The organism is Peijinzhouia sedimentorum (assembly GCF_049340005.1).
In the GTDB taxonomy this organism is placed as follows: domain Bacteria; phylum Bacteroidota; class Bacteroidia; order Cytophagales; family Cyclobacteriaceae; genus CAXBDP01.
The window spans coordinates 41920-99590 of record NZ_JBMPIY010000007.1 but is presented as its reverse complement, the minus strand read 5'-3'; the positions used below and the strand labels follow the sequence as shown (position 1 = coordinate 99590).

Below are 57671 nucleotides of genomic sequence, written 5' to 3'. Positions count from 1 at the left end.
ACTCTGATTGTAATATTTTACTTTTAAATAGTCAAATAAAAAATACAAATCATTGAAAAAATTCTTAACAACTTTATTAATTTTTGTGTCTACTTTCTGTTTTGCCCAGGAAAAAGATAGCCCAAACATTTATGATGCACTTGAAAAATATGATTTTATCCAAGAGCAAATAATAAACGACAAGGATACAATAACTTATTTTTTAAAAAATCCCCAAAAAAAACCAAGCAACTTGGTTGTCTTTATTCAAGGTACAGATGCTAACCCCATTTTTTCGTATAAAAAAGACGGGGATAAAACTACTTATTTTCGTTGGTTTGGAGATGATTATAAAAAATTAGATTCGACCTATACTTATGCTATTATCCCCAAACCAGGAATGGAAGGAGTTTTTGAAGATGGTAATATCGTAGTTCCAAAAGACTATTACGAGAAAAACTATCTTGATTATAGAGTTAGACAAATAAACTTATCAATTAACCATATTATTGAGAATCATCTTACCAACACTAAAAAAATCATTGTCTATGGTCATTCAGAAGGGGCTGTAATTGGTGCAGCTTTAGCCACTATAAACAAAAAAATAACACATTTGGGGTTTTGGTCAGGGAATGTTCTAAATAATTTTTATGAATTTTCACTCTTTAATAGGATTGAGGCTTTGAAAGGAGACATCTCTGACGAGGAAGCTCATCAGAACATAATGGGTATTCTAGAATGGTATAATTCAGTAGTTCAAAATCCTAACTCAACCGATATTGACCATTTTGGATTCACCAATAAACGTTGGTCCACCTATGAAAAAGCACCTATTAGTTATTTAACCGAACTGACTATTCCGATTTATGCCCTTTTTGGAACTAAAGATGAAAGTACACCTATTGAAACTGCGTATTTACTTCCTGTTAAATTTATTGAAAACAGGAAGGAGAATTTGACTTTTGAAGTATGTATTGGTTGTGATCACGCTTATATAGAAAAAACTCAAAATGGAGAAAAATCACATTGGAGTGAGCAATTTTTGAAATTCATTGAATGGACAAATAAATAACGAACCGCCAATTGAGTAGACGAAGTGAGCCATAAGCCCGTACGTACGAGAGCTACGCTCGGTATTTCACATATTTTTCATTATCATATACGACGGTTCGTAAAGCCAAAGGCTGCCGCTCTTTACACCTACAACCTCTCTTCCGCTACTACTTCTAAGATAAGGCTAAAAAAGGCTCCTTATCGAACCTGCCTGACGGCAGGCAGGTTTACAATTCACAATACGTTCAGCCCTTTACTACTTTGTAAGACTTCCCTTTTTTTCGAAGGGCTTGTTTCCTGTAGCTATTATGATCTCTGCTGACTTCTCAATTTCCATCTCATGGAGTCTGAGATTTTCATACTGGCGCACACGTTTCGCGTTTGACTCCTGTATATAAATGTCTGAATATAAATTATCTAATAAAAATAATAAATAACAATTTGTATTAAAAAAGAATTGTAATGCGTATTACCAGAGTTTATAGCTAAACTGTTAATTATGTTTTTTCCTCTGCCCAAGTATTTAACCCTCCTGCTCTCCACCCATTAAATAGCCCTTGATAAAATTCAAACTTCAGCGCCTGATGGATTTTAGATGATGCAAAGATGTTTGAATACAGTAGATTTCATATTGCCATTTACAATACCTTCAAAGCAAAAAAGCACTCCATAATTCCCGCATCACCCCCAAAGCCCTTTTTTCCACAACCCACCCTTCCTTTAAGAAATTTTCATACTTTTTCGATTTCACAAACATTGCATATTCAAACTTTATACATTATGTTTATAATCAAACGTTGAAAATTAATAAAATACTCTATCTGACAATAGAGAATAAACGTAACTGTAGCATTATTGAAGATGTTACCACAATCTTAAAGTGACACGATGAAAGAATATAAAGGAATAGGATTTACTATCCCAAGTGCAAATGACAACTTTGTCCGTTTGGACAGTTTCACTTCCTTAGCAGATTCAGATATAGCTATATTCTGTCCAGACCTTTCAACAACAAGTTATTCTACATATGACAGCAGTAATTATCATAGTAGTGGAGAATACGAAGGAAAAAAACTTTATAATAAAGAGTCGTCTGCATCAATAAAGGAACATTTAAAACATTGGAAAAAGGAGCTTTTACATTTTGTTGAAACAGGAAGAACACTTTTTGTTGTTCTTCCTCAAAAGTCTGATTTCTTTGTTTACACAGGAACAAAAGACTTAAGCGGAACAGGAAGAAATCAAAAAACTACTTATCACGTTTCTCCATTTTCAAACTATTCATTTATCCCATTTAGCTTTTTAGAGTTTCATACTGCATCAGGCAAAAATGTTTTCCCTAAATCAGACTTAGCAAAAGAATTTTTCAATCAATTCAAAGACCTGATTACTTATGAAGTTTATTTAACATCGCAAAAGGAATTACAAGGATTATTTACAACAAAAAATGGTGATAGGATATTAGGAACAATAGTTAAAATTAAAGATGGTTATGTAGTCTTTTTGCCAAATTTAAATTTCAATGACCAGGTCTTTTCATTTTATAACAAGGAAAAAGATGAAGAGTATTGGACTGAAGAAGCTATAAAGCGAGGCAAAATATTGATTAACTCATTGGTCTCAATTGATAAATCTTTACGAAGTGAAAAAGTAAAAACTCCAAAACCAGCTTGGCTTGAAAAAGATGAATTCTCCATTGAGAATGCAATTGAAACGAAAAGAATAATTAAAAAAATTAAAAACGAAATTGAAAAAAAGACAAAGGAACTCAAGGAGCTAAACTCAATTCTTGAAGAACAAGAAAATTTAAAAGATTTACTTTTTGAAACAGGCAAACCTCTTGAGTTAGCAGTTATAAAAGCCTTGAGGATTTTAGGGTATAAAGCCGAAAATTATGATGATGGAGAACTAGAATTAGACCAAATTATTTTGTCACCTGAAGGTTTCAGATTTATAGGTGAATGTGAAGGGAAAGACAATAAGGATATTGACGTTTCTAAATTTAGACAATTGTTAGATGGACTAAATGCAGACTTTGAAAAGGAATCAGTAATTGAAAAAGCATTCGGTTTGTTATTTGGTAACCCTCAAAGATTTGTTTCACCAAATGAACGAACTTTAAACTTTACTTTAAAATGTAAATCAGGAGCAAAGAGAGAAAAGATTGGTCTAATAAAAACAAGTGACTTGTTTATAGTTTGCAAGATTGTTTTAGAAAAAGGCGATGATGAATTTGCGAAAAAGTGTAGGGATGCAATCATTAATCAAATGGGTGGTATTATAATATTCCCAGACCATGAATAAAATAGAGGACGCCGACATACTTTTGGTTCTATGGCTGGTTACCTGGTTAATTCAACATTCTACCTCGCATCAACTTTTGTGGAGTATTGACAGTTTTGTGCTCCTAAATCCGCTTCTTTGCCAAGCGCCAAAACTTTACTGGCAACCATAGTAAAACACCCATTAGAAAACTATCAAAAAGTATGGCAATAAGAATTTGGATTAGCAGCATAACTTTTAGTGATGAAACTACCCTTCAATTTGACAAAGATGATATCGTTGTTTTTGTTGGTCCTAACAATGCTGGAAAAAGTGCTTCACTAAAAGAAGCGTCAAGCCTATTGCGGTCTAAAAAGAATAAGGTAAAAGTATTAAGAGATATAACTATTGAAAAGGAAGGGGATGAAAGTGGCTTGTTTAGTTTACTTGAAATCTCTGCAACAAAAAATTATGACAGTAGTCCAAGTCAAATCCTTTATCAAGGATTTGGATTTAATATTTGGGAATCTTCAGTAAAAAATATTTTTTCAAAATATGATAATGGAATTGGTGAACTTTCATCTTTGTTTGTTAACATTTTAACAACAGAACAAAGATTGTCAGCAGCGAATCCTCCACAAAATATTAAGCTAACAACGGAAGCAATTCAACATCCTATTCATTTTTTGCAAAAAGATGATTCGTTGGAACAAAGGTTCAGTGACTATTTTAGACAGGCATTTGGAACTGACTTAATTGTTCATAGAAATGCAGGAAGTGAAGTGCCACTATATGTTGGAGAAAAACCAATGCCAATGGTTGGTGAAGACAGAGTTTCCTCATCATACTTAAAAGAATTGGAGAAATTGGACTTGCTTCACGAACAAGGTGATGGAATGCGAGGTTTTGTTGGTGTTCTTTTAAATGCATTTATATCAACTCATTCCATATTATTTATTGATGAACCTGAAGCATTTTTACACCCACCCCAAGCAAGACTTTTGGGCAAAATGCTTGCAAAAGACTTACCATCTGAAAGGCAATTATTTTTGGCAACACACAGTGAAGATTTTCTTAAAGGTCTGTTAGATGCTAATGTCAACAAGCTTAAAATTGTTCGTATTCAAAGAGAGGGTTCAATTAATAAAGTTAGTACATTGACAAGCACAGATATTGATAATATTTGGAATGATTCGCTTTTGAGACATTCAAATGTATTAAATGGCTTATTTCACTCAAAAGTGGTTATCTGCGAAAGTGACTCAGATTGCAGATTCTTTTCAGCTGTATTGTCTGCTCAATTTGACCACACAATTTCAATTGCACCAGACATATTATTTATTCATTGTGGTGGGAAACACAGGATACCAACCGCGATAAAGGCTCTAAAAAAGCTTAATGTTCCAATCAAAGTAGTTTCTGACTTTGATGTTTTAAATGATATTAATCCTATCAAAGAAATTTTTGAGGATTTAGGTGGGGCATGGTCTGACATTGAAAAGGATTGGAACATTGTAAAAAAAGAGATTGAAAAAAAGCGACCTGAATTTTTAACAGTGGATATAAAGAGAGAAATCGAAGCCACATTTAATAGTACAACAGAAAGAATATTCCCTAAAGAAAAAATAAATGAAATTCAGAGAGCATTAAAAAAAGCCTCTGCTTGGTCTGAAGCTAAAGAGGTTGGAAAATCTTATATTCCTAGCGGAGGTGCAACACAAGCGTTTGAGCGATTACAGTTAAAATTAAAAGAAAAAGGGTTTTTAATTCTAGAAGTAGGAGAGTTAGAAAGTTTTGCGAAAAGTGTAGGAAATCATGGTCCGAAATGGGTAAGTGAAGTATTGACTAAAGACCTTAATGCTGACATAGAACTTGAACAAGCAAGGCAATTTGTAAAACACTTTCTATAAAAAATATGCAAAAGCAAGGAAGGGCAGCCAATAACAGCGTGTATTTAGCTAAAGCAGGTGAAGTGGTGAATCAAAGGTCTATGCTTCTTAGAAACTTTGTGCTAAATGGAAAGAAAAGGCCTTCTAGTCCGCTACTTCGGGTACCCGAAAAATATTATGATTAATCTTTTCTAATATCTAATCCTCCTGTTCTCCACCCATTAAATAAGCTTTGATATAATCATCTAAATCCCCATCGAGGACATTTTGTACATCTGTGCGTTCCACACCTGTACGAGCATCTTTGATCAACTTGTATGGGTGTAGCACGTAGTTTCTGATTTGCGAACCGAAATCCACTCGCATTTTACCGCTTTCGACTTTATCGCGTTCGGCATTTCGTTTTTCCACTTCGAGTTGGTAAAGCCTTGATTTTAGCATTTGCATGGCTAATTCGCGGTTGGCAAGCTGGCTTCGCTCCACTTGGCACACTACTACAATACCTGTAGGTTTGTGAGTAAGCTGTACTTTCGTTTCTACTTTGTTTACATTTTGACCACCCGCTCCACCAGAACGTGAGGTATGCAATTCTACATCAGCTGGATTGATTTCAATATCTATATCATTATCTACTTTTGGATAGACAAAGATAGATGCAAATGAAGTGTGTCTTCTACCACCACTATCGAAAGGAGAAATTCTTACCAAACGGTGTACGCCAATTTCTGCTTTCAAATATCCATAGGCAAATGGACCTTCAAATTCCAGTGTAGCTGACTTGAGACCAGCTGTTTCACCAGGTTGATAATCTATTTGCTTTACTTTAAAGCCCTTTTTCTCGCCCCACATGATGTACATACGCATCAAGATTTCAGCCCAATCTTGGCTTTCCGTTCCTCCCGCGCCAGGGTTGATATCTAGCATGGCGCTTAGTTGATCTTCCTCAGCGCTTAGCATTTTCTTGAATTCTAGATCTTCAAGAATCTTAACGGCTTTTTGGTATTCAGCATCAACTTCTGCTTCGCTACCTTCACCCATAGACAAAAACTCAAATAAGGTTTCGATGTCTTCGATAAGCTGTTCCAGCTCTTCGTAAGCATCTGTCCACATTTTGAGGGCGTTGGTTTCTTTCAGTACTTTTTCAGCAGCTTTGGAGTCGTTCCAGAAATCCGGATCGGCTGCTTTTTCTGTAAGAATGGTGATTTGATCTATTTTCGAATCGTAGTCAAAGATACCTCCTCAAGGCCGAGATACGAGCCTTCAACGTCTTCAGTTGATCTTGGTTCATAATAAAAATGTCAAATTGGGATGCAAAAATGAGACATTAAAACCGCTTATTCAAGGTTTAATTTCAGTCTTTGCGAATTTGGTTTGGGTAAACCGTTGAAACGGTTCGGTCACAATTATTTTTCTAATCCCATGGTTGAAACCATGGGCTATGGTGTAATGCATTTTTAAACCGTTAAAACGGTTTGTTCATGATTGTATTTATAATACCTATGATTTAAGATGATTTTTCAAACCGTAAAAATGGTTTGTTTCTGATTATTTTCATGATCCCAAGGTTGAAACCATTGGCTATGGTTTAATACATTTTTAAACCGTTAAAACGGTTCGTTTATAATCATTTTCATGATCCCATTGTTGAAACCTTGGGCTATGAATTAAGACAATTTTCAAACTGTTGAAGCAGTTGTTTCTTAAATATTTCCATAGCCCACGGTTTCAACCGTGGGTATAGTACAGTTTCATTTTTAATGGATTTATCCATTTGATTTTTTATCCCATTGAATCGGATTGTCCCTGAATATTTTTATGGCCACATGATTGAAACCATTGGCTATGCACTTTTAATCATTATTGGGTATTACTTATCATCAAGTCCATACAATTTTAAAAATTCATTATACTCTTCTTGAAAAGACTTTTTTTTGTGATGTTGCTTTTGGTTTTTGATGTAACGAAATAACCTCTCAACTACGGACTCGGAAACAGAATACGCAGCATACCCGGTTTGCCAATAAAATTTGTCTTCAATTAGATTATTTTGATTGATAAAATGTGAGCTACTTCCTTTGATTTGTTTGATAATCTCTGCAATGGATTTTTGAGGATTCAATAAAAACAAACAATGGATATGATCTGGCATTCCGTTGATAATTCTCACGGGACAACCCTGCTCACGTAATTGTGAAGAAATATATTCATGCACCTTTTTCTCTGCCTGAGTAGAAATTAGAGGCAATCGATCTCTTGTTGCCCATATTGCGTGTATCCATAATTTATTGAATGAATTTGGCATAATGGTAGGTTTTTTAAACCGTTAAAACGGTTCGTTCATGGTTATTTTTCTGATCCCATGGTTTAAACCATGGGCTATGGTTTAGTACATTTTTAAACAGTTAAAACGGTTCGTTTATAATCATTTGATGGTTTCATGGATGAACCCATGGGTAATGGTTTAAGGCGATTTTTCAAACTGTCGAAACGGTTCGTCTTAAAATTTCACTCTATTTGGTTCCAAGATTAAGACCATTGCCTTAATTTAACATTATTTTTAAACCGTTGAAACGGTTCTTTCACAATTATTTTTCTAATCCCATTGTTGAAACCATGGGCTATGGTTTAATGCATTTTTAAACCGTTAAAACGGTTTGTTCATGATTGTATTTATAATACCATGGTTGAAACCTATGGTTTAATGCATTTTTAAACCGTAAAAATGGTTTGTTTCTGATTATTTTCATGATCCCTAGGTTGAAACCATTGGCTATGGTTTAATACATTTTTAAACCGTTAAAACGGTTCGTTTATAATCATTTTCATGGTTCCATGGTTGAATACATTTTTTCAATCTTTGAAACGGCTCCTTCTTATTTATTTCTAATTTTCAAGGGTGAAACCATTGGCTTTGATTTAAGATGATTTGCTAACTATTGAAACAGATGATTCTGATTATAAATCACGTACATAGCCCACGGTTTCAACCGTGGGTTTTGTAGTACAATTATATTTTTAATGGATTTATCCATTTCCCTATTTCTTTAATTGAAGACCAGCATCAAATCACCCCTCTTTTCCCAAGCTCCACCACTTCCATTTTGGTGATTTTTCCTGCTAATATTTCCATGCGGATAATCGTGCGCATTTTGTGGAATCCGTGAATACCCGCTGCACCTGGATTGATATACAATAAATTTTCAAAGACTGGATCTTTCTGCACCTTGAGAATGTGGCTGTGGCCGCAAACGAGTAGTTGAGGTTTTTCGCTTTTAAGTAGCGCGCGCAATTTTGGATTGTATTTACCTATTGAACCTGCAATATGGATCATCATCACCTTCATTCCTCCCGCTTCAAAAGTGAGTACTTCTGGAAAGTAGCGTAATTTTCCGCCATCGATATTGCCATATACAGCTTTTACAGGCGCTACTTTTTCCAAGGCATCTATTACTTCTTGATTTCCGATATCTCCTGCATGCCATATTTCATCCACCTCTTGCAGATATCCCAAAGTTTTTTCATCTATATAGGAATGTGTATCAGATATTAGCCCTATTCTCATTTTAATTTTTAAAATTGACCTGCCAATTTGGTGTATTTAAGTTTTAATCCCAACTTTAAGATTTACCAATCGACAAAATGAATATAGAAAGCTATTTATCGAAAGTTGAGCAGTTGTTTGTAGATTTTGGAAATGCTGCTTGGGGCACACCACTTTTGGTATTGCTCATGGGCGGCGGACTTTTCTTTTTAGTCTATTCTCGATTCTTACCATTCCGCTATTTTCACCAAGCCATTCGGATACTTACCCGCAAGAAGAAAGAAACCGATGCGCCGGGAGATTTAAGTCCATTCCAAGCCTTATCTACAGCTGTAGCATCTACAGTAGGTATGGGCAACATTTCCGGTGTAGCCGTCGCCATAACTATGGGCGGTCCGGGAGCTATATTTTGGATGTGGATGAGTGCATTTGTAGGGATGGCAACCAACTTTTTTACCTGTGCTGCTGCAGTAATGTTTCGTGGCAAAGATACCGATGGTAAATTGCAAGGTGGGCCAATGTATGTTATTGTAGAAGGCTTAGGCAAAAAATGGAAGCCTTTAGCCACTTTTTTCTGTATTGCAGGCCTTTTCGGGACATTACCTGTATTTCAAGCCAATCAGTTTACACAGCTTATTCGCGATGCGTATGTAGTGCCTGAGCTAGGTTTTGAAAATAATTTCAACACCAATCTAGGAATAGGCTTAGCACTTACGGTGGTCGTGTCTTTAGTGATTTTTGGTGGCGTAAAGCGCATCGGAGCCGTAGCAGCGAAATTGGTGCCTTTGATGGTAGTAATCTATTTTGTGTCAGTAATGTGGATAATTCTGACCAATTATACCCAAGTGCCGGATGCACTTTGGATGATTATAGAAGATGCGTTCACAGGTGAAGCGGTACTTGGCGGAAGCGTCGGTGCCATTATATTAGCAGGAGCACGCAGGGCTTCTTTTAGTAATGAAGCCGGCATTGGTACTTCGCCAATGGCAATGGGCGCAGTGAAATCTACCGAACCGATTGAAGATGGTCTAATTGCCATGCTCAGCCCAGCAATTGATACCTTGATTGTTTGTACTCTTACAGCATTGGCAATCCTAATGGCGGGTAATTGGCAGGGTTCCGAATTGGATGGAGTTACCCTTACCATGTCGGCATTCGATCAGGCAATTCCTGTTTATGGTAAATATATTTTGTTGCTTTCGGCAACTACTTTTTCGCTTACCACCATGTTTACCTATTCATACTATGGCACCAAGTGCACATCCTTTATGTTTGGTGCTAAAAATGGCCATTTGTACAATTATGTATATGTTGGCACGATCGTTTTAGGTGCAGTGGCTTCCTTGTCGTCCATGGTAGGTTTGATCGATGGTAGTTTCGCTATGATGGCTATTCCTACGATGGTTTCGGGCATTTTGCTAGCTCCACGAATTTGGAAAGCCAGTAAGGAATATTTCAAAAGAGTGGATGAGCATACCGCTTAATTCGTAAAGAGTGGATGAGCATACCGCTTAATTCGTTTAATATTATAAAAATCTAAAAATATGGATGCTATACACGCTTCGGAGTTTCAAGAAATATACGAAAAGGAAAAGGGCAAATTGAACCTAATTGATGTCCGTACGCCTCAAGAATTTGCTTCAGGGCATATTCCAAATGCTGTAAATATTGATATTATGGATCAGGCATTTGCAGAGGAAATTGCAAAACTGCCAAGAGAAAAGACCTATCATGTAGTATGTCGCAGTGGCAATAGAAGTGGCTCAGCTTGTGGTTATATGGAAAGCATAGGTTTCAAAGACGTGATCAATATTGCGGGAGGAATGCTTGACTGGGAAGGCGAAACTGAATAAATACCCTTGCAGATTTTAAAAGATATATGGCTCGCTGTAAATGCTTACTGGCGAGCTATTTCTTTTTTTCAGAAGGAAAGAAAATGGCATTGGCTGTTTTTGCCGGTTTTAGCCAATTTGATACTGTTCATATTTGTGGCAATTGCAGCATGGCAGTTTGCCGGCGAATTAGTGGACTATTTTATGTCATTTTTCCCTGCCTATGAAGCGGGAGGATGGGGTACATTTCTTCAATTTACGCTTAGCTTTGTAATTAGATTACTGGTTTTAGGGCTGTATCTAAAATTCTACAGATACATCATCCTTATTCTTTTTGCACCAATTTTAGCCTTTCTTTCTGATAAGATACTCAAGCAAGTTTTGGGCGTTCCATCCAAAGGCGGAAGCATCATAAAGCAAGTCATTAGAGGTGGGTGGATTGCTCTTAGAAACCTCTTTTTGGAGTTGTTAGCAACTGGAATTGTTTTGCTGCTTGCTTTGCTTTTTCCTCCTATTTTGCCTTTAGTGCCTATTTTCCTTATGCTATTGGCGTCCTTCTTTTTTGGCTATTCTATGGTAGATTATCGATTAGAATACCTAGGATTTACAGTGGCCGATAGTAACAGCATGCTGCTTAAGCGCTCTGGTTTTTTAATGGCCAATGGCTTTGTATTTCAGCTAGTGATTTTAATTCCCTTTGTAGGGGTTTTGTTTGGCCCAATTTGGTCTTTGGTTGCCGCTTGTTTGGTGCCAGTAGAGTCTAAGCCAATTACTGCCGAGTCATCCGAAATTTAATGACCATTGCCGAAGTGATCGTGAGCATTGCGACCAAAATTATAGCTGTGCTTAAGCCCAACCAATCAGCGACTATTCCTGTGAGAATTGCACCAATAGCATAACCTAAATCCCGCCAAAGTCTAAAAATACCCACACTCTCGGCTCTTTGTTTGGGATGTGTATTGTTTCCTGACTTGTCCACTTCTGAGTCTTTCAAAAAAATAGGGATTGATTTACAGCAAGACATCTCATTTTTTAGTTAGTTTGACCGCACTAATAGGGTCAAATGCTGCACATAAGAGTTGTAAAAACAAAGGGGACATCTCAGGCTTGAAAAAAATCCGTGAAATTGATTAATCCCTGCTTGCAGTATTTTCGCTCGTTATCGAAAGTCGGATTGCAAATCCTTTTTATCAGGAGTACGACATTTCAAATGTCGAACAGTTGGGGTGGGAGACCCGCAAGGTTTTCGAAACCTTGCGGGTCTTTTTAAAAAATTGGACACATTTTGGGCATTGATCTTTGGGCGAAATTTTGCGATTTTGAGTCGTTTTTCGCTTAATGATCATCGTATTTTTTTGGCCTGGCAGCACCCTCCATTTTGGGTGGTTTGCTTCGGCTTTGAACTAATTTGGTGAATCCTTTAGGGATAAAAAAATGAATGTGCGTTTTATTCGCAATATGCGTTTATTGCACATTTTTCGTGATATTCGTTTTCTTCGTTTTATGTTACTTTTTGCGTTTTATTCGCTTTATGCGTTTTCTGCGAGGTTCCGTACAATTAAAGCACAATGGGAAGACAAGGAAAGCACAAGGAAACCCTAAGGTAAACACCCACTAAAATGGGCTAAAATCGAGTGGAAAAAAATTCATATTTTAAATTTATGTATTTAAAATAATAGTATTTGAATATTTCTGAAAAAGTGACTTTCTGCAAAGAGGTGGGTTAATTTGGTCATAATTTGGGCTGAAACTGGGCAAAATGTACATGGATAATGAGCTGATTAGGCTTTGGGAATTGAAGGAAATTCAGGACTATTTTGGGTGGCGATTTTGGTGATTTTTGGGTGTATATTTTTAACTAACGGAAAATAATAAACGTTGATGGAGAAAAAAGGGATGACAGTTGACGGTTGAAAAAAATGAATCGACAAAATTCCTGCTTATAATTTGTATAATTGGTGACTCAAATCACTTAGAAATTCCAACTAATACAAACAATATGAAAGCGAAAGTAAAGTATCTAGGCTTGATTACCCTTATTGGTTTCTATCTATTTGCCGGGATCAATCATTTTATAAACCCTGATTTTTACCTCCCGCTTATTCCACCTTACTTGCCTAATCATGAAATTATCAACTGGTTGGCAGGTATTGCTGAGATCATACTTGCCATCGGAATGATTACTCCTGCGACCAGACGGATTTCAGCTTATGGAATTATTGCAATGCTTATAGCTTTCATTCCATCACACGTTTATATGATTCAGCTTGACAGCTGCATCACCGATGATTTTTGCTTCGACCCAATTGTTGGTTGGGTTCGTTTGGTGGTTATCCATCCACTATTGATACTTTGGGCTTGGTGGCTCAGATAAATTACCCTCTGACTGTGAGGTTTTTATAATATTTTTTTAGGTAACTGTGATTTTTCTCTCCTTTTAGATACTAATTACTTGAGGATTGATACTAAATGGAAATTGCCAAGCAGTTTACACAAGTAATCAAAGAGAATGAAGGCATTATCATAAAGGTTTGCAGCCTTTATACTTTCAATGCAGACGATTGTGCCGACGATCTGTATCAGGAAATTATATCAGCTTTGGAAATCATTTGGATCCTATAAGGCGAAAGCAAAATTGAGCACATGGATGTATAGAGTGGCGATGAATACGGCCATCTACTTTTTGAAAAAGGAGAAGAAAGAAATCAGAACTACGCCCCTTGAAGGCAGTTTTCTTCAATTTGCTGAGGAACTGGATAAGCGGGAGGAAGAAAAAATTCAACTGCTTTATCAACACATTCAAATGCTCAGTTTGCTCGAGAGAGGTATTATTCTGCTTTATCTAGAAAGCAAAAGCCATGAGGAGATTGCAGACGTGATGGGCTTATCTATTACCAATGTAGGAACACGCCTTTCGCGAATTAGAAATTAAAATCACAAATCACCAAAAATCAGTAAGCATGGAATTAGAAGAAATGAAAACATCTTGGGAGCAAATGAACCGGAAATTGGCCAAACAAAAGAGTGAAAATATACAATTGATAGAAAGGATGACGAAGCACCAGTATAAATCCAAACTAAACAAAATTGGCTATTCAGAATATGTGGGCACATTGGTTTGTTATGTGGCAGCCGCATATTTGAGTGTGAACTTGCCAAAAATGTCCGATCCAATAATGCAGGTTTTCGCACTTATTAGCATCCTTCTTTTATTTGCTTTGCCCATCATTTCATTGAAATCGGTAAGAGGATTATCAGCTAATATGGATATGACTATTAGCCATTTGGACTTGTTGAAACGCTTCGCAAGCAAAAAACTACGTTTCCGAAAACTACAAAAGCTTAATGTGTCGCTTGCGCTGTTTTTGATGATCATTATCATCCCAGTTCTTGCTTCTATTCAAGGAAAAGCGCTTAATGATATTGCAAATTTTTGGACAATAATTTTCCCGATTGGAGTGGTATTTTTCCTTGGCTTTGCGTATTGGGTACTACGCTTTTACAATAAAGCTCTGGCTCAAATGCAGGAATTACTTGTGGAATTAACAGCAACAGATAATGATAGATAGAGATAATTCAGAGTCATGGAAAGTAGCTTGATAATGCCTTCTCAGGATAAACTCATTTGAATAGAGATCATTTGAATCTAAGAAATTCGGTAAGTCTTGAAATACAGGTCAATTATGATAATTTGGCCGTTGAGGGTTTACCGTTTTTTTATTTACTGGTAATAAGCCTTATAATTGCAATCTAGAGTAGATATTTAATTAAAATCAGAATTTAAACAAAAGGACTAACGCTCCGTTTTTAAAAATACCTTAATTAGTACTTTATTGAATATAATCTTAGTTACTAGAATCAAATAAACCCCAATTATAAATTAAAAACTTATGTCTAATACAATTAATAACCCTGGCCTCACAAGGATAGGAGTTTTTTATGATGGTAATTATTTTTTACACGTAAGCAATTATTACAACTACGTACATCCTAGGAAAAGAAGATTAAGCATATCAGGTTTGCATCAGTTCATTCGGCATCAAGTAGCCACTGAAGAAGGTATTGATCCACGCCATTCACAAATAGTAGATGCCCATTATTTCAGAGGAAGATTAAATGCCCAAGAAGCCAGTCAAAGAGGCAATCAACTATATTATGAGCGTGTATTCGACGATATATTGATGTCAGAAGGAGTGGTGACTCATTACCTCCCGCTCAAATATAATATGGGAAGGAAAGAGGAAAAGGGTATAGATGTATGGCTGGCATTAGAAGCTTACGAGCTTTCTTTATATAAGAAATTCTCCGTTTTAGTATTGATTGGATCAGATGGTGATTATGCTCCTTTGGTAAGAAAACTCAACACTCTTGGCACGAAAGTGATGATCCTAAGCTGGGACTTTGAATATACCAATGATCAAGGAAATAAGGTAGTTACTCGCACTTCGCAGGATTTATTAGAAGAGGTGAGCTATCCTATTTCTATGCATGAAATTATCGAGAATAGAATGCGTAAAAATGAGGCATTGGTCAACAACTTATTTGTACCGGAAACCACTATTAAGCATGAAGAAGTTACCCAACCAACGGATGGAGAACGCAAGCAAGGAGCGATATTAAGTCTCAAAAATGGCTATGGATTTATCCAATTTCCGCCAAACAATCTATTCTTCCATTATTCAGATATCGTAAATGTAGATTTCAATGAATTGCAAGAAGGCGATGTGGTGGAATTTGATATCGAGAAAAATGAACGTGGCTATGATGTAGCTACCAATGTAGAAAAAGTTGAATAAGAATAGATTAGACTTGAATACGTAAGGCTCCAATTTGGAGCCTTTTTTATTTCCGCTAAAAGAATAAACTTTGCCTTAGTTGATACTATTCAATATTATTATCCTATCAACCTAAAATCAACAATATGAATCTAAAAAAATTCCCAATGAAAACCCTTTTTCTGGCTTGCGCTATGGCAGTTATGACCATGGTTTCTTGTCAGCAAGCCGGCGAGGCTAAAGTCGAAGAACAAGACGACAAAAGATGGCAACAGCGTGCTGAATATGCAATGGAAGTAGATATGAATACCGAAAACCATCGCTACACGGGCAGCCAAAGTCTTAAATATTACAATAACTCTCCAGATACTTTGCATAAAGTATTTTACCATTTGTATTTCAACGCTTTCCAGCCAAATAGTGCAATGGATATGCGATCAAGAACTATCCAAGACCCTGACAGAAGGGTAGGTGATAGAATCTCTAAATTAGCGGATGATGAAATTGGTTACTTAAGAGTTTCCAACCTCAAAATGAATGGAAAAGATCAGCCAAATAAGGAGGTAGGAACCATCTTAGAAGTAAGTCTGACGGATCCTATTATGCCAAATTCAAGCGTGACTTTTGACTTAGATTTCGAAGGCCAAGTGCCGGTGCAGATCAGAAGGTCAGGTCGCAATAGTGCTGAAGGCATCGATTATTCTATGTCGCAGTGGTATCCTAAATTGAGTGAGTATGATTACCAAGGTTGGCATGCAAATCCATATATCGGACGTGAGTTTCACGGTGTATGGGGCGAATTTGATGTGAAAATAACTATTGATAGCAGCTATGTGATTGGTGGAACAGGCTATTTGCAGAATCCTCAAGAAATTGGTCATGGATACGAAGATGAGGGAATGGAAGTGGCTAGACCTGATTCAGAAAAACTAACGTGGCATTTTAAAGCGCCAAATGTGCATGATTTTATGTGGGGGGCTGATCCGGATTATACACATACTAAGCGCAAAATGGCGGATGGCAAAACGACGCTACATTTCTTCTATGTGAAAAATAGCCAGAATGAAGAAGCTTGGGCAGAATTGCCAGAGCTTACTGAAAAAGCTTTTAATTATATCAATGCCAATTTTGGTCAGTATCCATACGAGCAGTTTTCTGTCGTAATGGGAGGCGATGGTGGAATGGAATATCCAATGTCTACTTTAGTGACTGGTAACAGAGGCTTAAGGAGTTTGATTGGTGTTACAGTTCACGAAGCACTTCATAGCTGGTATCAAGGAGTGCTGGGTAGTAATGAGAGCCTTTACGCCTGGATGGATGAAGGTTTCACCAGCTATGCCAGTGGTCGCACAATGGCGCACCTTTACAATCCTGATAATCAGTTTCCAAATAGAGGAAGTTATGGCGGATACATTAATTTGGCTAAAAGTGGATTAGAAGAGCCAATGAGTACTCATGCCGATCATTTCAATACCAATTTTGCTTATGGTGCAGCGGCATATTCTAAAGGAGCAGTATTCATGGCTCAAATGGGCTATGTTATCGGTGAGGATGCATTGTCAAAAGGACTATTAAGATATTTCAACGAATGGAAATTCCGTCATCCGAATCCGAATGATGTGACCAGAGTAATGGAAAAAGTGTCTGGTTTGGAACTAGATTGGTACAAGGAATATATGCTTTACACGACGAATACTATCGATTATGGAATAGCTGAGGTGACAGAAGCGGGAGATATAGCAAGTGTAGAGCTTGAGCGAATCGGTTTATTCCCAATGCCAATTGATTTGTACGTGACTTATGCGGATGGAACTACTGAAGTTTATAATATTCCATTGCAAATAATGCGTGGTGCAAAACCTCAAGATGCTGATGGTGTAACCTGGATAACTGCAGAAAGCTGGTCTTGGACGCATCCAACGTACTCTTTGAAGTTATCGAAAGGGATGGATCAAATTGCTAAAATTGAAATTGATCCTACTGAAAGATTGGCAGATATAGATAGGGAAAATAATATCTGGGAAAAGTAATTTCCGACAAATTGGGTTGAAAAGAAATTAGGTTCAAGTCTCGGGAAAAATCACCTGAACTTGAACCTAATTATCAACCAACCAACCATCACATGATCAATATCTCGCTATATCCACCATGCATATATTAAACTGACATTCAACTATAAAAAGTTGCATTATGTCTTAATATTTCTATCGTAAGTCAGAAATTGACATTATTAGTATCAACCTCCCGCTTTTGCTTGTCTGCTACTTTTTCTAGCGGCCAATTTATAGTTAATCTTATCTGTAATTAGGTACATCACGGGTACAATTACCAATGTAAGGAATGTTGCGAAAGATAAACCAAACACTATCGTCCAAGACATTGGTCCCCAGAATAAGACATTATCTCCACCCATATAGAAGTCTGCATCGTATTCAGTGAAAAACTTGATGAAATCTATATTTAAGCCAATAGCCAAAGGAATCAACCCTAAAATGGTGGTAATTGCCGTAAGCAACACAGGTCTCAGACGAGTTTTACCAGCAAGAATAATTGAACTAAGTATTTCATCATAAGGAAGTACGCCATTCTTTATTCCTAATTCATTTCTTCTTCTCTTGCGTGAGAGCTCAATAAAGTCAATTAAGACAATCGCATTATTTACCACAATACCTGCAAGGGAAATGATACCAATCATCGTCATGATTACTATAAAGTCCATTTGGAAAACCACCAAACCTATGAATACACCAATGGTACTGAATAGCACTGAAGTCATGATAATAAACGGAGCGGTGATCTTATTAAACTGCGATACGATGATCATAAAAATCAAGAATACTGCAATCATTAGGGCGTTAGAAAGGAAGGCCATTTCTTCGGCTTGCTTTTCTTGTTCACCTGTAAAGCTAATTGTATAACCAGCAGGAATTGGGAAGTCAATCAACAAATCTTTAATCTGATCATTGATCACTGTTGCATTGTAGCCGTCTAGAACATTTGAACTCAAAGTAACCACACGCTTCAAATCAATACGGCGAATAGAACCTAATGATGAACTCAACTCGGCAGTTGCCACCGAAGAAATAGGCACTTGCACCATCGTTCCATTATTGTCACGATAGGTGATGTTCTTATTCAACAATACATCCGGATCATATCTGTATTCATCTTGCAGTCGCAGATATACTTCGTACTCATCTTCACCTTGCTTGTATTTGCTTATTTCCTTACCAAAAAGTGCTGTCCTTATTTCATTGGCCACCATTGCTGATGACAAACCAAATCTCCTTGCACTTTCTCTATCAATATTCAATAGCAATTCAGGCTTACCCGTTTCCAAATCGGAGCGAAGACGTTCAATACCTGAAATACCAGAGCTGTTAATCGTGTTTCTTAATCTGTCGGTCAAAGCCACGATAGTTTCAAATTCTTCGCCGGAAATCTCAATGTTAATAGGCTTACCCGTTGGTGGGCCATCAGAATTTTTATCAACAGTTACCGTCACGCCAGGGTAATTATCCAAGCTCTCACGGATCTCTGACATAATAGCCGAAGTACTCAAATCGAGTCTATCCTTGAATTCCACAAAGTTGACAGTAATTCTAGCCTTATGTGGAGTTTCACCTTGGCCGACCGAACTCATATCGGCTGGATCGGAAGTTCCCTGCCCAACATTGGAGACTACTGATTTTACAATTGCTCTGTAAGGTTCAATCACTTCGACAACCTTTTCCTCCATCTCAAGAGCAAGTGCATTTGTCGTTTCTATGTCTGTTCCTACAGGGTACTCTATAAATACATTGACGTAAGCAGGCTCATTCTCAGGGAAGAAAAGCACATTAGGAGTAAATACTGCCATTAAGCCTATAGAGAATATGAGCATTACCACTGTACCAAAAAAGAATAAGTAAGGTTTGATTCCTTTCAAAGCATACTCTAATGTTCTCAAATAAATGCGTTCGATACTCGGGATTAATCGATCGTTGAATACATTCATCAATGGCATTAATATATACACATTAAGAGGGAAAAGTACAGCGACTAATATTAGCAGATTACCTACCCAGTAAATTTTTAAGAAAATGAATACTGCGCCAACTATAGCAGTAATGATTACACGAATCCACATTTTCCTATGATGGGTATTGCCCTGCTTATCTACTTTCATAAATGTGGCAATCAATACTGGATTGATGACCAAGGCTACGAAAAGAGATGAACCCAATGCGATAATTAGGGTAATTGGTAAATATTTCATGAATTCACCAATAATACCCGGCCACATGGCCAGCGGGAGGAATGCTGCTAGAGTAGTAGCTGTAGATGAAATAATTGGCAATGCCACCTCTCCCACGCCTTGTTTGGTAGCTTGATAAGCAGATAACCCCTGTTCTTCCATCAGTCGATAGACGTTTTCCACTACCACAATACCATTATCTACCAACATACCCAGCGCCATAATTAGGGCAAATAGCACCATCATATTGATCGTAATGCCCAATGCTCCTAAGATCAAGAATGTAGTAAACATAGAAAGTGGAATGGCCACACCTACGAATAGGGCATTACGAGTTCCTAAGAAAAGCAATAGAACTAGCGTAACGAGGATGATCCCAGATATAATGTTGTTTTCCAAGCTACTTACCATCATCCTAGTTTGTTCGGACTGATCGTTGGTAATGGTAATATCAAGATCGGCTGGAAGGACATTTTCTTTAGCAACTTCAATAATATTAAATATTTTCTCAGTTGCTTCAATCAGGTTTTCACCACTTCTTTTTACTACATCGAGCATCACTACTGGCTGAGAGGCAAGTCGAGCATAGTTTTGCTTTTCCTTGTAGTCAAATTCTACGGTAGCTACATCCTTGAGATATACAACGTCTCCTTCCTCCCGCTTCACTACAATCTCCTCCATTTGCTTCGGATCTGTAAATTCACCTACAACCCTGATGCTGCGACGAATATTGCCAGCTAAAATATTACCACCACTAATGGTTACGTTTTCATTTCCAATAGCTGTTTCAATGTCAGAAAAAGACACCATTCTTGCATCCATTTTAAAAGGATCTGCATGAATTTTTACCTCTTTCTCATCTACACCACGAATTTCAACTTTAGAGATTTCTTGTAATTTTTCGATCTCTTCTTCAAGGTCTTCTGCATACTCATTCAATTGCTCCAAACTATAATCACCACCTGAAAGGTTGATGTTGAGAATTGGAAACTCTGAGAAATCTAACTCGAACACATTAGGATCAGCCGGCAAATCAGTAGGCAGTTCTGATTTGGCTTTGTCCACTGCATCCTTCACTTTTTGCAAGGCATCAGTTACATCGGTGTCGGTCACAAACTCGACCACAATAGATGAGAAATCCTGAACGGATGTAGAGCGAATCACATCGACACCCGTTATGCTATTGATTTCTTTTTCAATTGGGCGCGTCACCAAGTTTTCCATATCGGCAGGTGAGTTGCCAGGATAGCTTGTACCTATATATACTGTCGGCTGACTTACCTCTGGGAAGTTCTCCTTGGGTAAGTTCATATAGGCCGTTAACCCAACTATCACAATAAGAATCGTCAAAACGAATACGGTGATCCTATTGTCAATGGCCAAGGTTGTGAGACCAAAGTCTTTTATTACCTTTTTCTTATTCAAATCCATACAATAATTTAATTAGAGGCTAATCGAACTAACATGCCTTCATTCATTTCTCTAAAGCCCTTGTCTATAAGCACATCGCCTATTGCAAGACCGCTATTTACTTCAGTTTTTTCCATAAAGGAATTACCCGTTTCTATGTAGGCTTTCTGGGCTACATCTACTCCGTCAACTTGTTTTTTCACCCAAACAAAGTTTCCTATACGATCCTGTAATATTAGGTATGTTGGAATTACCATTGAGTCATCATTCTGGTAATCAGTTAATAATAATGAAGCAATCATGTTGGGCTTCACATTATTCGGAACATCCTTGAGATTGATTTCTACAGCGAAGGTTCTATTATTCGGATTGATAACTGTACCTACAGAAGAGATTGTCGCTTTCAAAGTTGTGTTCACCGAAGGAAATGAAACATCCACCGAATCGCCAGGCGAAAAACGTCCAACATATCTTTCAGAAACTTCTCCACTCACATACATGTCGCGCATGCTTGTAAGCAATGCAATTGGACTGCCCGGACTTAGCATTTCACCCACCCGCACATTGAGTTTATCTATGGTGCCGGCAAATGGTGCTCTTACAGTCAATTTCGTCATTTCCGATTCCAGCGTTTGCATTCTACGCTCAAGCCCTTCCAAGTTATTCTTTGCTTGCAAGTATTGAATTTCAGTGCCAATATTCTGATCCCATAGTCTTTTTTGGCGCTCAAATACCGTTCTGGCCAACTCAGTAGAGGTTTTCAATTCCTCTACATTGTTGCTCATCACACTTTTGTCCAATTCTACAATCACCTGTCCAGCTGTTACTTGGTCTCCCTCTTGTACTCTAGCTCGAACTACTCGACCCATCATTTCAGCGCTTATCATTGCATTGGTTCTAGAGTTAACATTACCACGCACTTCGATTTTGTGTGTGAAACTCTCCTTCTGCACGGGTAAGGTTGTGATGATAGTCGAACTTACCGTCGACTCCAAAGCTGAAGGATCCATTGCTAAAATCTCACTTTCCAAGGTCTTGATTTCAGCTGAAAGCATTTGAGCTTCCGTTTTCAACTCTTCCAGTTTGGTCATTTTACCTTCTAGCGAATCGTCCGTGCTATTGCAAGCTTGCATTGCCACAAGTAGTATTCCTGCTGCCAATATATTTTTCATAGATAGGAATGATGTATGTATTCGTTTTTTCATGATTTACTTTTTTAGAACTCCCATTGCTTTTTCAAGCTCTACTTTTGCAATTAGGGCATCATACAATGCCACATAGTAATTGGTTTCTGCCTCTTTGTAAGAAGTTTCCGCTTCTACTACTTCGAGGTTGCTGCCAACACCTTCTTGGTATTTCACTCTGGTAACTCGAAATACCTCCATACCCAATTCCATATTTTCTTTTTCGGTCTTGAGTCTTTCTAAGCTATTGTTGAGTTGAGATCTTTTTTCTCTTAGCTCCAATTCGATATTATTTTCGAGTAAGGCAAACTGATTCTCTATTTGCTTTATCTCCAATCTGTTGCGCTGTATTAGCGAACTCTTATAAAAACCATCGAAAATGGGAATGCTAATATTCACACCATAAGCGGAATTTGGAATCCAGCTTGTGCCAAGTCTGAACAAATCACTGGTATTATCAGCAAACATATTTCCACCATAATTGATAAATGCATTTACAGTTGGAATGTATTTCACCTTATTGTTTTTGAGGTCAAGTTTAGCCAATGCTTCATTGGTTTGCAGTTGTGAGTACTCAATCCTATCAGCATAATTGAATCCTGCCGTTGGAGTAGTCCTCAAATCTGTCTCTAAATTTTCCAGATTATCAGTTAATTCCATAGGAGTGCCCACAGGCATTCCCATTTGAAACTGCAATAAATACCTGCTCATTTCTTCGAATTGGAGCAAATTGGTGCGCTGAGTTCTTATGTTGTTGTACTGAACCTTCACACGACTTATGTCTATTTGCTCTGCAAATCCATTGTTATAAAGGACTTCAGTTTCCCTAAGCAGAGAATCCAAGCGATTGAAATTTTTATCTACCAACTCCAATCGCTCCTGCGCAATCAGCACTCCGTAATAAGCTTTGGTTACAGCTTCTATTATATCAATCTCCGTCTTTATTTGATCTTTCTCTGCCAATTGGCGGTACGTCCTAGCCGCTTCCAAACCCACAAAAAATGACCCATCAAAGATCATTTGCTCCAAATTAACCAATGCATTCCCATTGTACTTTCGTTGGAAGGCAATGGTCGTTTCCTCATTGGTAATTGGGTTGGTAAATGGGACTTGCGGAATAATTAAGTTTTTAGAAACACCGCCATTTGCTGTGATTTGTGGTAGACCACGACTTAGCGTTTCTTTTACCACCGTTTCCGATATATCTCTCTCAATCTTCGCATTCAGGAGGTTTTGGTTATTTACCAAAGCATAATCCAAACTTTGTTGCAAGCTGAATGATGCACTTTGCCCAAAACCTGCGAATGATATCAGTACTAATAATGCACTCAATACATGTACTCGCATATTACTTAATATAATTTTCATGGTTTGATTTCATTTTGATAAGAGTTCCAAAGCTCTCTGCCTTTATCAGTCAAAAGGCCTAATACAAAGTTTTGAAATACTTGAATTTGTACTTGTGCCATGCTGAATTTCTCTTTTGGAAATAAATCCAAGTTGAAACAGAGCTGCACTTCTTCAATGCGGACGGTGGAAAGAACTTCAGAATCGATATTGTCTCTGAATAAGCCTTCCTTCATTCCTCTCTCAATTACTTTTTTTACATTGTCTTTAAATAGACTTTCTTTATAGCCTAAATAGTGATTCCAAGCCTTTGTGTGATATTTCTTCAAATCATACATCACATTAGGCGAAGTTTCCTCGACTATTTTGCGCAAACAAAGAGAGGTTAAATACAACTCTTCTATAGCGTTGCTGGCATTTGAACCAATTTCTTGAAATTCAGATTCATAGCGAAGTAAATGCCGCTCTGCAAAAAGTAAAACCAGCTCATTTTTGTCAGCAAATTCTTGATAAATCGTCTTTTTAGATACCGCTAAATTTTTGGCGATATCATCCATGGTCACACTTTTCACTCCATAGGACATAAAGAGAGTACTCGCAGCTTCTATTATTTTTTCCTTAACTTCCAATCTTCACAAATTAAACCGTGGAAACTTTTTTCGGATACAAAGTTTACAGCCTAAACTGAGAAAAAAAAATAAAGGTTTTAAATAATGTAGAACGGTGAGGCATCAGCATAAAAGGATAATTTTGCTGGATGAAAACGAGTGTTTTTAGCAAGCTGAGTATCGTAAAAATTAGTTAATATATGAATGCGAAAAATTCATTAGCCAAATAATATTTGGATGAAAATTTTTGAAAAAAAGTTTGTCAGAGATGGTAAATCCATGCTTTCCTACATTCAAATTGGTGATGGGCCCAATATTTGGCTCACCTTTCATGGCTTTGCTCAGACTAAGTTGGAGTTCGCAAAACTAGCGGGAGGATTAGCTGATAGCCATAGCATCTATTGTTTCGACTTGTTCTTTCATGGCGATAGTCTATGGCTCGACGGAGACATAGTATTGACACCCTCCCGCTGGAAAATATTCATGGAAAAATTTCTAGTAAAAGAGAATATTCAAAATTTCAATATTGCTGCCTTTAGTTTGGGTGGCAAATTCGCACTCTTAACTATGGGTGCATTTCGCGATAGAGTAAACAAAATAAGTTTGATTGCTGCAGACGGAGTGAAAACCACTATTTGGTTTAAGCTTGCTCGATACAGATTTATCCGCGATCAACTGAAAGGCCTTGTAGTAAATGCAAGCTTCTTCTACAAAGCCATCAAATGGGTAGAGCGAACTGGGATTATCGATAAGCAAGTAACAAACTTCGCTAGATTGCAAATGGAGCATCGAAAACGGCGAAGAAGACTTTTCTATTCATGGATGGTTTTCCGTGAAATCAAGCCTGATATTCCTCATTTGGCTAAGCTGATGAATGATCATAATATAGAGCTTATGATGGTTTTGGGTCAGAATGACCCATTGATGACGACCAAAACAATGCGTCCACTGTGGAAGCGGGTGGAGAACAAACAAATGCTAATTTTCCCGACGGGGCATTATACCTTGATGCGTGAAATTGATTTTCCATCGGTTAAGCAAATTTTTCGCTAACAAACCCGTCCTTTTTCCTAATTTTGCCTAAGCAAACAAAACAAAATCCTGCCTGATGATCCTCTTTTTTGAAGCCTCCAATAATCGAATATTTGCCATCTCAAGTAAGCAAGCATTTGAGTCGAACGATATTGAAAAACTCAGCTGGCTGCTAGGAAATGCCAAGCCGCTAAATGACCAAAAACTAGCGGGTACTTTCATTGGCCCACGCAGAGAAATGGTGACGCCCTGGAGTACCAATGCTGTAGAAATCACCCAAAATATGGGATTACAAGGCATCATTCGAATGGAGGAATTTTCAAAAGCGGAGGAAGGCAGTGCATTTGATCCAATGTTGCAACATAAATATGCAGGTCTCGATCAGACTATTTTTACCATTGATAAACAACCTGAGTCAGTTTTATTTATCGATGATATTGCCGCATATAATGAGCAAGAAGGACTTGCGCTCAATCCTGAGGAAATCGATTACCTGAACGATGTAAGCAAGCAATTAGATCGCAAATTGACGGACAGCGAAGTGTTTGGCTTTTCACAAGTCAACTCGGAGCATTGTCGTCACAAAATATTCAATGGCACTTTTATTATCGATGGCGAGGAAAAACCAAGCACACTTTTCCAACTGATCAAAAAGACTTCGAAGGAAAACCCTAACCGTATCGTATCTGCTTATAAAGATAATGTGGCTTTTGTTGATGGCCCACAAGCCATGCAGTTTGCCCCAGATAAGCAGGATAAGGCCGATTTCTTTTCCTCCCGCCCCATCCAAACGGTGCTTTCTCTCAAAGCTGAAACGCATAATTTTCCAACCACTGTGGAGCCATTTAATGGCGCCGCAACAGGTAGTGGCGGCGAGATTCGTGATAGAATGGCAGGTGGCAGAGGTAGTTTACCTTTAGCAGGAACTGCTGTTTACATGACTTCTTATCCTCGATTAGAAAAGGGCCGTAGCCATGAAGATGCCGTTCCAGAAAGAGATTGGTTATATCAAACTCCATTAGATATTTTAATTAAAGCCTCCAATGGAGCAAGTGATTTCGGAAATAAATTTGGCCAACCGCTTATTTGCGGAAGTGTATTAACTTTTGAAAATGAGCATGATAACATTATCGAAGGTTTTGATAAAGTGATTATGCTGGCGGGAGGTTTAGGTTTTGGTGTAAAAGATCAAAGCTTAAAGGACGTTCCATCCAAAGGCGATTTGATTATTGTGATGGGTGGAGATAATTATCGCATTGGTATGGGCGGAGGAGCCGTTTCTTCTGTAGCAACGGGCGAATTTAGCCAATCCATCGAGCTCAATGCCATTCAGCGTTCCAATCCTGAAATGCAAAAGCGTGTGTATAATGCCATTCGTGCATTGGCCGAAATGCCGGTAAACCCCATTGTCTCCATACACGATCATGGCGCTGGCGGGCATCTCAATTGCCTTAGCGAACTAGTAGAGCATAGCGGCGGAACCATCAATCTGCGTAAATTGCCAGTGGGTGATCCAACGCTTTCTGCCAAAGAAATTATCGGCAACGAATCGCAAGAGCGAATGGGCTTGGTGATTAAGAAAAAAGACCTTCACTTGCTGGAGAAAATTGCCGAAAGAGAAAGAGCACCACTTTATATAGTAGGTGAAATCCACGACGATCATTATTTCAGAGTGCTTGATCCTGAAGGTGAACATTCACCTATAGATCTAGAATTAGCCCATTTCTTTGGCTCATCTCCAGTTACTATTTTGGAAGATACCACTGCACCAAATCTACAGCAAGCGCTAGAGTATGATACAAAATCGCCTGAGAAATACATAAAGCAAGTATTGCAAATAGAAGCCGTTGCGTGTAAAGATTGGCTTACGAATAAGGTAGATCGCAGCGTAACAGGTCGTGTGGCTGCCCAGCAAACAGTTGGGCCGCTTCAATTGCCACTCAACGATTATGGCATTATGGCGCTCGACTATGAGGGCAAAGTCGGTGAAGTTACCTCCATTGGACATGCGCCAGTGGCGGCTTTGGTCAACCCCGCTGCAGGTAGCCGATTGGCGATTGCTGAGGCGCTAACAAATATGGTAGGCGCACCTATCGCCGATGGACTCAAAGGAGTTTCGCTTAGTGCCAATTGGATGTGGCCAGCAAAAAATCCTGGCGAAAATGCTCGCTTATATGCCGCTGTGGAGGCAATCAGTGAATTCTCCACTCAGTTGGGATTGAATGTGCCTACAGGTAAAGATTCCCTTTCTATGAGTCAGAAGTACCCTGATGGTCGCAAAGTATTATCTCCAGGCACCGTTATCATTTCGAGCATTGCCGAAGTGCCGGATATTTCCAAAGCCGTAGGGCCGGTACTTCGCGACGAAATGGATGAGCCCGTAATTTGGATCGATTTCTCCAATAGCGAATTGGCTTTGGGTGGCAGTTCATTTGCGCAGACTTTGAGCAAAGTAGGTGAGCAAACACCTGATATTTCAAGCGCAGCATATTTTGCCAAAGCATTCCACGCCACGCAAGCACTTATCCGCGATGAATACATAACTGCAGCGCACGATATAAGCGCGGGAGGCCTGATCACTACGCTGTTAGAAATGTGTTTTGCTCAGGACACGGTTGGTCTAGCGATAGATTTAGAAGGGCATGGAGAAAGTGATTTGTGCAAATTGCTTTATGCTGAAAATCCGGGTGTGGTTGTACAGGTGAGAAATGAAAAGGAAGTTTCGAAAATCCTAAGTCAATTTGGGGTAAAACATCATTTTCTCGGTTATCCAAATTCCAGTAAGGAATTGATTATCAAAACAGATGAAAAAACGATCCACCTCAACATTGCTGAAATGCGGGAGGATTGGTTTAAGACTTCCTATTTGTTTGAAAAGCATCAAACGAAGCCAAGCCTAGCTAAGCAGCGTTTCGAAAACTTCCAAAAGCAAGGCTTATCTTTCCAATTTCCAAGCGACTTCGAAGGCAAATTAGCATCTCATAACCTAACTCATCGTAGAGCTGAGAGATCAGGCATTAAAGCCGCAATCATTCGTGAAAAAGGCGTGAATGGAGATCGTGAAATGGCTTACTCGCTTCACCTTGCAGGTTTTGATGTAAAAGACGTTCACATGACCGACCTGATAAGTGGGAGGGAAGATTTGAGCGATGTAAACATGATCGCTTTTGTAGGTGGTTTTAGTAATTCAGATGTGCTTGGTTCGGCCAAAGGTTGGGCAGGAGCATTCCTGTATAATGAAAAGGCAAAAGCTGCTTTGGATGCATTTTATAAGCGTGAGGATACCCTAAGCTTAGGTGTATGCAATGGCTGTCAGTTGATGGTGGAACTTGATTTGGTTTGTCCAGATCACAGCAAAAAGCCTAAAATGCTACACAATGCAAGTGGTAAATTTGAGTCCGCCTTCCTTACAGTAGAGGTGACCGAAAGCAAATCCATAATGCTAAATGCCTTAGCCGGCAGTAGATTGGGTATTTGGGTAGCACATGGCGAAGGACAATTCCAATTGCCAATGGCAGAGGATGATTATGCTATTGCAGCCAAATACGCGTATCAGGCTTATCCGGGCAATCCAAATGGTTCTGATTACAATGTAGCAGCGCTTTGCTCTGTCGATGGTCGTCATTTGGCGATAATGCCACACTTAGAGCGCTCGATTTTCTCATGGCAGTGGGCACACTATCCGGCTCAGCGCAACGAAGATCAATTGAGCCCTTGGTTGCTGGCATTTGTAGAAGCTAGGAAATGGGTAGAAGCAAAAAATAGCTAAGAGTAGATTGGAAACAGCTTGAAAAAAAATCCTCAAAAGCGCATTTTTTTCCTCAAGCTGTTTTCAAAATTGAATTAATGTTCTACTTTTGTACTCGCAAAACGGCATAAGGCCTGAAAGCGAATTTTACTGACCTATGGTGTAACTGGCAACACGTCTGATTTTGGTTCAGAAGAGTCTAGGTTCGAGCCCTAGTAGGTCAACAATAAAAATAACAGAGATAGCGATCCGAAAGGGTCGCTATTTTTTTTGTGGGGTTTGGGTTGGAGGGAGATGGTGTTTTGGGAGTGGGGTTATGTATGAAACTTAAAATTAGAGAAGGGTATTAGCCTACTTTTAATACCTCTGTTATAGGCTGAGTTGTTTGTATTTTTGCATGTCAATAATAATTTAATAATTCCAGAGGCTGTCTCAAAAGGGCGACCTCTAATTTCTCACCCAAATATTATTTTGCCCATTACCATTAGATGAATTTTCAAAAATCAATGCTACTAAATATAAAATTTGCTCTGTGGTTCTAAAATATGAGCACACTATAAAAGGAGAGCCAAATATAATTTTGGAACAAAAAGGCCATCTCACTTTTGAGACAGCCTCTTTTAGTATTTCATTTATGACTTGAATCTAGGTTTTTCTTTTCAATTTAATATTTCTTATTTTTTAGAACCCTTGGCGAACAAAACGAACAATTAATGAACAATTAGCTAAATAGTATATTTTGACCCTCTGCCTTTAAGCCCAGTTGTTTTTAATATTTTCAGACTAACTAATTTTTGGAGTTCTTCTGATGAAATGGTTTGTTTAGTTTCATTTATTTTTTGATAAATAGAGTTAGTAATAAAACTATTTTCTCTTAAGTACAAAACCGCTTTTATCTGTCTTTCATTTAAACCCAAGCCACTTAAATATTCTTCATTGTAAATATCCTTTCTGAATTCTACCAAGAAATCAGATGCCTCAAAAAGATAAATAGGCATTGGAATCTTTGCTTCTTGACAATAATTCATCATTTTCTCAATACCTCTTCCCCAAGATTCAATGTACCCACTTCTGAAAAGGGTGTTAGCAATATCCGGATTATAAGGCTTTGACGAATGTTTATTTAACAAATTACTTACTGTCCAGTTTTCAGGCAATTGACCATCATTCCATATCAATATTCGATCTTTGTAAACCTTAATTTGAATAGGCGCACCACCTGAATAATCCTTGTGTGCAACCGCATTGAGCAAAGCTTCTCGGATGGCTTCTCTTGGATATTCGTAAGTTTCGACTCGAGAAATACCTTCATAGCTTATCAAAGCTTTGATGTATTTGGAAAAAAGCAAATCCATTGTTTGCTCAATTTGCTCAAACAAATTACCGTGAGCTTCATCTTGAAATATCAAATCAGCTTCATTTTCAAAGTAGCCAATTTTGATATAAGCTCCTGTAACGTACTTTTCTGGTTTTGGATGAAAAAGTAAAAGAGCTGCTCGTTTGAGCATTTTTTCATCTTCCAAATATAATTGTAAACTTTCTAAAAGATCTTGGTTGGTACCGTCCAAATCTTCGGGTTCAAGCCGTTTGCTCTTGGTGGCTTTTTTCCTGAAAAAATCAAAAGTGTTATTTTTCAAATCGTCAGCAGTAACATTGGGAATAGGTACTCCATCCCATTTTTTTCCTTGACGTTGCAATAAAAATTTGGTTAAAGCCGCTCCTTTCAATTCCTGTAAAGTGCTTCCTGACCTATAATAATATTTACCTCTTAAGCTAATCGGGAAAGGGTATGGCTCAACAACGATTTCCAAAAAATCTTCTCCATTTTTGGAATGCAAGTTCACATCTACCATTAGCCCTAACAGGTCTCTTATCTGATTGGGTAAATTTTCCAAAAGCTTTTTCGCATTATTTAAATGCTTGATATTGCCTTGATCATCAATACCAACAAACAAAGTGCCTCCCTGAGCATTGGCGAAACCACAAACCCATTTAAAGTGGTCATTGTGCCAAAACTCTTTCCATTCTATGTTTTGATGCTCTTTGAATTGTGGACTCATTGGCTGAAATTTTCAGTGATAGTAGCAAATTAACCTGCGCTATTTCTTGATTACAGGATAAATTCTCATAGTATATTCTGTCTATTTTATTTCAATCTTATGGCCAATCGTTGTTGTGGTAGAATTACCTCTCCTCAAATCACCCACATAGAAATAATAGCCATTACCAAAAGATGCATTCCAAAAGCTCTTCCTTGATCTATTCTTGAGAATTTGTAGATAAAAAATGCATTGCCAAAGGCTAAAATTAGAGAGCATAGTTTCAACGCTTCATTGAAATCAATATAGCTATCTACCATAGCCATTCCTATGCAAGCGGAGAGAAGCCAATTCGATAAAACAAAAAGCGAATTTTGCTTACTAGCTAGAAATCGGAGCGCTTTTATCATAAAATACATACTCAATACCAGACTATAAAGGTTGTACACTGTCCAATTCATAGCATTTTGCTGGATCAGAAAATTGATGCAGATGAATACGCCGATTAGAAATATATCAATTTTAAGGAAAGGCCTTTGTTGCATATTTTAAATTGATTTTACAGCTAAATATACAATTCTTAGAAGAAATTTCATTTAAGTCTAGGTTGGTGAATATAAACTCATCCTTGTAAATCTTATTTAGCCCTTTTAAAGGTGAGTTAAGTTATTATAAAACATTAGTTTATGCAATATTAGAAGCGATCAAAAAATGAAAGTAACCAAATTCACTTTTGAGAACAGTTAAAAATCCAGCGATAATTTCAAACTACCACCTAATCCTTCTCGAATTATACGCATAAGGTCAGTGAAATTATTTAATCAGCGGTTCAGGCAAATGCTGAAGAATAAAACGATTTCTGGAATGAATAAGCACATCACTTGAAAAATTATTTGAGACAGCATTAGCCCATTTGAATTAAAAATGCTCCAAAAAAAATAGACTAAATAATATTAGAAATTTATGCTATTGCGAAAAAATAATATCCTTAAGGACCACCAGTTTAAGCATTCAAAATAGATCATCTTTGGTAATTTCACATATTGTACCCAACACCCATCTTCAACTTTCTTCCAATCATCTTCCCATTTCTCTATATTTGACTTAGCTTTAAGCTTTATTAACAATAGAAAATGACGGAAGAAAAATGGGACTTGGAGATTGCTCCACAGCGATCTTTACTTGATATTCCTTGGAAAGACATTTGGCGCTATAGAGACTTATTAATGCTCTTCGTTCGCCGGGACTTTGTTTCTCAATTTAAGCAGACCATTCTAGGCCCCACTTGGTTTTTTATTCAGCCCATTCTTACTACGGTGGTATTTATGGTTGTATTTACAGGCATTGCAAAAATATCAACTGATGGAGTGCCACCCACGCTATTTTACCTAAGTGGACTAGTAGGTTGGAATTATTTTGCCGATTGCCTCAACAAAACTTCCAATACATTTATAGGGAATGCTAATATCTTCGGCAAAGTGTATTTCCCCCGCATTGTTGTACCAATCTCCATAGTGCTTTCTAATCTTATGCGTTTTGGTGTACAGTTCCTGCTGTTTTTAGTTGTTTGGCTATACTACCTTATTACTACAGACCAAATTTTCATTACCATATACATCCTACTAGTCCCTATTGCCATTATCAATATTGGCTTGATTGGACTAGGCTTGGGCATGATCGTCTCTTCCTTGACTACAAAATACCGTGATCTTACCTTTCTTATTGCATTCGGTGTGCAATTATTAATGTATGCGACGCCCGTTATATATCCTTATACTGAAGTAGAGGGTAAATTTAGACTTATCATACAAGCCAACCCACTTACACCACTTATCGAATCATTCCGCCAAGGTTTTATGGGGCAAGGTGTTGTAGAATGGAATCTATGGATCTACTCTGTAGTTTTTATGCTAATTTCATTAGCTATCGGCACCGTTATTTTCAATAAGGTGGAGAAGGATTTTATGGATACGGTGTAGGGGAAGGTTGAGGGAGGATAGAGGATAGTTGATGGACAAGAATTGTTGACGGTTGACGGAGTACAGTTGATGGAATGCAACAAAAATTCTCCTCTTGAGAGGAGGTTGGAGGTGTGTTTCTTTTGGTTGAGGGAGGATAGAGGATGGTTGATGGAAGCAGCCGGAAAAGGTTGAAAGAGGAAGGAGGATGGTTGATGGAGAACAGCCAAGAAGGGTTGATGGTTGAGAGAGGATAGAGAAAATAGATGAATTAATGAAATTGGGTTTGTATTAAAGATTAACGATATGGCTAGGCTTGAAAAAGAATTTCCATTTCAGAAATTAGAAGTTTGGCATGATGCGAAGGAATTAAGCTTGATTATTTATCAGATAACAAGATCTATTTCTAGTAATGAAAAGTTCGGACTCATAAGTCAAATGAGAAGAGCTGCCATCTCCGTTCCAGCGAATCTTGCCGAAGGTTCATCTAGAATCACAAAAAAAGAGCAAGCCCGATTTACTGAAATTGCATTTGGGAGCTTAATGGAGCTCGCAAACTTATTGATCATAGCTCAAGAGTTGAAATTTGTAGATTCAAAAGCAGCTGATCCTGTACTCGACAATATCAAAATGCTAGGTAAGCGATTATCCTCATTAAGAAATTCCCAATTTAAAGCAAATGATTAAAATCTTGTGCTAAATTTGAAACTGATGTACCAGAACAGAAAATATAAGCTAGAATGGACAGGTAGCATAAATGTGGTATGTGGAAGATTAACTATCCTCCATTCTCTATCCTCCATTCTCTATCCTCCATCCTCCATCCTCCCTTCTCATGTCCACAGTAATTAAAGTCGAAAACGTATCCAAACTCTACCGTCTCGGCGAAGTAGGAACAGGTACGCTATCGCATGATTTGAATAGATGGTACCACAGATTGCGTGGAAAGGAAGATCCTTATCTTAAGATTGGTGAATCAAATGACCGTGCAAAAAAGTCCAGCTCTGAATACGTATATGCCCTCAAGGATATTAACTTTGAAGTAAAAGAAGGAGAAGTACTAGGGATTATTGGTAAAAATGGAGCGGGTAAATCTACCCTACTTAAGCTCCTCTCCAGAGTAACCGGACCAAGTAGCGGTAGCATCAAAATTAAAGGCCGTACGGCTTCATTACTGGAAGTAGGTACAGGCTTTCACCCAGAGCTTACGGGTAGAGAAAATATATTCTTGAACGGTGCCATACTTGGTATGACCAAGTCCGAAATCAGACGGAAATTCGACGAAATAGTGGACTTCTCCGGAGTAGAAAGGTATATTGATACGCCGGTAAAACGCTACTCATCGGGAATGTATGTGCGCCTTGCCTTTGCCGTAGCAGCCCATCTCGATCCTGAAATTCTAATTGTAGATGAAGTATTAGCCGTAGGGGATGCCGAGTTTCAAAAACGCTGTCTGGGTAAAATGGGCGATATTAGTAAGAATGAGGGAAGGACTATATTGTTTGTGAGTCATAATATGGCAGCGGTAAAGAGTCTTTGTTCTAGATCGATTTTTTTAGAGAATGGAACAATCGGCGTTACTGGAAAAACCAATGAAGTAATAGATTATTATTTGAGCTATAAACCTGCTTTTAATGTTTTCAATTTCAAAGAAGAACGTGAAATTGAAAGTGACATGAAGATAAGAGAAATCCAATTATTGATTAACGGCAAAAAATCCTCAGAAAGAGTTATTGATACTTATGAGCAAATTGGGTTAGAGTTTTTAGTTGAAATTAAAGATCAGACAAGTAATCATTGTCTTTTTTATCAATGTTGTAAAGATGGAGAAGTGATATTTGCAAACTTCGAAGTTAGCAGTAATAATCAATTACTATTTGAAAGAGAAGGAGGACTTTTTAGATGCTCAATAAATCTTCCTAGGCCTTTATTTAAACCTGGTTCTTATTATTTTGATTTTCATGTTTCTAGAATAGGGCATGGTTCTAAACAGTTTATACCAGAAGGAATAGTTTTTGAAATAGATTTATTATCAATAAATCCAAGGTTTTCGTATTTGACTAATGATAAGCCCGGTAGAATAGCAATTGACCCAATTTGGAATTATGAGAAAATTAGGTAAGATAGATCGTAAGTTTTATCAACTGCTTTCAAGCAAGATGGAAAGTGAAAATTTAAGAATTAATATATTTGATATTGGTGCAGCAGATGAGTATCCAAAAGAATGGGATGAATTAATTTTTAAAAATATTTTTGGATTTGAGCCTGATTTTAATTCATATAAAAAGTTGAACCCCTCAACTAATGTCAATTTCTATAATACTGCTATTGATTTTTCAACTGGAGTTTCAAAAATTAATTTGACAAAAAAAAGGCAATGCAGCTCACTCTTGAAACCAAATTTAGAATATTTAGATAGTTTTGAAAATAGTGACCGATTTAATGTAGAAATGGTCTCCAATGTTAATTCATTGTCGCTAAATGATTTTATTTTCAATGAAAAAGTTCTACCTGATTTAATTAAGTTAGATACACAGGGTACAGAGCTCCAAATTTTGAAGGGTGGGAATGAGGATATGTTTAATACATTAAATTTGATAGAAATTGAGGTTTCTTTTCATGAGCTATATCTTTCTCAAGATTTATTTTTTGATGTTGACCCATTTTTGAAGGGTAAAGGTTTTAATCTGGTTTCATTAGAAACTATTGGCCACAAAAGAAAATCAGAATTACCATTTAAAGATTTGAAGGAAGTTTTTTTTGGTAATGCTTTGTATTTAAAAGACCCTACTAAAGTGAGCGATAGTAATCAATTATTGAAATTAGCTTATGTCGCAACAGCATATGGTTTTTCTAGATATGCATATAATTTGATTAAATATAGTAATGATCGCTTTGATGAAAAGTTCCGAGAGGAATTGATTCAGTTGGAGAAGTCTATACTAACAAATCAAGAATCTTTTGCAAGCAAATTGGCGAATGAATTAAAATGGAAAATTGAAAAGTATTTTAAAATTAGGATATAATGTCTGTAAAATTCAATATTCTAGACTGTACTCTTCGGGACGGAGGGTATTATACAAATTGGGATTTTGATCAACAATTGGTAGATAAATATTTAAACTCTTGTAATCACCTTCCTATTGAATATCTAGAGGTCGGTTATCGTTCAAAGCCAATGATCGGATATTTGGGAAAATATTATTATTGTCCCGTTTCGGTTTTAAGGGATATAAACCTAAAGTCAAACAAAAAATTGGCAATTATCCTCAATGAGAAGGATATAAGTGAGGATGATATTAATGGGTTATTAATTCCAATTAAGGAATACGTAAAACTAATTCGAATAGCTATTGATCCCAAAAATTTTCAACGTGCAATATGCTTAGCGAAAGCAATTAAGAAACTAGATTTTGAAATTGCGTTTAATGTTATGTACATGTCCACATGGAAGGATCAAAAGGAGTTTTTAAATTTACTTCCTAAGGTTGATGGCTTAGTTGAATATTTTTATATGGTTGATTCCTTTGGAGGGGTTTATCCTGAGGATGTAAGGCAAATCATTGAATTAGTTAGATCAAAAACAAAAGTTAAGTTAGGGTTTCATGGCCATAATAATTTAGAAATGGCATTAGCTAATACTTTAGTAGCTATAGAGGAAGGAATTGATATTGTTGATTCTACTTTTACTGGTATGGGAAGAGGAGCAGGTAATTTGAAAACTGAATTATTGCTTACTGCTTTACAAGCTAAAGGTAAGTTGGAATTCGACTATAATGCTCTTACTTCTGTGGTAGATGGTTTTAGTCAATTGCAAACTGAATATAATTGGGGAACCAATTTACCCTATATGGTATCTGGAGCTAATTCATTACCTCAAAAGCAAGTAATGGAATGGGTAGGAAAACGTTATTATTCCTTTAATTCAATTATAAGAGCCTTAAATAATCAAAGTCAAGGCAAAGTGGATAATGAAAGTCTTCCATTGTTAAAATCAGACAGGAAAAAGTACAGTGCGGTATTAATGGTTGGTGGAGGCTCTAGTATATCAGAGCATTCCAATGCGATTGAAGATTTTCTTGATCAGAATCCTGACATGCTAGTATTACATGCAAGTTCTAAAAATGCATTAAATTTCATAAATGTATCAAACGATCAACTATTTTGCTTGGTAGGGAATGAAGGTCATCGTTTGGAAAATGTATTTGGAGAATTCCCTGTTAGAGGTAAATGTGTTTTGCCTCCTTACCCAAGATCGATGGGGACATATATTCCCAAAGTATTAAGAGAGAATTCATTTGAATTAGAGAGAATTTGGTTTTCAGACAAATTCAAAGATTCTCATACTAGTATTGCATTACAGGTAATACTTGATTTAGAAATTTCACAAGTCTATGTTTCAGGTTATGACGCATATAAAGGAGAAATATCTCAAAAGGAGCAAGAACTTTTCACGGAAAATCAATTTCTTTTCCAGAAATTTAAGCAAGTAAAATCTATTGAATTAGTTTGCCTAACCCCAACAGTTTATGGTGAACTTAAAGAGGCCTCAGTTTATTCAATTATTGGTTAAGTAAATGGAAGATTTTGTAGTTGTAATACCTGCAAGGTATCAATCATCTAGGTTGCCAGGGAAGCCGTTATTAAACCTAGAAGGAAAATCATTGTTATTGAGAACTTATGAGCGATGTATTCAAGCTGTTGATAGTTCATTAGTTTATGTGGCAACTGATGATAAAAGGATCTTTGACCATTGCAGGTCTTTTAATATTCAAGTAGTTCTAACCTCTAAAAAATGCTTAACTGGAACAGACAGAATCGCAGAATTTGCGAATAAGGTAATTGCTAAAACATATATTAATGTTCAAGGTGATGAGCCACTTATAAACCCTAATGATATTCGGTTAGTAATTGAAACAGCCAAAAAGTATCCCTTAGATATAATTAATGGCTTTGCCCCAATTCAAACCCAAGAGCAGTATAGAAGTCTATCAATACCGAAAGTAGTATTCAGACCAGATTACCGTTTATTATATATGTCTCGATCTCCAATTCCGGGTAATAAAAAAGATAAATTCATTAAAGCCTGGAGGCAAATATGTGTTTATGCATTTCCAAAACAATCATTAATTGACTTTTCAAGAGTAAAAACTAAAACTGAATTAGAAGAAGAGGAGGATGTAGAGATAATTCGATTTTTAGAGTTAGGCAATGAAGTGAGAATGGTTGAGTTATCATCAGATTCTGTGACAGTTGATACTGAGGAAGATGCTGAAAAAGTAAGAAATATTTTAAAGCAGACAAATTGGAGTACTAGTCATGAAGATTAAAACGATTTTTTGGGATTTTGATGGTGTTTTAATAAATTCTAATAGAATTAGAGATCAAGGTTTTTGGCAAGTTTTAAAAGATTTTCCTGCTGAACAAGTTGAAAAACTAATGGCCTATCATCATAAAAATGGAGGATTGTCTCGATACGTTAAATTCCGCTATTTTTTTGAAGTAATATTGAATAAATCAGTTACAAATGAGACGATACAGGAGTATGCTAAAAGATTTTCAGAAATCATGTTAAACCTATTGGTTAATAAAGATTTATTAATTCCTGAAACAGTTTCCTATGTCATGGAACATCACAAAAATTTTAATATGCATATAGTTTCTGGCTCCGATGGTGAAGAATTGCGTCAGATTTGTTCGGGTATTGGAATAAGCCAATACTTTAAAAGTATTGAAGGTTCACCTACTCCAAAACGCAAATTAGTTTCAGAAATTCTTTTAAAAGAAAATTATGATACGAAAACCTGTATTATGATAGGAGATTCCATTAACGATTTCGATGCAGCAAATGCCAATAGCATTGGATTTTACGCATTTAATAACCCATCATTGTTAAAATACTCAAACTTTTATTTTGATAACATTATAAAGTTGTGAGTCTGAAAAATGTAATATTCTCTGTAGTTCCCGAGTTAAACTCTCAGCAAGTTGCCTTTTTTAAAACCCATTTTAAAGCCCTTGAAAAATATGGTATAAATTGTTTTTTGTGGTCATCTTTTGTTTATGAAGAGTTGGGTGATAAAGTAATCCGTTTTGAAACGGGTAAAAGCAGATGGAATTTAATTAAAAATTTCAGAATATTCTTTAATCCTAAATATTTTAAATGGCTTGTTAGACTTAAATATTGGAAAAATATTAAGAATTATTTTGAGCTACTTTTGACTCACGAGGAATATTATAGGCACGGTCAAATTGTTTTAAATAAGTATCGCCCAGCTATATTATTTGTATGGAACCCTGGTTGTTATCAGTTTAGCTTTATAGGAGATACATTTAAATTTCAAGGGGTCAAGATTTCATATATTGAATGGGGAGCAGTTCCAGGAACATTTATACTCACCAAAAGGAAAAGTATATATTTTAGTCAAAAATTTAAGGATGAAATCTTTAAGCTTAACAATGATGCTTCGGAAACCATCATTTTGTTTTTAAAGGAAATTTTCCAAAATGCAGCGTCTCTAAATCTTTATGAACAGAAAAAGACAATTCCATTTCTATGTGATTCGGACTTTTGGAATAATGGAAAGTTGAAATTATTGATTTTTGGTTTAAGCGTGGCAGATTCCTTAACAATTCCGAATAGGCATTCTGATAGGGAAATTTATGTTCCATTTTTCAAGAATAGTTATCAAGCAGCAGAAGAAATAGCTACCAAATTCCCCTTAATTGACGTTGTTTTTAAACCTCACCCTAATTTGAATTATTATAAAGAAGGTAAAGTGAGGGATAATTTAATTATTGTTTTTGGTGATCCAGATTTAGTAATTCAGAAAGCTGATTGTGTTTTGGCCTTTGGAACGAAGCTTGAAATAAATGTAATCCTCCACCACAAAGTTTTATTGCTTGCGGGGTCAGGATTACTATTTAATTCAAATTGTGGGAAAAGCTTCAAGACAAAAATTGATTTTTTTCAATTCCTAATGAACTACGTTAAATTGGATATTAATTCTAATCAGGATAAAGATGAAATGATCTTGTCTTTATCTAAACTATATCAACAAGAGTATTTTCCTTTTGTTGGACATTATCCTTTATTTGAACAAAATTCAAAAAGGATATATAATTTGATAGTTTCAATTTAAATTTTAACATATTTTTGAACCTCACTTAAATTGCTATAATATGGAATTTCCTTACGTGAAATTTGAAGATAATAGGTCAACTGAAGACGCTAAAGCTATATATAATCAAAGGCTCGAAGATGCAATTGAAATTTATGAAAAGCATAATTTATCCTTTTATGATAGGCCCTGCCCATACTGTGGTAGCAAGGAATCAAAAGAAGCAAAGCCATTTTTGGAAAAGTATAAAGTAGCACATTGTGACACTTGCAATAGTCTTTATGTAAACCCATGTCCAAATGTTGATGCATTGTCAGATTATTACAATAATGGAAAGTGTAATATAATGCTTGAGGATATTGTTAAGAAGCGACAAAGTAGACCGAGTGTTAGTTTTATTCTAGATAATAGAATAGAAGCCATTAAAAGGATCATTACGTCTAATAATTCACTAGAAAGGTTTAGAATTCTAGAGATAGGTTGTGCATCAGGTATATTCTTAAAGAAATTAAAAGAGAATTTGCTGTCTACGTTTCCGAGCATAAATTTTGAATTCTTTGGAATTGATATCGACCAAAATGCTATTTCAAACCCTGCTGGTAATGATTTAAATCTGACTTGCTCGTCTGTTGAAGAATTTGTGAGTTCTAGTAACCAAAAATTTGATTTAATCCTTCATTTTGAACTCATTGAACATCTTTCAGACCCATTTTCATTTATGGTAGAAGTCAAAAAATTGTTGGTCAAAGGAGGATCTATGTTATTCACCACGCCGAACATGGAAGGCCTAGAAATGGTTGCCTCTGATTATGATCAGTATAGATTGTTAGCTCATGGTATATTCCCTCCAATGCATTTAAATGCATTTAGTACTTTAAACATCACAAACTTTCTAATTAGAGCAGGCTTCAAAGTTAGAGAAATTAGTACACCAGGAAAGTTTGATGTAGATATGGTCAAAATATGCTCTGAGTTCGATGAGGATCCACTATGGAAATCACTAGCAAAATTGGATGATAAAACCTTAGGGTTTTTGCAAGCTCTCGTTATTAGACTTAAAGCAAGCAGTCATATGCAATGCATTGTATCAGTTTGAAAATTTAATTGATGCCAAAATCGATAACTTTTATCTCTTTAATGGCAGGCTTTCCTTGGGGCGGTAGTGAAGACTTATGGTCTAAAACCGCGCTATTAGCTTCAAAGGAGGGGTTTAAAGTAAAAATCAATTTATTCGATTGGCAACCAAGATCTAGTGAAGTAAATAAACTCTTAAGCGAAAAGGATATTTCTGTTTCCTTTCGGCCACTTTCTCCTTCATATTCTATCACAAATAGAATTTTAAGTAGGGTAGGTCTTCATAAATTGGGTCAAATTAAGTGGGAGAACTACATAGATGCAAACACCAATTTGTTAGTGATAAATCAAGGTGGCACTTATGATATCTGTTGGCACCCAGATTTAAGGGAATTTGTTGAAAAAAGGAAAATTCCATTTGTAATTATTTCACAGCATAATTTCGAATTTGAAGTTATTCCAAAAGAATGGCGACAAGTTGCCAAGGATTTTTTCCCATTAGCAAAGAAAATTTTCTTTGTGTCGAAACGGAATAAGGATGTAGCAGAACTTCAAACATTAAGTCAATTCCACAATTCCGAAGTTATTGCAAATCCAATAAAATTTGAAGGGATTGATGTGATGCCAATGCCAGAATTGAAAGGTGGAAAGTTGAAGTTAGCGCATATTGCAAGATTAGACTCAAATGTAAAGGGGCAACATTTCTTACTAAAAGCCTTAGCTTCTGAAAAATTAATCAATTCAAATTGGGAATTGAGTTTTGTGGGAGAAGGTAAGGATGAGGAATTTTTAAAAGAGTTGACAAATTATCTTGGACTAAGTCATAAAGTTTTTTTTCTAGGTAAGCAGAATGTATTGAATGTTTGGCAAGATCATCATGTGTTAATTTTACCCTCCTTCAGCGAGGGGACTCCTCTCACCTTACTAGAAGCAATGAAAATTGGTCGACCATGTATAGCAACAGATGTGGGTGGAGTAACAGAGTGGTTGGATGATAAAGTAAATGGTCTAATTATTAATCATACTGAAAATAGCATGGTAGAAGCAATTAATTATTTCATTAGCAATACTGACCATTTAATTGAAATGGCAATTCAAGCGTCCAATAAGATCAATCAATGTTATCCTAAAAGTCCAATGAAAAATTTACTAACGAGTTTAGAAGCATGCATTAATCAGAAATAATGAACATTCCAGGGTTTTCAATAATAATATGTACCTATAATGGGGAAAAAAGACTTCGGCAAACTCTTGCATCAATTAGTGCTTTAGAAATTGGAGGTATGGATATTGAAGTTATTGTTGTGAATAATAACTCAACCGATAATACGAAAAATTTTGTTGAAGAATGGATTTCAAGTTTAAATAAAAAATTTACTGCGAACCTGATTTTTGAGCCCAACCCAGGTTTAAGTTTTGCAAGAAAGGCTGGTATTGATGCCTCGAATTATGATTGGTTACTTTTTTGTGATGATGATAATTGGCTAGCTAGTGATTACTTAAATAAGGCGGCAGAAATATTAAAGAGAAGCCCAAATATAGGAGCTCTTGCAGGTAGAGGTAATCCAGAATCTGATACTGAATTCCCTTATTGGTTTTACCCAAATATGGGTAGCTATGCGACTGGAATTCTAAGCCTTAATTCTGGGGACGTTTCTCATAAAGGGAGTGTATGGGGTGCCTCAACAATATTTCGAAAGGACATACTACTGAATGTATTCAATTCTGGTTTTGAATCACTCCTTCATGATAGAAAAGGGAAATCATTAAGTTCTGGCGGCGACGATGAAATGTGTCGTTGGGTTTCATTGGCTGGATACAAGTTATGGTATGATGAAGAATTAGTTTTCACGCATTTTATCCCTAAAGAGCGCTTGACAAAGGACTATTTAGAAAGATTGCTTAAAGGCTTTTCAGAAACATTCCCAGTTATTAATAAGTACCAAGCAATTGTCCATTTCAATTCTTATTCAGGCATTAAGCGTTTAATACTGTCTTTCTTTTATTTAATTAAAGGCCTATTTTACTTTCCACTAAGCAGTGGTTTGTCTTCGCAAAATTTTCGAAGTTATTCTGCTTGCGTGCCATTCATTAGCCTTACTTTAGATAAGGAATATAAAAGGATAAAAACCCTTTCTAATGCTTTGCAAAATATTCAATTTAAGTCATAATGTGCGGCATAACAGGAATTTGGTATTCAACTCAAGCATTATCTGCTAAAGAAGAAATAATTTCTTTTAACACAGCTTTAGCTCATAGGGGGCCAGATGGTTTTGGCTTTTATCATTGTGAATCTGAAAATTTATCCCTTGGCCACAGACGATTATCTATTCTAGATCTCTCAGATAAGGGTAAACAACCCATGTCTGCCTTAGAAAATAGATATACCATTACTTTCAATGGGGAGGTATTTAATTTTCTTGAACTACGTAACGAACTCCAACAATTGGGTTGGTCATTCCAGTCGGATACCGATACAGAGGTAATTTTGGCCGGATATATTCAATGGGGTAAGCAGGCATTTCCCAAATTCAATGGAATGTGGGCATTAGCTATTTGGGATCAAAAAGAAAAGGAATTACTCCTTTGCCGCGATAGATTCGGAATCAAGCCATTATTTTTTATCGACAAAGCAGAAATATTTGCTTTTGCATCAGAAACGATAGCTTTCAAGAATCTTAAGGGTTTTAGAAGAGAATGGAATACCAAGCATGTGAAGGCTCAATTGCAAAATTTCACTTCTTTGGAAGCTAGAGGCATAAGTCTTTTCAAAGATATATATCAACTTCCTGCTGGCCATTTCCTGATCAAGAAGCCAAATACACCTGCCAAATCTATTCGATGGTGGAGTACCCAAGAAAACTTGCCTAAGCCTGCGCAACATTTCGAAGAACAAGCAAAAGAATTTCTAGCTTTATTTGAAGATTCCTGTCGTCTTAGACTCCGATCTGATGTACCTATTGCGACTGCACTCAGTGGCGGGCTGGATTCATCTTCAGTATATTCTATGTTGCAATATGGAAAGGCAAAAAATACCCATTGGGAAAGAACGCCTGCCAATTGGCAAAGGGCTTTTTGCGCAATATTCCCGGGTACGAGCGTAGATGAGCTGGAATTTGCCGAGCAAGTAGTTAATAAGTATCAAGGCAATCTTACTACGGTTAATGCTCTAGATGTGCCTGATTTAGAATCTGATATCCTTAAATCAGTTCAGCTGTTTGATAATTTTTATATCACCCCAATAAATGTAATCGGACAAATCTATCAAAAGATGCGGGAGGAAGGTTTTGTAGTTTCAATGGACGGACATGGTGTAGATGAAATGCTCTTTGGCTACAATGCAGATATTTTGGAGCTATATAAAACTGCCATGCTTCAAGGTGATTTGCCCTACGCTAAAGAAGTTGCAGATACATACGTCAATTTATTTCCTCCAGCAGAGCATCAAATAGCCAGACAGAATTTAGAGGGGATACCTGCGGGGAGTAAGTCTGTTCAAAATGTGAAAAGAGGCTTAAAAGAAGCATTAAATAAATTTGGGCTCTATAATAGTAAGGAACCAAACACCATAGAAATTAAGGATGTTTGGATTTCAGATTTGCATAACTCTATTAATTTATCCACTCCATATCTTCAAACAGATAAATTAAGTTCCGATCCTTATGCTGATTTAATATACAGACAATTTCATTCAGGTATTTTGCCTGTGATCCTACGCAACTTCGATAGAGCTTCCATGCAGCACGGAGTAGAAATTCGAATGCCATTTATGGACTACAGACTAGTTAGCTATGTTATGTCCCTCCCTCAACATTCTAAATTAGGGAATGGATACAGTAAGCAAATAGTAAGAGAGGCAATGAAGGGAATATTACCCGAATCTATTCGAACCCGAACTTTTAAAATGAGCATACAAGCACCAATGCATGATTGGCTGGGAGGCACTTTGAAAAGCTTCTCGATGGATGCTATTAGAAGCCAAAGTTTTTTAAATTCAGAAATTTGGGAAGGCAAGAGTATAGCGCAAGAAGTGGAAGAAAATTTTGAATCAAATGCTTGGGATTTTCAAGGATCAGCAAAATTATGGCATTATTTGAATGCCTACTTATTAATGGAAGCTTCAGAAGGATAAATCAATCTTAAACTATGGATAAGTTGAAAATAGCCGTTGTCAAGCAGGTAGTTTACCAAGATTTGTATGTTGCAGCTAATGGTTCAAATGCAGCTGAATTGCTATTTTCTTCAATGGGTAGGGTAGGCCCTATAGGGTTTTTTACTTTACATAATGCTGATTTTATTATCACCAAAGAGACTTCGGATCCGGAATCGCGACATTGGGAAAAGATATTAGCCACTTGGTCAAAAAATGGTCCAGATGATTTTAGAAAATTAAATCATACTACGTTAGATAAAATTCCCGGACAAGAATTCAAAAGCCCGGGAGTTAATATTCCTCCGGGTGATTTTGCAGTGGAACCAAGTTCTATAGATTGGGCTAAATATGATGTGGTTATTTGTATGAATTTCGCAGTGCCACAAAGCATTATCTTACAGTATCCGAATGTCCTATGGACTTATATGATTGCTGAGGCAAATCGCTTTATGGATAAGGTTTATTATGATTATGACTGCTCATTAAATCAAGAGTCTAGAGGCATTATTGCTAATAGTTTGGGAATTCTGGATTTTCCCTACACCTATCTTGGTCCTTATTGTCTTGAAGAGATATTAAAAAAGGAGCTTGGCAGAGAGTCTTTAAAAAATGGTGTTTATGCGGAAGTGAATGTCGTAAAAGAAAGACCCGTAAAAATAATTCCTCATTATGAACCATTAAAAGATACCGGGCATCCTATTCGCGTTCATCAACAATTAATCAAGGATAATTTGCGCGAGGTTTTTGATGCAAAATACTTTCTGAAAGTAGGTGGTCGCCCAACTCGTGGCAATTCAGTAGCCGAGGCAATCTCCCTAGGAACTCTTGTATTGATGGCACCGGAGGATTTAATCCATACGCAATTATTACCCAAAGAAACTTGGGTAAGATCGGTAGCAGAAGCCAAAGAAAAAATCATTTTCCTAGATAATCATCCTGAGGAATATATTCGCTTATTAGCCTTGCAAAGGCAATTAGTTAAGCATTTTATACAAGATTGTCCTTGGCAGTCAATTGAAAATGCACATAAAGCAAAACTCAGTAGGGTGAGCATTACAAGTCCATTAAAATCGAAAAAAACACTCTTCTCTAAGCTATTTGGTTCTAAAAATTGAGAGATTTAATGTTTGCCCAAACCAAGGAGGCAATAGTTGGATAGTGAAATAACTAAGACCGGCAAAGATTACCCAGGTCAAAAGCTCTTTTATCACATTAAAGCCATTTAGGTATAGCCTCAATATTTGACCAACAAGATTATCTAGGTTTTGATCTCTGATTCCTTCTAAAAGATCTCCACCCAAAAGTCCACTCCAAAAGCTGATAAATATGGCAATTAGCAGTATTGTTCCTAGAAGTCTTTCTTTTTTGAGGTTCTCCGAATAAAATGTATCCAATAAAAATGGGATGGTGAAGAGCAAGAAAACTAATTTGTAATCAAAGTTTCTTCCAAGCATAAACGTGGTCAAAAAAAGCAAGGAGCCAACTAAAAAGTATATAGACTTTGTAGACTTATTTTGATTTTTATCTGAATTATTTATGAAAAACCCAATCATTATGAAAATCAGAATGCATAATATGGAACCTACTATTGTAGGGATTGCACCAATGCTCCATAAGTTGATACTATTGAATAAACTAAAAATTCCATGTGAGCCAAAAGACTTCCATGTGAGCCCACCAAACATTCTGTTTTGATGTGCAATCGTTTCAATAAATAAGTCCCATTCCAATAGTACACCCGCAGCTAATGCCGAAAGACCTAAAATAGTAATTAATAGACTCCTTGTTATTTTCTTGTTCCAAAGGAGGGCAAAAAGACTTGCAGGAAAAAACTTAAGTAAAGACAAATAAATAATTAATAGTGTGGAAAATACTGTTTGATTTTTTTGGACTAATTTTATCAAAAAGAAACAAGAAATAAATATTAATAAGTCCGGTTGTCCTCTTTCAACCGCAAATATTACAACGTATGAACCTAATAATAGAGAAAAGTATATTTTCCCATTTTTGATAGGAAATAGAGAAGCTATATAGAAAAAAGTGAGTCCAAGTAATATGCCTAAAGGGATATGCCAATCGATAGGTATTAAAACAAATGGAGCCCAAGCAAATCCCAATTGTCCATACTCTTCTATAGGTAAATTTCCATAAAAATAGTTTTTCGCGAATTCGATCGTGTCTTTTAGATCAGTAAAAATGATTGCTTCAGCTGGAACGCCGATAAATCTTAGTAAAATGCGGTAATCATTGAAAAAAGAATAGCCTATTAGGCAAGTTAAAATAGTTATTGGGAAGCTTAATATTTTAACTTTGTTCACCAGTTTGTTCTCAATAATCATTTTGATCGATAAATAATAAAGCAAGATTTTTGACAAACATAATTAAAAATACCAAACCCTTTTTCTCCATTTTATTACCAATATACAATAGGGAGGATTTTTTAGCTGAAACGATAGATACAGTATTAAATCAATCATTTAAGGATTGGGAATTAGTGGCCGTGGATGATGGATCTACTGATAAGTCAGTAAGTATTTTGGAAGCGTACGGTGATGATCGTATTAGGATAATTAAGCAAAAGAATGCTGGAGCAGGAGCAGCCAGAAATACTGCCATCTCAAATGCAAGTGGAGAATATTTTGCTTTTTTAGATTCAGATGATTTATGGAAGCCTAATCACCTCGAGTTACATCATGCAGCAATCGTAAAATCTAATTTTCAAAAAGCCTTTTTCCGTAGTTTTATTGCCTTTATTGAAAATGGTGCTATAAAGGACCATCAAAGTATTGTAGAGAATAATTTTAAAGATTCATTAGAGTACGCCATGCAAGTAGCGCTCTATCCAACGGCCTGTTCATTTCATCATTCCTTATTTGCCAATATTCGCTTCAATGAGCAAATAAAAATTAATATTGATGCGGAGTGTTTTATACGTGTGGCAGCCATTTCTCAATTTTTTGTGATTCCTGAACATACCGGGTTAATAAGAAGGCATCCTGGAAACTTAAGTGTGGCGGGTTCTACTAATTATCTAAGGCAAATCGAAGTTTGGTCTAAAATTCAAAGCTATCCAGAAGTTAAAACGCGCTTACCTAGACATTATATCAATAATTTACTAGCCAATTATCATTTTTGGTTATTTGCAGATAAAAAGCTTTCAAGTCAGAAAAGACTTTATAATTTTACTCGTTCTGTGGCCTTAGATAGACGGAAACTATTTAAATGGCAAACATGGAAATTATTGTTTAAATCTATTATCGGTACTTAATGAGTTTGATACATAAAACAAATAGAGCCATTTTAGGCGACTATAGTGAGGTTGGTTTAAACAATCTAACAGATAGACAAAACTGGATTAAAAATCAACTGCAAAGCATTCCCGCAGGCCTGAAAATATTGGATGCTGGAGCAGGAGAGTGCCAATACAAAAAGTACTGTAGCCATTTAAACTATACTAGCCAAGATTTTAATCAATATGATGGAAAGGGCGATGGTACAGGAATCCAAAATGGAGAATGGGATTATTCCCAAATAGATATTGTATCTGATATCATAAATATGCCTGTATCGGATGCATCTTTTGATGTTGTATTATGCACAGAGGTGCTAGAGCATATCCCTGATCCTATGGCAGCAATCAAAGAATTTTCTAGGGTTTTAAAACCAGGGGGAAAACTGATTATTACAGCCCCATTTTGCTCTATCACTCATTTCGCACCTTATCACTATTCAACCGGCTTTAGCCGTTATTTTTATGAGCATTGGTTTCAGGAAAATAATATTGCCATAGAATCAATAGACTATAATGGTAATTATTTTGAGTATGTAGCTCAAGAAATGCATTTCATGAAAATCGCCTCTGATAAGTATGCACCTCAAGTTAAAAAGGGGCTTTTATTTGAATTGGCCAGACGAATTATACTCTCCAAATTAAAGAAATTTTCTCAAAAAGGAAATGCTTCTAATGAACTGTTAGCCTTTGGTTTACATGTGATTGGGGTGAAAAAATAAATTTAAATCTTTATCCAGTCATCAGGACACAAATCCTTCGTGTCATAGCTTTTATCTTGATACCATAATTGAGGGGCTACTACAATTTTATTTGGATTATTATTTAGCCATGCCCCCCACCAGCCAAAAGTAGAATTAGGAATAATTTGATGTTTGCAAAGGCTGATTAGCTGCAAGTAATTACCAAACTTCCAGCCTTTGTGACGATGGTCAATTACCCTCCCGCCAATTTTAGGTTGTAGAACTTCTTCACACCATTTTATGTCATCGGAAAAAATATAAAAAGATGGATTTTCTACTTTTTCTTTAATTTTTTCAACCGCTGGGATTAAGTACTCAAGCCCTCTAAATCCTAATGTTTTACTATACACTGGGTGATTTACATAGTCACCTCTTCTAATGTTTATGCAAACGGATTGTGTGCTTTGAATCTCATTTGCCAAATCAGTAGAATTTGCTTCAAGCTCTTTACTAAATTTCAATTCGGAGCGTAAACTTCCTTCAGTTTCTTGAAAATATTTATAACTCTGCCAATTGCCAATAATGCATAAAGGAGGTTTTTGCAATGCTAATTTTGGATCAAAATGAAAATGTTTTTCAGCATAAACTCTATTCGGATATTTAAAATTAAGCCATTTTGCTTTTAGCTTTTGAGGAATATTTGAAGCGGGTGGATTAAAAAAAGCGATCTCTTCTTTTGTCGCCAATTCAGCTTTAATGTTAAATACATTAAGGTCAAATTCTCTCTTAACAGTTAATGGATCGTCCAAATTTTCATACAATAAACTTGTATCAATTTTCAGCTCACATCCATTTTTTGTCGCTAAAGCTTGTCCGGTTGCATACTGAAATAACTGATTGCCTAAGCCACCCCATAGTCTAACTACTATCATTTACTCTCCTCTTTCAGCTGCTGCAATCATTTCCTTAAGCGTACGTTCCATATCATAACTATACTTCCAATTGGGATAATCCTGCTCAAACTTGCGTACATCACTGACATACCAAATATGGTCGCCAATCCTCGCTTGATCAGATAAGGTATAGCTTAATTTATGTCCAGATAATTGCTCAATCATGGCGATGGCTTCAAGCATTGAAATATTGGCATGTCGAGAGCCACCCATATTGTATACAGCTCCGGGGATGGGCTTTTGATAATAATGCCAAAATGCATTGATCAAATCGTAACTATGGATATTATCTCGAACTTGTTTCCCCTTATAGCCAAAGATAGTGTAAGGTCGCTTATACACTGCGCACTTAATTAAATAGGCCAAAAAGCCATGTAGCTCTGCTCCGGAATGAGCCGGACCCGTTAAGCACCCACCTCTAAAGCTTACGGTTTTCATTCCAAAATACTGTCCGTATTCTTGTACCAATACATCTGCAGCAACCTTACTGGCGCCAAACAAACTGTGCTTGCAGTGGTCAATACTCATTTTTTCATCTATTCCATATTCAGCATAGGCGTGACTAGGATCTACTTCCCATCTAGTTTCTGTTTCAATAAGTGGGAGGTAGTTAGGAGTATCACCATACACTTTATTGGTACTCGTAAAAATAAATACCGCTTCCTGAGCAAATTTTCTAGTGGCCTCCAGCATTACCAATGTGCCATTGGCATTTACTGTAAAGTCTGTTAGTGGTTCCTTTGCCGCCCAGTCATGTGAGGGTTGTGCAGCAGTATGGATAACTAATTTAATGTCTGTGCCATACTTTTGAAATACAGCATCCATATCTTCTTGATTTCGAATGTCAAGGGATAGGCTTTGAAACTCAGGAATGCTGTCTAATAATTTCCGTTCATTTTTCTTTGTACTCGCTTCATTTCCAAAGAAATAAGACCTCATATCATTATCTATTCCTATTACTTTAAAGCCTTGCTGGGAAAAGAATTTTACAGCTTCACTTCCTATGAGACCATTTGAGCCTGTTACTATTGCAATTTTCATGGTTGAAATTAAAAATGAATTTTGAAAGAGAAGCAATCAACTTGTTATTTATTATTAAACTGCCCTAATTGAAAATTAATGATTCAGATTTCAACGTAGATGCTTGTAAAACCCGTACTTTCGTTAGCCTTACTAACCTCTGTTGTTGAGTTTTATAAAAGCAATTAATCAACTAAATTTAAATGGACCACCCTAATTCGAGTCTGGAATCAGTAGTTATTTATTCAGATTATTTTTGCAATAATACTACTACCTTTATTTATAATGAATTAATAGGCTTAAATGAGCTTTATGATATTACCTATTTATGTACAGAGAGATTAAATCAAGAGAAATTTCCATTTGATAAGGTTGAAGTTATACCTTTTCATGAAGGTAGATTGAAAAGAAAATTGAAATGGTGGTTAGAAATTAATGACCTAAAATTAAATTTCAGAAATAACTCATTTGCCAGAAAGCTTAAGCGTTTTTTTGAACTTAAAAACCCCAAAGTAATTCAATGCCATTTTGGTTATGAGGCACTTAGATTATTTCAAAACATGCCTTCTGAAATTAGGGAGGCTAAAATCCCAATTGTTGTGATATTTCATGGTCATGATGCTTCTTTTCATTTAAATAGAAAATCCTATGTAAGGGCTATAAAGACCATGTTAAGCCATTCAAATGTTTTCCCGGTATTTGTTTGCGAGTTTTTAAAGAAAAACCTTATTCAAAAGGATATAGATTTAAAATTGGCACATATCATTCACTGTGGTGTTAATACTGAATTTTTCAAGAGATATCTCTATCCGGATAGTTCTTCCCCATTTACTTTCTTTCAAGTTTCACACTTTGAAAAACGTAAAGGGATTAGGGAAACCATTGAAGCATTTGAATTATTGTTAAAGGAGAACCCAAAATTGCATGTGAGGATGATATTAGCAGGAGGTGGGCCGCTATTGGATGAAATGAAGAGTCTGGTTAGGCAAATGCAATTACAAGATTATATTGATTTTCCAGGCTGGATTGTCCCAAGTCAAACTAAAGTGTATATGGATCATGCTAATGCATTTGTTCATCATAGTTTAGCTATAAACAATCATACAGAAGGGATTCCTACGGCTATTATGGAGGCAATGTCTATGGAAATGCCAATTTTATCAACCTTTCATGCGGGTATTCCTGAATTAGTAGAGAATGGAGTGAATGGGATCTTGGTGCATGAAAGAGATATCTCAGCTTATGCTGATTCAATGAAAAAAATTATGACATGGGGATTTCTCCCGAAAAACAGGGAGTTGATTGTCAAAAATTTCTCTCATTCAGTTCATTTGGAACAGATGAATGCGTTATATAAAACACTAATCAAATCAATATAATTGTTTTGCCAACATGATTATTTTTAATTATTTGTAACGTTAAACTTGTTTCCCAATACAATAGGAATACCTGCCTTTTTAAAATATGAAAATATTAGCTGTCTCAGATTATTTTGGAAATCCTACAACAACCTTTATTTATAATGAAGTTGTAGGCTTAAGCGAAGTATTTGAGGTTAGCTATCTATGCACAAAGAGAAATAACCCGGATCAATTTCCTTTTGGAAAAGTCTTTGAAATTCCTTTCAAGGAAAATAGAATTGTAAGAAAGCTTAAGTGGTGGGCAGAAATCTATGATGTGAAACTTGATTTTGAAAATACAGCTTATTCCAAAAGGATAAATGCGTTGGTGGAGCAAATCAAGCCGGATATCATCCATTGTCATTTTGGTTATGAGGCACTGCGCTTTTATCAGAATTTTCAAAGAAGTAAATTTCCAAATACTCCAATCATTGTTTCTTTTCGAGGGCATGATGCATCATTTCATCTGGAGCGGAAGTCTTATGTTAGGGAGATTGAAAAGATGCTGTCTGACTGGAGAGTTTATCCCACTTTTGTCTGTGAGTTTTTAAGGGAGAACCTTAAACGAAGTGGAATTCAATTTAACAAACATTTGATTCTACATTCCGGTACTCGAACGGACTTTTTCAGAAGACAAAAGAAAGATCATCCAAAAGAGCCATTTATATTTTTTCAAGTAGCTCATTTTGAAGAGCGCAAAGGACAACTAGAAGCTATAAAAGCTTTTCAAAAGCTAATTGAAAAAGGTAGAAAGGCTAAACTGATTTTAGGAGGTGGCGGACCGGATTTAGCATCCTTAAAATCTTATGTTGAAGAGCAAGGCTTAGTGAAGTATATTGAATTTCCCGGCTGGCTAAACCGAAATCAAACTAAGGACTATCTTGAAAAATGCCATGCCTTTATTCACCATAGTATCACCGTAAAAGGCAATACAGAAGGAATACCCAATGCACTAATGGAAGCTATGTCTATGGAACTACCAGTTGTATCCACCTTCCATGCAGGAATTCCGGAACTCGTAGAAAATGGAAAACATGGAATCCTTGTCGAGGAAAGAGATATTGATGCCTTTGCCCAGGCAATGGAACAAGTAATGGACTGGGGATACCTTGCTGAAAATAGACAAAAAATAGAAGAAGAATTCTCTTTCCCAGCACACATGAAAACGTTAATTGATTTTTATAAACACTGCAATGAAGCTGGTTCATAGAATACATTGGATTAAGTTTACTACTGAAACTACTAAATATCTATATGCATTAATGGCTAGTTTATCACAAATATTTAGAAGATGAATTTAAGCTAAATTAGGTATTCGAAGTATGGATAAAATTGCAAATCAAAAATTCGATCCTCAGCCTGCTAATTTAAAAGATGAATTAATAAGCCTAAAACCACTTAGCAGTAATGATTTTGAAGACCTATATGCTGTTGCATCAGACCCTCTTATTTGGGAACAGCACCCTGAAAATGATCGGTATAAACGGGAGGTTTTTAGGGTTTTTTATGATGGAGCGATTAAAAGTGGAGGAGCCTTCCTGATCATTGAGAACCGCTCTAACAAAATAATCGGAAGCACACGCTATTATGATTATGATGAGTCCCAAGCACGAATTACGATTGGATTTACCTTTCTGGCGAGAGAATTTTGGGGTGGGATTTATAATAGTTCATTGAAAAAATTGATGTTAGACTATGCCTTCAAGTATGTGACTAGCATTATTTTCCACGTAGGAGCAAATAATATCCGATCACAAAAGGCAGTTTTAAAATTAGGTGCTAAACGAATGGAGCATCAACTTTCTAGTGTAGAAGCAAATTACCAATTTGTATTATCCAAAAGAGATTATGGAATTTGAATTTTAGTATTTAAGCTGAAGTTAGTAATGCAAATATATTGGCTATTAGTGGTATTTAATGTTCGCTTCAATTGTTTTAAAGGATAAATAAAATTATATGGATAATGCAGAAAGGGTTAGATTAAGTTTTGATCAGCAGCAATTCATGAAACATATTGGCGCAGAATTGAAAAGCATTGATATGGGATTTTGTGAAATACACCTGCCTTTTAACGCCAATTTGACACAACAAAATGGGTATTTTCATGCAGGAACAATAGGAACAATTGCTGATACTGCTGGTGGGTATGCTGCATACTCGACGATGCAACCTGGAGAATCAGTATTAACTGTAGAATATAAATTGAACTTGTTGGCTCCTGCGAAAGGTGACCTACTTATAGTACGTTCAAATGTAGTTAAAGCAGGCAGAACATTAACAGTATGTACCTCTAACGTATTTGTGAGAAGTAATGAAATTGAAAACTTATGCGCAACGGCAATGGTAACTTTGATTGCATTGAAGAATTACAAAACAAAATAGTATGGAAATCACCTCAATACAGTCATTTCTAAACTATTATTCAAGAATAAGAGAGCGAACAAACCGTCTAGTAAGAATTGTTCCGGCTGAGCATATTGATTTTGCATATATGGAAGGAAAATTCACCATTGGAGATCAAATAAGGCATATTGCATCAATTGAGCGTTATTTATTTGCTGAGATTATCGCGGGTCGCAAAAATCGTTATCCAGGTTGTGGAAAAGAATTGGCAGATGGATATGATAACATAGTGAAATATTTTAATCGCCTACACTCAGAATCCATTGCAATAATTTCTAGTCTAAGCACTGATGATCTAGACAGAAAATACACTACTCCCGACAACTCAAAAATAGCGGGAGGAAAATGGCTACGTGCGTTAATCGAGCATGAAATCCATCATCGAGCACAACTTTACCTATACCTAAATTTGCTTAATGTAACCACTCCTCCAATGTTTGGTTTATCAGCTGAGGAGGTCCAAAAAAGTGTTCTTTAATTTACTAAAAATAATAAACCCCACTACAAACGATGACAAGAAACTGTTTCATTAGCTACTCGGGAGAATAGCCCCAGTGGAGATCCTTGGGTCGGGACTGGAAGATCTCTCAGTACGGTTTCAAAATCAATGGAGCGTAGCATCTTACCCAGCAAAGCCATTACTGTCCAAGGGGGAACTTCTTTTTCAGTAAATTCAAATTTTATAGGCTTCAACACCGTAAGAAAATCTTATCATAAAAGCAGAAGAAATTCAGTGAAAAGAATCCTCTCAAAATAAATAGAATCAGTTACTTACAAAACAAACTTTCTAATGACCGTCATTGGAAATTTTGACTATCGACGGATTTGGGTTTATTAATAAATTGAAAACTGTTAATTCTTATTCGTATTGGTGATTCAATGTACTTAAAGCTAATTGCGGATAGAATAATTAAAATTGCTAAACTAGCGTAAAAAATAAATGTTAAATTATTCATATTTAGATATTTTAACACCATTGCTACCCAATTATAAACAGGCACTTGAAGAATATAAACACCATAGCTGATTTCCCCAAGAAATACTAAATGTTTATTTTTTAATATTTTACTAATTATTCCTGTATTTGATGATACTAAAAAAATTATTGGAACAAATATAAATGCCAACATTCCATTGTGGTAATTAATGCCATAATTAAATCTTAATAATATTATTAATACAATTAGCAAGATTATGATCTGCAAATCGGTATTTTTTGATTTCCCCATTCTAATAAAAATAAGACCAAAGATGTTGCCGACGAGGAATTCATTAAAATGCATTAATGGTGAATAGAATATGAAATCATGGCTTTTAGAAGGGAAACCTTGATAGAAGGATGATCCAAGCACAAAATGAAGAATACATTGACTTATTATAAATATTAATGTTATGTATATAAATAATTTTTTTATTTCAATTTTAGTGTAAAAATAATTGAATAATAAAGGGAAGGATATGTAAAAAAACATTTCAACAGATATAGACCATGCAGGTGAATTAAAAGAGAGTGCTTTGCCGGGTATCCATGCTTGGATCATTGTCAAATTAAAAATAAGTCCATTAGAATCTATTGGAATTTTCATTATAAGTTGAAAGCTCATTAGTAATATAATGGCCACTAAGTAAACCGGGTAGATTCTCGAAACCCTTCTTTTAATAAAATTATCGAATTGAATTCTTTTCTTTTGCCCGTAAGCAATAATCATTACAAATCCGGACAAAATAAAGAAGTAACTTACTCCAATACTTGCCTGTTGGAATATGAACGAAAAGACGTCCAAATTAAATGGAAAAATATTTGTTCCATAATGAAAGACTACGATTGAAATTGCTGCAATAAACCTTGTAAATGTTAATTGTTCGAGTCTCATTTAATTATTAGGGTATTTCTTTTAATATAGTGGTTATTCAAATAGGTCATGGATACCTATTAATCAATTTATTGTTTTTGATTGTAATTTTTGCCTAATAATGTTACATCTGTAAAAAAATACTTTCAAAGTAATTTGTATATAAATCTTCTTACATTGCTTAAATTAAAATAGTTAGGATCCTTTATATTTCCCTTGTAAACATACTTTTTTTAGTACCTTTATACAAGCCGATTAGCTCAAGACGAATCTAATTATTTTTTTGCAATACACCAACTGTCCAACATTTGAATGTCGAACCGCAGATAAATCGGATTTGCAATCTGACTCTCTTTTTTAACGACCAAGAACCCAAGCCCTCAGCTCCAACGGAGCGAAATATCCATAGCCCATTGTTTCAACCGTGGATTAATGGAATGACACAAACCATCCTCCCGCCTCAACCGTCTGAAACTATAAGAAGACCACCATCAACTGCTCTTCAAATCCAATAACACTTCTTCAACATTCTCTGTTTTTTGAATCATCTGCTTTCACCGCAATTGTCTGAACTATGATTAAAAATGATTTTTTGATAGACTATGATTTCCAGCTCCAACGGAGCGAAATATCATTAACCCACGGTGCAGCCGTGGGTTAAGCCAAAGCACAAATCATCCTCCCGCCTCAACCGTCTGAAACTATAAGAAGACCACCATCAACTGCTCTCCAAATCCAATAACACCTCTTCTCTTCAACATTCTCTGTTTTTTGAATCATCTGCTTTCACCGCAATTGTCTGAACTATGATTAAAAATGATTTTTTGA

General features: G+C 36.3%; 47 protein-coding genes, 1 tRNA gene and 1 pseudogene. 35 read left to right on the top strand and 14 right to left on the bottom strand.

From position 1 onward, the window contains the following. Nucleotides 1-52 precede the first annotated feature (52 nt). From ACOXY8_RS11120 to ACOXY8_RS11105, 4 genes are all read left to right on the top strand, one after another. Nucleotides 53-1051, top strand: a complete 999-nt coding sequence (locus tag ACOXY8_RS11120) for a hypothetical protein (RefSeq protein WP_458331665.1) — start codon at nt 53-55, stop codon at nt 1049-1051. 869 nt (nt 1052-1920) lie between these two features. Further along, nucleotides 1921-3336, top strand: a complete 1416-nt coding sequence (locus ACOXY8_RS11115) for a hypothetical protein (protein ID WP_458331664.1) — start codon at nt 1921-1923, stop codon at nt 3334-3336. Nucleotides 3337-3518: 182 nt separating this feature from the next. Continuing rightward, nucleotides 3519-5204 (top strand): ATP-dependent nuclease, encoded by a 1686-nt coding sequence (locus tag ACOXY8_RS11110; RefSeq protein ID WP_458331663.1) that lies wholly within the window; start codon nt 3519-3521, stop codon nt 5202-5204. 5 nt (nt 5205-5209) lie between these two features. Continuing rightward, complete coding sequence (locus ACOXY8_RS11105) at nt 5210-5368, top strand: hypothetical protein (protein ID WP_458331662.1); 159 nt, start codon at nt 5210-5212, stop codon at nt 5366-5368. 13 nt (nt 5369-5381) lie between these two features. Here ACOXY8_RS11105 and prfB read toward each other — a convergent pair. The 3 genes from prfB to ACOXY8_RS11090 form a co-directional block, all read right to left on the bottom strand. Then, nucleotides 5382-6471 (bottom strand): peptide chain release factor 2 gene (gene prfB, locus ACOXY8_RS11100; protein ID WP_458331661.1). Its coding sequence is split into 2 segments (ribosomal slippage): nt 5382-6410 and nt 6412-6471, totalling 1089 coding nucleotides; the frame shifts between segments, so codons are not numbered across the junction. Nucleotides 6472-7050: 579 nt separating this feature from the next. Then, the gene (gene tnpA, locus ACOXY8_RS11095; protein ID WP_458331660.1) at nt 7051-7485 is read right to left on the bottom strand and encodes an IS200/IS605 family transposase; all 435 of its coding nucleotides are present in this window, start codon (nt 7483-7485) and stop codon (nt 7051-7053) included. A 759-nt stretch (nt 7486-8244) separates the two neighbouring features. Then, complete coding sequence (locus ACOXY8_RS11090; RefSeq protein WP_458331659.1) at nt 8245-8745, bottom strand: metallophosphoesterase family protein; 501 nt, start codon at nt 8743-8745, stop codon at nt 8245-8247. Between the two features lie 77 nt (nt 8746-8822). Between ACOXY8_RS11090 and ACOXY8_RS11085 the strand changes: the two genes are divergently transcribed. Genes ACOXY8_RS11085 through ACOXY8_RS11075 form a run of 3 tightly spaced genes read left to right on the top strand, consistent with a single transcriptional unit; the run spans nt 8823 to nt 11351 of the window. Beyond that, entirely contained in the window at nt 8823-10208 is a 1386-nt protein-coding gene (locus ACOXY8_RS11085) for an alanine/glycine:cation symporter family protein (protein ID WP_458331658.1), read from the top strand. Between the two features lie 60 nt (nt 10209-10268). Continuing rightward, complete coding sequence (locus tag ACOXY8_RS11080) at nt 10269-10577, top strand: rhodanese-like domain-containing protein (RefSeq protein WP_458331657.1); 309 nt, start codon at nt 10269-10271, stop codon at nt 10575-10577. A gap of 6 nt (nt 10578-10583) precedes the next feature. Beyond that, nucleotides 10584-11351, top strand: coding sequence for an EI24 domain-containing protein (locus ACOXY8_RS11075; protein ID WP_458331656.1), 768 nt, complete (start codon nt 10584-10586; stop codon nt 11349-11351). On the opposite strand, the pseudogene ACOXY8_RS11070 reads toward ACOXY8_RS11075, so the two are convergent. Further along, nucleotides 11326-11517 (bottom strand): annotated as a pseudogene (locus ACOXY8_RS11070) (MFS transporter); the annotation flags it as partial. The gene ACOXY8_RS11075 and the pseudogene ACOXY8_RS11070 sit on opposite strands and share 26 nt — an antisense overlap. A gap of 1038 nt (nt 11518-12555) precedes the next feature. Between ACOXY8_RS11070 and ACOXY8_RS11065 the strand changes: the two are divergent. The 5 genes from ACOXY8_RS11065 to ACOXY8_RS11045 all read left to right on the top strand — a co-directional run bounded on the left by ACOXY8_RS11065 (nt 12556) and on the right by ACOXY8_RS11045 (nt 17361). Beyond that, on the top strand, nt 12556-12930 hold the full coding sequence (locus ACOXY8_RS11065) for a DoxX family protein (protein WP_458331655.1): 375 nt from the start codon (nt 12556-12558) through the stop codon (nt 12928-12930). Nucleotides 12931-13119: 189 nt separating this feature from the next. Continuing rightward, a complete protein-coding gene (locus ACOXY8_RS11060; protein WP_458331654.1) occupies nt 13120-13488 on the top strand; it encodes an RNA polymerase sigma factor in 369 nt (122 codons plus the stop codon). A gap of 28 nt (nt 13489-13516) precedes the next feature. Beyond that, a complete protein-coding gene (locus ACOXY8_RS11055; RefSeq protein ID WP_458331653.1) occupies nt 13517-14125 on the top strand; it encodes a hypothetical protein in 609 nt (202 codons plus the stop codon). 321 nt (nt 14126-14446) lie between these two features. Next, nucleotides 14447-15352: an NYN domain-containing protein gene (locus ACOXY8_RS11050; RefSeq protein WP_458331652.1), complete on the top strand. Its 906-nt coding sequence runs from the start codon at nt 14447-14449 to the stop codon at nt 15350-15352. Between the two features lie 146 nt (nt 15353-15498). Further along, nucleotides 15499-17361, top strand: coding sequence for a M1 family metallopeptidase (locus tag ACOXY8_RS11045; RefSeq protein ID WP_458331651.1), 1863 nt, complete (start codon nt 15499-15501; stop codon nt 17359-17361). A gap of 206 nt (nt 17362-17567) precedes the next feature. Here ACOXY8_RS11045 and ACOXY8_RS11040 read toward each other — a convergent pair whose 3' ends face one another. Genes ACOXY8_RS11040 through ACOXY8_RS11025 form a run of 4 tightly spaced genes read right to left on the bottom strand, consistent with a single transcriptional unit; the run spans nt 17568 to nt 24138 of the window. After that, nucleotides 17568-20999 (bottom strand): efflux RND transporter permease subunit, encoded by a 3432-nt coding sequence (locus ACOXY8_RS11040; protein ID WP_458331650.1) that lies wholly within the window; start codon nt 20997-20999, stop codon nt 17568-17570. Between the two features lie 8 nt (nt 21000-21007). Beyond that, nucleotides 21008-22183: an efflux RND transporter periplasmic adaptor subunit gene (locus ACOXY8_RS11035; protein WP_458331649.1), complete on the bottom strand. Its 1176-nt coding sequence runs from the start codon at nt 22181-22183 to the stop codon at nt 21008-21010. Nucleotides 22184-22186: 3 nt separating this feature from the next. Then, on the bottom strand, nt 22187-23530 hold the full coding sequence (locus tag ACOXY8_RS11030; RefSeq protein WP_458331648.1) for a TolC family protein: 1344 nt from the start codon (nt 23528-23530) through the stop codon (nt 22187-22189). After that, nucleotides 23527-24138: a TetR/AcrR family transcriptional regulator gene (locus tag ACOXY8_RS11025; RefSeq protein ID WP_458331647.1), complete on the bottom strand. Its 612-nt coding sequence runs from the start codon at nt 24136-24138 to the stop codon at nt 23527-23529. Before ACOXY8_RS11025 ends, ACOXY8_RS11030 begins: the two co-directional genes overlap by 4 nt. Nucleotides 24139-24354: 216 nt before the next feature. Between ACOXY8_RS11025 and ACOXY8_RS11020 the strand changes: the two genes are divergently transcribed. The 3 genes from ACOXY8_RS11020 to ACOXY8_RS11010 all read left to right on the top strand — a co-directional run bounded on the left by ACOXY8_RS11020 (nt 24355) and on the right by ACOXY8_RS11010 (nt 29121). Further along, nucleotides 24355-25170 (top strand): alpha/beta fold hydrolase, encoded by an 816-nt coding sequence (locus ACOXY8_RS11020; RefSeq protein ID WP_458331646.1) that lies wholly within the window; start codon nt 24355-24357, stop codon nt 25168-25170. Nucleotides 25171-25225: 55 nt separating this feature from the next. Next, the gene (purL, locus tag ACOXY8_RS11015) at nt 25226-28918 is read left to right on the top strand and encodes a phosphoribosylformylglycinamidine synthase (protein WP_458331645.1); all 3693 of its coding nucleotides are present in this window, start codon (nt 25226-25228) and stop codon (nt 28916-28918) included. Nucleotides 28919-29048: 130 nt separating this feature from the next. Next, nucleotides 29049-29121: transfer RNA gene (locus ACOXY8_RS11010), tRNA-Gln, on the top strand. A 501-nt stretch (nt 29122-29622) separates the two neighbouring features. Here ACOXY8_RS11010 and ACOXY8_RS11005 read toward each other — a convergent pair. Both ACOXY8_RS11005 and ACOXY8_RS11000 read right to left on the bottom strand, forming a co-directional pair. Further along, nucleotides 29623-30957 (bottom strand): ATP-binding protein, encoded by a 1335-nt coding sequence (locus ACOXY8_RS11005; protein WP_458331644.1) that lies wholly within the window; start codon nt 30955-30957, stop codon nt 29623-29625. A 134-nt stretch (nt 30958-31091) separates the two neighbouring features. After that, the gene (locus tag ACOXY8_RS11000; RefSeq protein ID WP_458331643.1) at nt 31092-31481 is read right to left on the bottom strand and encodes a hypothetical protein; all 390 of its coding nucleotides are present in this window, start codon (nt 31479-31481) and stop codon (nt 31092-31094) included. A 588-nt stretch (nt 31482-32069) separates the two neighbouring features. On the opposite strand from ACOXY8_RS11000, the gene ACOXY8_RS10995 reads away from it, so the two are divergent. From ACOXY8_RS10995 to ACOXY8_RS10935, 13 genes are all read left to right on the top strand, one after another. Continuing rightward, nucleotides 32070-32915, top strand: coding sequence for an ABC transporter permease (locus tag ACOXY8_RS10995; RefSeq protein ID WP_458331642.1), 846 nt, complete (start codon nt 32070-32072; stop codon nt 32913-32915). A gap of 285 nt (nt 32916-33200) precedes the next feature. Continuing rightward, the gene (locus tag ACOXY8_RS10990; protein WP_458331641.1) at nt 33201-33581 is read left to right on the top strand and encodes a four helix bundle protein; all 381 of its coding nucleotides are present in this window, start codon (nt 33201-33203) and stop codon (nt 33579-33581) included. A gap of 148 nt (nt 33582-33729) precedes the next feature. Next, nucleotides 33730-35016 carry an ABC transporter ATP-binding protein gene (locus ACOXY8_RS10985; RefSeq protein WP_458331640.1) on the top strand — a complete coding sequence of 429 codons (1287 nt, stop codon included), beginning with the start codon at nt 33730-33732 and terminating at the stop codon, nt 35014-35016. Next, nucleotides 35000-35920, top strand: coding sequence for an FkbM family methyltransferase (locus ACOXY8_RS10980; protein WP_458331639.1), 921 nt, complete (start codon nt 35000-35002; stop codon nt 35918-35920). The genes ACOXY8_RS10985 and ACOXY8_RS10980 overlap by 17 nt, the downstream gene beginning before the upstream one ends. After that, nucleotides 35920-37467 (top strand): aldolase catalytic domain-containing protein, encoded by a 1548-nt coding sequence (locus ACOXY8_RS10975; RefSeq protein ID WP_458331638.1) that lies wholly within the window; start codon nt 35920-35922, stop codon nt 37465-37467. Before ACOXY8_RS10980 ends, ACOXY8_RS10975 begins: the two co-directional genes overlap by 1 nt. Before the next feature lie 4 nt (nt 37468-37471). Further along, on the top strand, nt 37472-38224 hold the full coding sequence (locus ACOXY8_RS10970; RefSeq protein ID WP_458331637.1) for a 3-deoxy-manno-octulosonate cytidylyltransferase: 753 nt from the start codon (nt 37472-37474) through the stop codon (nt 38222-38224). Continuing rightward, nucleotides 38214-38831 (top strand): HAD family hydrolase, encoded by a 618-nt coding sequence (locus ACOXY8_RS10965; RefSeq protein ID WP_458331636.1) that lies wholly within the window; start codon nt 38214-38216, stop codon nt 38829-38831. Before ACOXY8_RS10970 ends, ACOXY8_RS10965 begins: the two co-directional genes overlap by 11 nt. Continuing rightward, on the top strand, nt 38828-40036 hold the full coding sequence (locus ACOXY8_RS10960; protein WP_458331635.1) for a hypothetical protein: 1209 nt from the start codon (nt 38828-38830) through the stop codon (nt 40034-40036). The genes ACOXY8_RS10965 and ACOXY8_RS10960 overlap by 4 nt, the downstream gene beginning before the upstream one ends. Before the next feature lie 55 nt (nt 40037-40091). Then, on the top strand, nt 40092-41111 hold the full coding sequence (locus ACOXY8_RS10955; protein WP_458331634.1) for a class I SAM-dependent methyltransferase: 1020 nt from the start codon (nt 40092-40094) through the stop codon (nt 41109-41111). A gap of 11 nt (nt 41112-41122) precedes the next feature. Then, nucleotides 41123-42274, top strand: coding sequence for a glycosyltransferase (locus ACOXY8_RS10950; protein WP_458331633.1), 1152 nt, complete (start codon nt 41123-41125; stop codon nt 42272-42274). Next, nucleotides 42274-43260, top strand: coding sequence for a glycosyltransferase (locus ACOXY8_RS10945; RefSeq protein WP_458331632.1), 987 nt, complete (start codon nt 42274-42276; stop codon nt 43258-43260). Before ACOXY8_RS10950 ends, ACOXY8_RS10945 begins: the two co-directional genes overlap by 1 nt. Then, entirely contained in the window at nt 43260-45221 is a 1962-nt protein-coding gene (asnB, locus tag ACOXY8_RS10940; RefSeq protein WP_458331631.1) for an asparagine synthase (glutamine-hydrolyzing), read from the top strand. Before ACOXY8_RS10945 ends, asnB begins: the two co-directional genes overlap by 1 nt. Nucleotides 45222-45235: 14 nt before the next feature. After that, the gene (locus ACOXY8_RS10935) at nt 45236-46357 is read left to right on the top strand and encodes a hypothetical protein (protein WP_458331630.1); all 1122 of its coding nucleotides are present in this window, start codon (nt 45236-45238) and stop codon (nt 46355-46357) included. Here ACOXY8_RS10935 and ACOXY8_RS10930 read toward each other — a convergent pair. After that, nucleotides 46337-47581, bottom strand: a complete 1245-nt coding sequence (locus tag ACOXY8_RS10930; protein ID WP_458331629.1) for a hypothetical protein — start codon at nt 47579-47581, stop codon at nt 46337-46339. The genes ACOXY8_RS10935 and ACOXY8_RS10930 overlap by 21 nt on opposite strands. Before the next feature lie 29 nt (nt 47582-47610). On the opposite strand from ACOXY8_RS10930, the gene ACOXY8_RS10925 reads away from it, so the two are divergent. Beyond that, a complete protein-coding gene (locus tag ACOXY8_RS10925) occupies nt 47611-48510 on the top strand; it encodes a glycosyltransferase family 2 protein (protein ID WP_458331628.1) in 900 nt (299 codons plus the stop codon). A gap of 5 nt (nt 48511-48515) precedes the next feature. After that, nucleotides 48516-49253, top strand: coding sequence for a class I SAM-dependent methyltransferase (locus ACOXY8_RS10920; protein WP_458331627.1), 738 nt, complete (start codon nt 48516-48518; stop codon nt 49251-49253). Between the two features lie 2 nt (nt 49254-49255). Here ACOXY8_RS10920 and ACOXY8_RS10915 read toward each other — a convergent pair whose 3' ends face one another. Further along, a complete protein-coding gene (locus tag ACOXY8_RS10915) occupies nt 49256-50146 on the bottom strand; it encodes an alpha-1,2-fucosyltransferase (protein ID WP_458331626.1) in 891 nt (296 codons plus the stop codon). After that, entirely contained in the window at nt 50147-51208 is a 1062-nt protein-coding gene (locus tag ACOXY8_RS10910; RefSeq protein ID WP_458331625.1) for an NAD-dependent epimerase/dehydratase family protein, read from the bottom strand. 182 nt (nt 51209-51390) lie between these two features. On the opposite strand from ACOXY8_RS10910, the gene ACOXY8_RS10905 reads away from it, so the two are divergent. From ACOXY8_RS10905 to ACOXY8_RS10885, 5 genes are all read left to right on the top strand, one after another. Next, a complete protein-coding gene (locus tag ACOXY8_RS10905) occupies nt 51391-52566 on the top strand; it encodes a glycosyltransferase family 4 protein (protein ID WP_458331624.1) in 1176 nt (391 codons plus the stop codon). 85 nt (nt 52567-52651) lie between these two features. After that, the gene (locus ACOXY8_RS10900) at nt 52652-53797 is read left to right on the top strand and encodes a glycosyltransferase family 4 protein (protein WP_458331623.1); all 1146 of its coding nucleotides are present in this window, start codon (nt 52652-52654) and stop codon (nt 53795-53797) included. Between the two features lie 112 nt (nt 53798-53909). Further along, nucleotides 53910-54446: a GNAT family N-acetyltransferase gene (locus ACOXY8_RS10895; protein ID WP_458331622.1), complete on the top strand. Its 537-nt coding sequence runs from the start codon at nt 53910-53912 to the stop codon at nt 54444-54446. Nucleotides 54447-54543: 97 nt separating this feature from the next. Continuing rightward, on the top strand, nt 54544-54969 hold the full coding sequence (locus ACOXY8_RS10890) for a PaaI family thioesterase (RefSeq protein WP_458331621.1): 426 nt from the start codon (nt 54544-54546) through the stop codon (nt 54967-54969). Between the two features lies 1 nt (nt 54970). Beyond that, nucleotides 54971-55468, top strand: coding sequence for a DinB family protein (locus ACOXY8_RS10885; RefSeq protein WP_458331620.1), 498 nt, complete (start codon nt 54971-54973; stop codon nt 55466-55468). A gap of 319 nt (nt 55469-55787) precedes the next feature. On the opposite strand, the gene ACOXY8_RS10880 is transcribed toward ACOXY8_RS10885, so the two are convergent. Further along, entirely contained in the window at nt 55788-56864 is a 1077-nt protein-coding gene (locus ACOXY8_RS10880) for an acyltransferase family protein (RefSeq protein WP_458331619.1), read from the bottom strand. Between the last annotated feature and the right edge of the window lie 807 nt (nt 56865-57671).

Bases quoted from the DNA above. Each gene is read 5' to 3' on its own strand.
- ACOXY8_RS11115 (WP_458331664.1), top strand. From the start codon at position 1,921: ATGAAAGAATATAAAGGAATAGGATTTACTATCCCAAGTGCAAATGAC.
- ACOXY8_RS11110 (WP_458331663.1), top strand. From the start codon at position 3,519: ATGGCAATAAGAATTTGGATTAGCAGCATAACTTTTAGTGATGAAACT.
- ACOXY8_RS11105 (WP_458331662.1), top strand. From the start codon at position 5,210: ATGCAAAAGCAAGGAAGGGCAGCCAATAACAGCGTGTATTTAGCTAAA.
- tnpA (WP_458331660.1), bottom strand. From the start codon at position 7,485: ATGCCAAATTCATTCAATAAATTATGGATACACGCAATATGGGCAACA.
- ACOXY8_RS11090 (WP_458331659.1), bottom strand. From the start codon at position 8,745: ATGAGAATAGGGCTAATATCTGATACACATTCCTATATAGATGAAAAA.
- ACOXY8_RS11085 (WP_458331658.1), top strand. From the start codon at position 8,823: ATGAATATAGAAAGCTATTTATCGAAAGTTGAGCAGTTGTTTGTAGAT.
- ACOXY8_RS11080 (WP_458331657.1), top strand. From the start codon at position 10,269: ATGGATGCTATACACGCTTCGGAGTTTCAAGAAATATACGAAAAGGAA.
- ACOXY8_RS11065 (WP_458331655.1), top strand. From the start codon at position 12,556: ATGAAAGCGAAAGTAAAGTATCTAGGCTTGATTACCCTTATTGGTTTC.
- ACOXY8_RS11055 (WP_458331653.1), top strand. From the start codon at position 13,517: ATGGAATTAGAAGAAATGAAAACATCTTGGGAGCAAATGAACCGGAAA.
- ACOXY8_RS11050 (WP_458331652.1), top strand. From the start codon at position 14,447: ATGTCTAATACAATTAATAACCCTGGCCTCACAAGGATAGGAGTTTTT.
- ACOXY8_RS11045 (WP_458331651.1), top strand. From the start codon at position 15,499: ATGAAAACCCTTTTTCTGGCTTGCGCTATGGCAGTTATGACCATGGTT.
- ACOXY8_RS11040 (WP_458331650.1), bottom strand. From the start codon at position 20,999: ATGGATTTGAATAAGAAAAAGGTAATAAAAGACTTTGGTCTCACAACC.
- ACOXY8_RS11035 (WP_458331649.1), bottom strand. From the start codon at position 22,183: ATGAAAAAACGAATACATACATCATTCCTATCTATGAAAAATATATTG.
- ACOXY8_RS11030 (WP_458331648.1), bottom strand. From the start codon at position 23,530: ATGAAAATTATATTAAGTAATATGCGAGTACATGTATTGAGTGCATTA.
- ACOXY8_RS11020 (WP_458331646.1), top strand. From the start codon at position 24,355: ATGAAAATTTTTGAAAAAAAGTTTGTCAGAGATGGTAAATCCATGCTT.
- purL (WP_458331645.1), top strand. From the start codon at position 25,226: ATGATCCTCTTTTTTGAAGCCTCCAATAATCGAATATTTGCCATCTCA.
- ACOXY8_RS11005 (WP_458331644.1), bottom strand. From the start codon at position 30,957: ATGAGTCCACAATTCAAAGAGCATCAAAACATAGAATGGAAAGAGTTT.
- ACOXY8_RS11000 (WP_458331643.1), bottom strand. From the start codon at position 31,481: ATGCAACAAAGGCCTTTCCTTAAAATTGATATATTTCTAATCGGCGTA.
- ACOXY8_RS10995 (WP_458331642.1), top strand. From the start codon at position 32,070: ATGACGGAAGAAAAATGGGACTTGGAGATTGCTCCACAGCGATCTTTA.
- ACOXY8_RS10990 (WP_458331641.1), top strand. From the start codon at position 33,201: ATGGCTAGGCTTGAAAAAGAATTTCCATTTCAGAAATTAGAAGTTTGG.
- ACOXY8_RS10985 (WP_458331640.1), top strand. From the start codon at position 33,730: ATGTCCACAGTAATTAAAGTCGAAAACGTATCCAAACTCTACCGTCTC.
- ACOXY8_RS10980 (WP_458331639.1), top strand. From the start codon at position 35,000: ATGAGAAAATTAGGTAAGATAGATCGTAAGTTTTATCAACTGCTTTCA.
- ACOXY8_RS10975 (WP_458331638.1), top strand. From the start codon at position 35,920: ATGTCTGTAAAATTCAATATTCTAGACTGTACTCTTCGGGACGGAGGG.
- ACOXY8_RS10970 (WP_458331637.1), top strand. From the start codon at position 37,472: ATGGAAGATTTTGTAGTTGTAATACCTGCAAGGTATCAATCATCTAGG.
- ACOXY8_RS10965 (WP_458331636.1), top strand. From the start codon at position 38,214: ATGAAGATTAAAACGATTTTTTGGGATTTTGATGGTGTTTTAATAAAT.
- ACOXY8_RS10950 (WP_458331633.1), top strand. From the start codon at position 41,123: ATGCCAAAATCGATAACTTTTATCTCTTTAATGGCAGGCTTTCCTTGG.
- ACOXY8_RS10945 (WP_458331632.1), top strand. From the start codon at position 42,274: ATGAACATTCCAGGGTTTTCAATAATAATATGTACCTATAATGGGGAA.
- asnB (WP_458331631.1), top strand. From the start codon at position 43,260: ATGTGCGGCATAACAGGAATTTGGTATTCAACTCAAGCATTATCTGCT.
- ACOXY8_RS10935 (WP_458331630.1), top strand. From the start codon at position 45,236: ATGGATAAGTTGAAAATAGCCGTTGTCAAGCAGGTAGTTTACCAAGAT.
- ACOXY8_RS10930 (WP_458331629.1), bottom strand. From the start codon at position 47,581: ATGATTATTGAGAACAAACTGGTGAACAAAGTTAAAATATTAAGCTTC.
- ACOXY8_RS10915 (WP_458331626.1), bottom strand. From the start codon at position 50,146: ATGATAGTAGTTAGACTATGGGGTGGCTTAGGCAATCAGTTATTTCAG.
- ACOXY8_RS10910 (WP_458331625.1), bottom strand. From the start codon at position 51,208: ATGAAAATTGCAATAGTAACAGGCTCAAATGGTCTCATAGGAAGTGAA.
- ACOXY8_RS10905 (WP_458331624.1), top strand. From the start codon at position 51,391: ATGGACCACCCTAATTCGAGTCTGGAATCAGTAGTTATTTATTCAGAT.
- ACOXY8_RS10900 (WP_458331623.1), top strand. From the start codon at position 52,652: ATGAAAATATTAGCTGTCTCAGATTATTTTGGAAATCCTACAACAACC.
- ACOXY8_RS10895 (WP_458331622.1), top strand. From the start codon at position 53,910: ATGGATAAAATTGCAAATCAAAAATTCGATCCTCAGCCTGCTAATTTA.
- ACOXY8_RS10890 (WP_458331621.1), top strand. From the start codon at position 54,544: ATGGATAATGCAGAAAGGGTTAGATTAAGTTTTGATCAGCAGCAATTC.
- ACOXY8_RS10885 (WP_458331620.1), top strand. From the start codon at position 54,971: ATGGAAATCACCTCAATACAGTCATTTCTAAACTATTATTCAAGAATA.
- ACOXY8_RS10880 (WP_458331619.1), bottom strand. From the start codon at position 56,864: ATGAGACTCGAACAATTAACATTTACAAGGTTTATTGCAGCAATTTCA.